The following is a 57,671-nucleotide window of genomic DNA, read 5'->3' as shown; positions in this document are numbered from 1 at the left end:
GAAACTGCGTTGCCACTATTACCAGGTGATATTGCTGAATTTAACCGTTACGAATTTAGTCGTCCAATGATTAAAGCAACGTGTGAAAACCCAACTAAGGTTTATTCACATATCGCTCCATATATGGGTGGCCCAGAGCGTATTAAAAATACTAACGGTGCTGGTGATGGTGCATTATCTGCGTTATTACATGATATGTCTGCTAACCGTTACCATAAAGAAAACGTGCCAAATTCAAGTAAGCACCAGTATTCTTTCCTAACTTACTCATCATTTTCACAAGTTTGTTTGTACGCAAACCGTGTAAGTTATGAAGTATTAGCCCAGTATTCACCTCGTCTTTCTCGTGGCTTACCTGAGCGTGAAGATAGCCTAGAAGAAGCTTATTGGGAACGTTAATAACACATTGTTATTAATTAAAAAAAACCGCCATTTTTGATGGCGGTTTTTTTATGCGGTAAATTTATTTATTTTTTGTAAGCTTGGTTATGAACCGCGGCAATCGCACGACCTGATGGATCGGCGGCATTTTTAAAGCTCTCATCCCACTCAATTGCTTTGGCACTAGAACAAGCAATAGATGGACCACCAGGAACACATTTAGCTGCGCTTTCTAATGGGAATAGTTCTTCAAAAATTTCACGGTAAACATAGCCTTCTTTTGTTGTTGGCGTGTTATACGGGAAACGGAACGCAGCAGTAGCTAATTGCTGATCGGTGACTTTAGCTGCCGCGACTTCTTTAAGGCTATCAATCCAGCCATAGCCGACACCGTCTGAAAACTGCTCTTTTTGGCGCCATGCAACAGACTCTGGAAGGTAGTGTTCAAAACACTCGCGAACAATGTGTTTTTCCATTTTGCCGTTGCCACACATTTTATCTTGAGGGTTAATGCGCATTGCAACATCAAGGAATTCTTTATCCAAGAACGGTACTCGTGCTTCGATGCCCCATGCCGCCATTGATTTGTTCGCGCGTGCACAGTCAAACATATTAAGCGCTAACAATTTACGCACTGTCTCTTCATGAAATTCTTTTGCGTTAGGCGCTTTATGGAAATATAAATAGCCACCAAAGATTTCATCAGCACCTTCTCCTGAAAGTACCATTTTAATACCCATTGCACGGATCTTACGTGACATCAAATACATAGGGGTTGATGCACGAATCGTGGTGACATCATAGGTTTCAATGTGGTAAATCACATCACGAATAGCATCTAACCCTTCTTGAACGGTATAGGTTAATTCATGGTGAACCGTACCAATTGCATCTGCTACAATTTTCGCTGCTTTTAAATCGGGAGCACCTTCAAGGCCGATAGCAAAGGAGTGCAGTGTTGGCCACCATGCTTGTGACTGCTCATCATCTTCAATACGTTTAGCTGCAAATTTTTTCGTGATAGCAGAAATAACGGATGAATCTAAACCACCTGACAGTAATACCCCATAAGGTACATCTGTCATTAATTGGCGTTTAACGGCACTTTCAAGCGCATCGGTTAATGCTACTTTATCTGTTTTAGCGTCTTTAACGGCATCAAATTCCATCCAGTCACGTTTGTAGTAACGAACAGGTTCGCCTTTTTTACTCCAAAGATAAGTACCTGGAGGAAATTCACTGATTGTTTTACACACAGGGACTAGTGCTTTCATTTCTGATGCAACATAGAAGTTACCATGCTCATCATAGCCTTGATAAAGTGGAATGATGCCAATGTGGTCACGGCCAATAAGGTAAGCATCTTCTTGCTCATCATAAAGAATAAAGGCAAAGATACCGTTGAGGTAATCTAACAGTTCTGGGCCTTTTTCTTTATAAAGCGCTAAAATAATTTCACAATCAGATTCTGTTTGGAAAGGGTAATCAGGTGCAAATTCAGCACGTAGTTCTTTATGGTTATAGATTTCACCATTTACTGCAAGTACATGACTTTTATCTGTGTTGTACAGCGGTTGTTCGCCACTATTAAGGTCAACGATTGCTAAACGCTCATGAACTAGAATAGCATTGTCTGAGGCATAAATACCTGACCAATCAGGGCCGCGGTGGCGCATTTTTTTTGATAGCTCAAGAGCTGTTGTACGAAGTACTGATGAGTCGCTCTTGATGTCAAGGATACCGAATACTGAACACATAATAATACTACTCCAAACGTTTTATTTTTATTATCCATAATTAATGGAAATGTATCATGTAGCTAATAAGTTATCATTATGATAATTGATGTTGATGCCACATCTCTTTTCTCGTTGATTGTTAAAATCACGTATTCGTTAATAAATTACAACCAATTATTGTAATTATATTTAATTAAAGCGCTGGTGGTGAATATTATCTATTTAAAATGGCTTTTTCTGAATATTATCTATTTAACGGTAGTTTTTTAATTAAAAAAATAAACAATGGTGGCGCCATTGTTTATTTTTCATTGCGAAATATCTAACTTTTGAAGCGCAACTTAGGACGTTTTGAGAGGGGATATCTGAGGTTGAAGGTGGTCACAGACATCACGCGCAAAACCGCTACCTGCTTCGCTGTAAATATTAAAGGCAGCATCAATACCTTGCTGATGTAATTGGGTTTCTTCATCACTGTATTTAGCTATAGCCGCTATTTTTCCTTGGAAATGGCGGCTTTTAAGCTGATCTAAAGCGTAAATGTTGGCGGTGCCATTTGGCATCGCTAATAAAATAAGCTCAATGTGATGATTTTTGATAACTCGTTCCCAAAAATCAGGGTCGGTGGCATCACCATGAATGACATTACGCTGTTGCTGGCGATGTAACTCTACTGATTCTTGACGAGTCTCAACCCCAATAATCTGTTGACCATACCGACTTTCTAACTCGTCATAGGCGCCTGAACCGATACGTCCCATGCCTAGAATAAGAATACTGGCATTTCCTAAATCAATCAGTTTGTCATTACAATTTAATCGATCAGGATCAAATTCTTTTAGTCGCTTAGCCGCTTCAGTATAGAGTTTATGACTCATACTGTTCAGTGGTGCAGCGAGCAGAAATGATAAGGAGACGGCGATAGCCATGGCCACTAAAAATGTACCCGGTAATAACCCCATTTTATAGGCGACACCACCCACAATAAGGCCAAATTCACTGTAATTAAATAAGGTTAACGTGGCTAACATTGAGGTTCGTACACGATAGCGACATAAATGGAATACGGCGTAATAAAGAATGCCTTTAAGTGGTAATAGCAGCATTAATACCAGTGCCATTAACATACCATTGACGGTAGGGGATTCTGCGAGACCAATGTTTAAAAAGAAGCATACCAAGAGGAGTTCTTTAAAATTAAACAATGATTTAGCCATCTCTGATGCTTTAGGATGACCAGCCATTAGCATGCCTAATATCAAGGCACCTAAGTCTGGTTTCATCCCGACAATTTCAAATAAACCTGCACCTGCAACCAGTGCAAGTATAACTGCATACAAGACTAATATTTCACCGTGTCCAGCTTTATCGAGGATGCGATATAACAATGGACGTAGTAAAGGCAGGGCAAACAAACCAAGTGCAGTAATATCTGGGATTTTACCGCTGGATATAGTGAGAAAGAGTACTGCAAAAATATCCTGCATAACCAGGATACCAATCGCGACGGTACCATATTTAGCGTTTAATTCTCCTTTGTCTTGTAGCAGTTTGACGGCAAAAACAGTACTAGAAAATGATAATGCAAAGCCAATCAGTACTAATTGACTGAGTGCCATTTCGGCAAACATTGTTAGTCCTAATTGTTTTAGCACTAACAGAAATAGCGTAAACAAGGCGGTAGATAATAGATTGTGTATGGTTGCGCCGCCCCATACTTCTTTGTTAAGTAAAGTTTTTATGTCAAGTTTTAAGCCAATGGTAAATAACAATAATGTCACGCCAAGATCGGCTAACGTTGTCAGTGCTGGTGTCGGTTGAAAACCAAAACTATTAAGCGTAAAGCCAGCGACTAAAAAGCCAACTAAAGGGGGTAATTTACAACGAAGGGCAATAAAACCGGCTAGAAAAGCCGCGCTAATATACAGTAGCTCCATATCTTAGACTACATCCTTGCAAGTAGTGTGCGGAAATATAATTGGTAACAATAATAGCATTAGGGGGATTAATCATTTGAGATTAATCCCCCTTTTTTGTAATGGTGGTTTGATAAGAACGATAGTTATTCGCTCTTATGAATGGAGATCGTGGTGACTTAATCTTCGAGTAAGCGTTGTAGCAGTACACCATTAAGCATGGCGCGTTTAATCATAGAGAAAGCACCTATGGTCGGTTGGTTATATAACTCTGACGCGACAATCGGCAAATCATGATTAAAAGCAGATAATGATTGGTTTTCCACACAACGACGTATTGCAGGTAATACAATAGCTTGGGCTTGAGTAATATTACCCGCCAGAATAATCTTTTGCGGGTTGAATAAATTAATCGTCATTGCTAAAGCTTTACCAAGATGGTGACCGACTTTCAGTAATGCTTGAATGGCCAGTTCATCACCATTGTTAGCCGCGTCACAAATGGCAGGCATAGTGACCTCTTCCAAGTCTTGTAAACTACTTGGGTAGCCTTGGCTGAGTAGGTTTTTGACATGCATAATGACCGCAGGATCAGAGGCTACCGTTTCTAAGCAGCCAAAATTACCGCATTGGCATTTATCACCTAAAGGATCAATTTGAATGTGACCAATTTCACCGACATTACGGTTTTGGCCGAGGAAGACTTGGCCATTAACGATAATGCCAGCCCCTGTACCGTTATGCATGCTAACTAAGATGGAGTCTTTACAATCACGGCTGGCACCAAAGAAATGCTCTGCCAGTGCTAAGCCTCTAACATCATTACCGACAAAGGTAATAATATTGAATGTTTTTTGTAGAATATGTGCAAGTTCAAAGTCGTGAACGTTAATATTTGGCATGTAAGTAACTGTGCCGGTTTCTGGGTTCACAAGCCCTGGAAGAATAATGCCAAATGCCACTAATTCTTTCATTACATTCTGATTATTATCAATAAATTCTTGAATATATTTGATGAGGCCTTCGGCTAATACATCTTGGTCTGAATATAAAAATGGGTAGGCCGCACCAGTAATATGTTTACCGCTGAGGTCATAAAGGGTTATTTCAATATTGTTGCGGCCAATGCGTACAGCGATAGAGTGAAAGTTCACTGATTCAGTTGTCAGTGAGATAGCTCTTCTACCTCCCGTTGAAGCCTGTTGAGCGACTTCTTTTATTAAGCCACGCTCCAGTAACTGACGGGTGATTTTAGTGACACTTGCAGGCGCGAGGTGACTAATATCAGCGACCTGAATGCGAGATATGGGGCCCTGCAAGTCGATAAGTCGGTATACCGCAGCACTATTTAGCTGCTTGACCAGATCAACATTACCAATTTGTCCGCCTGTCATAATTTAGTTCTGCTCGTAATTAGCGTTAATAATTATCGCCTGAAGATGATTATGATGATGAGTTATCGTTATCGTCTTTATCAAAGCGCTACCTATTATTCGACACGGATTTAATTAATTTTGATGATTATTAGTGTCGAATTGTTTGATGTATTGCATTTTTCAATACATTAATTAACACACTAATATACTTTCTTATGAGTAAAAATAAAGAAATCGTTGTTGATGCTTGCTTGGGCTGTGGCATTGGTCACTAAAATACGAAAAACGAGCTATAGAGAAGGGATATATCGCTAACAAGCGAATTGTAAACCATAACTGTATTGTTAATAGTCACAATTATTCTTTTTTGTGTTTAATTTCAATGAGGAAAGTAAAACGCCGTCAGGGTGGCGGCGTTTATTCAATGTTCGGTGACGATAAACAATAAATGTTATTTCGTACCTAAAAATGACACGGTTCTAGATTAGATGTGTGTCAGGTTTTCAGCTTCTAACTCTTGGAAGTACTTAACTGTTTTCACTTTAAGTTCTTGAGTTGATGGCTCATCACAAATGATCATTGATTTAGGGTGAAGCTGTAGTGCAGATACAGTCCATAGGTGGTTTACACAACCTTCAACAGCGGCTTCAAGTGCTTGTGCCTTGTTGTGACCTGTGATCAGAATCATTACTTCTTCAGAATCTAGTAGTGTACCCACACCAATAGTTAATGAATATTTAGGAACTTGGTTGATATCACCATCAAAGAAACGAGAGTTTGCAATACGAGTTTCGTGCGTAAGCGTTTTGATACGAGTACGAGAAGCGAGTGATGATGCAGGTTCGTTGAATGCGATATGACCGTCGTTACCCACGCCACCCATGAATAAATTGATGCGGCCGTAAGTTTTGATTTTGTCTTCGTAACGTTGACATTCAGCTTCGTGATCTGCGGCATTACCATCAAGTAAGTTGATGTTTTGCTCTTGCATATCAACATGGCTAAAGAAGTTGTTATACATGAAGTTACGGTATGATTCAGGGTGATCAGCCGCCATACCAACATATTCATCCATGTTGAATGTCACGACGTTTTTAAAGCTTACTTCGCCAGCTTGGTATAATTCAATCAAACGCTGGTATGTCGGAAGTGGTGTACCACCTGTAGGTAGACCTAGCACAAATGGACGCTCAGCTGTTGGTTGGAACTTATTAATGCGATCTGCAATGTAGCGAGCAGACCATAAACCAACATCTTTAGCGTTATTAAGCGGGATTAGTCTCACGTTGACACCTCGTTGAAGATAGTTAAAACAGGAAAAATCTTAGCGGCATAGCGCCTTTGTTTCGAATGATAAAATAAGTTTTATGATCGAGCTAGCAAAATCACTCAGTTCTGTCTTCGGTCGGTGATTAAGATCACAAATGATGATGTTTTAATTTGCGGAGCGAAATAAAATTCATAAACTGCAAAGGACAAAAAAGAGATGGCAAAAAAAAGCTATCACTATCGCATCTAAGAAAACCATAGGGGGAACTAAGGGTGAATATTCTTGGATATTTTCAAAAAGTAGGTAAAGCACTAATGGTGCCAGTTGCAGTACTTCCTGCAGCGGCAATTTTAATGGGTATTGGCTATTGGGTTGATCCATCTGGTTGGGGTGCAAACTCAGCAATTGCTGCGTTCCTGATTAAAGCGGGCTCTTCAATTATCGATAACATGTCAGTATTGTTTGCAATTGGTGTTGCATACGGCATGTCAAAAGATAAAGACGGTGCAGCTGCACTAGCTGGTTTCGTTGGTTACACTGTTGTAACTACGTTGCTATCACCAGGATCAGTTGCAATGATCCAAGGTATCGACGCAAGTGCTGTTCCAGCCGCTTTTGCTAAGATTAATAACCAATTTGTTGGTATCTTGGTTGGTATCGTTTCTGCAGAAATCTATAACCGTTACTCTAACGTTGAATTGCATAAAACATTATCATTCTTCAGTGGTAAGCGTTTAATTCCAATTCTAACATCCGTTGCTGGTATCGCTATCGCAGCAGTATTACTGTTCGTATGGCCACTAGTTTACAACGGTCTTGTTAGCTTTGGTGAAAGTATCCAAGGTATGGGTGCAGCAGGTGCTGGTATCTATGCATTCTTTAACCGTCTATTGATTCCTGTTGGTCTTCACCACGCACTGAACTCAGTTTTCTGGTTTGATGTTGCTGGTATTAACGACATTCCTAACTTCTTAAGTGGTCAAGGTGTTCCAGGTGTAACTGGTATGTATCAAGCGGGTTTCTACCCAGTAATGATGTTTGGTCTACCTGGTGCAGCATTAGCGATGTACCACACAGCGAAGCTTAAGAATAAAGAGCGTACAGCTTCATTATTAATTGCTGCTGGTTTTGCATCATTCTTCACTGGTGTTACTGAGCCACTAGAATTTGCATTCATGTTCCTTGCACCACCACTTTATGTTATCCACGCAGCATTAGCAGGTATCTCTGTATATATTGCAGCATCAATGCACTGGATGTCTGGTTTCGGTTTCTCTGCAGGTCTTGTCGACATGGTATTGTCAGCACGTAACCCATTAGCAGTTAACTGGTACATGTTGATTCTTCAAGGTATTGCATTCTTCGGTATTTACTATGGAATCTTCCGCTTTGCGATTATTAAGTTTAATCTTAAAACGCCAGGCCGTGAAGATGACGAAGCAGATGACAAATCATCAGTAAAAGGTTCAACTGAAACTGGTGAGTTAGCTAAGCAATACTTAAAAGCGCTTGGTGGTCACGGTAACCTAGAAAACATTGATGCTTGTATCACTCGTCTACGTCTTACACTAAAAGACAGTAGCCTAGCTGATGAAAAAACATTAAAAGCACTAGGTGCAATGGGTGTGGTTAAACTAGGTTCAAACAACCTACAAGTTATCCTTGGCCCTCTAGCTGAAATCGTTGCTGGCGAAATGAAAAAGATTCCAGCATCAGAAGATCTATCAGCAGTAAAACTTCCATAATTATTTAAATTCTTAAGTAATTAGGCGACACACGAAATACCGCAACACTTTTAATTAGACCGGTCCTGATATTTTAATTGTAAGATATCAAGACCGGCATTTTGAGTACCCAACTTTTGGGCTCTATATAGATTTTCCCTTCATTTTAAGGGATATCGGGAGAAAGGAATATTTCATGACTATTAAACTTACAGCGTTAGCATCTTTCATTGCACTAGCAGTAACTGGTTGTGCAACTCAAGGAAATGATGATGAGAAGGTTGTTAAAAATTTAGCTAATAACCTTGATGTTACTTATGAAATTGTTACTCAACACGGTGCAGAAGAAGGCCTACAGTGTAAGACGCTAGGCGCAGAATGGGCATCTTGTGATCTAATTAATTTAACGCTGGAAAATAATGGCCCAGCAGTAACGGGGACTGACTGGAAAATTTATTTCAGCAGCATTCGCCAAATTCTTGAAGTTCAAAACGACCAATTTAAAGTTACACACGTAACAGGTGACCTTCATACGTTAGAGCCAACAGACAAGTTTGATGGTTTTGCTGAAGGTGAGAAGGTTGTTATTCCTTACATTGGCGAATACTGGACACTTTTCGAAAATGACTACATGCCTCGTGCATACGTAACATCAGGTGATGCTGCGCCACAAACAATTAAGAGTACAGATTCAGCAGATCCAGGTGATTACTTGGTGCCACTTAAAGGTGACCAATTCAAGCGTGTTAAAGCCGATAATAACGTGCTTGCAACCGCTGAAACACGTTTTAATAAAAACCAAGATATCAATGTGTTAGCTACGACAGAAGTGGCTGCAACCATTGTTCCCACGCCATTAAGTACCAAGCTAACAGGCAACACTGTTTCATTAGCAAACGGTATTAAAATTGCTAACTTCACATTGCCAGCTGACATGATGGCTGCGGTGAATGAGCGTCTTGACGTATTGGGTGTTAATACTAAAGGTCAATACCCAGTAAAAGTAAGTCGTCTACCGGGTTCATTTGCTAAAGATCAGCAAATCGCTGGCGCTTACACATTGGATGTAACTCCTACAGGTGCAACTATTATTGGTTTTGATGACCAAGGTGCATTCTATGGCGTACAGTCACTGATCTCTCTAATGAGCACAGGTGCTAAAAATAGTATTCCTACATTAGAAGTTACTGATGCTCCACGTTTTGATTACCGTGGCGTGATGGTTGATGTGGGTCGTAACTTCCACTCAAAAGACGTTATTCTGCGTACGTTAGACCAAATGGCTGCGTACAAGATGAACAAATTCCACTTCCACCTATCTGATGATGAAGGTTGGCGTGTAGAGATTCCTGGTTTACCAGAACTGACTGACATTGGTAGTAAGCGTTGTCATGATCTATCTGAAACAACATGTCTGTTACCTCAATTAGGTTCAGGCCCAACGTCAGATACCGATGGCTCTGGTTACTACAGTAAGCAAGACTACTTAGATATTCTAAAATACGCGAAAGCACGTGGTATCGAAGTGATCCCTGAAATCGATATGCCAGCACACGCACGTGCAGCCGTGGTTGCGATGGAAGCGCGTTATAAACGTCTTGCTGCTGAAGGCAAGATGGATGAAGCGAACGAATACCGTTTGATGGATCCACAAGATACGTCAAACGTAACCACCGTACAGTTCTACGATAAGCGTAGTTTCATCAACCCATGTATGGATTCTTCTGTAAAGTTTGTAGATAAAGTTATTTCTGAACTTCAAGCTATGCATAAAGAAGCGGGTATGCCGCTAAATACATGGCACTTCGGTGGCGATGAAGCGAAAAACATTAAGTTAAACGCAGGCTTCCAAGATATTAATGCTGCAGAGCAAACAGCTTGGACCGGTTCTATTGACCAATCTAAGCAAAATAAGCCATACCAGAAATCACCAATGTGTCAGAAATTGATCGCAGAAGGTGTTGTGGCTGATTATGATCACCTACCAAGTCATTTTGCTGAGAAAATCAGTGAAGTCGTCAATGGTAAGGGCATTGAAAACTTCCAAGCATGGCAAGATGGCTTGAAGTATTCAAAAGATTCAAAAGCATTTGGTACTGATAATGTACGTGTAAACTTCTGGGACGTTCTGTACTGGGGCGGCGGTGCATCAGCTTATGAGTGGGCTGATAAAGGCTACGATGTTGTAGTATCAAACCCTGATTATGTTTACATGGATATGCCATATGAAGTAGATCCATCAGAGCGTGGCTACTACTGGGCAACACGTGCAACAGATACTCGTAAGATGTTTGGTTTTGCGCCAGAGAACTTACCACAAAATGCTGAAACATCACTTGACCGTGATGGCAATGGCTTTACAAGTAAAGGTACTGTGAAATCAAAAGGTTTCCATGGTCTTTCTGCTCAGCTTTGGAGTGAGACAGTAGGTAACGATAAGCAGTATGAATACATGGTGTTCCCTCGTGTATTAGCTGCTGCTGAACGAGCATGGCATAAAGGTGAGTGGGAAAATGAATACCAAGTAGGTGTTGAATATTCTCAAGATTCTAACCATGTAAACAAGAAAGCACTTCATAATGAATGGCAGCGTTTTGCTAACGTATTAGGTCAACGTGAACTTGCGAAACTTGATGCTGCGGGTATTCAATACCGCGTACCAGTACCTGGCGCTAAGATTGAAAACGGTAAACTTGCGATGAACGTAAGCATGCCAGGTCTGACACTACAGTACTCAACGGATGCAGGTAAAACATGGAACACTTATGATGCGAAAGCACAACCAAGTGTGACTGGCAAAGTTGAAATCCGCGCTGTAAGTGGTAATGGTAAACGTTTCAGTCGTGTAACAACACTGTAATCGACTAATAACAATGTAAGCTCTGATCATTATATGATCGCTTTATTGCCGACGATGGGATGACCATCGTCGGCTTTTTATTGCGCGTTATTAATTAAAATCACAACTATTGTTTGTTATAACTGCGTTTTTGATTTTTTGCATAGCGGCATTGAGGTATAGTGTAAAGTCATAGTTCATATTGATGAACTGTACATAATTCTCAATCCTGTAAGTACACGAGGTGTAATAGATGAGTGAATCTGAAGCTCGTCCAACTAACTTTATCCGTCAAATCATTGATACGGATTTAGCAAGTGGCAAACATACAAGCATACATACCCGATTCCCGCCAGAACCAAATGGTTATCTGCATATCGGTCATGCGAAATCTATTTGTTTGAACTTCGGTATTGCTCAGGACTATCAGGGTCAATGTAACTTACGTTTCGATGACACCAACCCTGAGAAAGAAGACATCGAATATGTTGAGTCTATTAAAAACGATGTTAACTGGTTAGGCTTTGAGTGGAGTGGTGAGATTTGTTATTCATCAAACTACTTTGATCAGCTTCACGGGTTTGCCATTGAATTAATTAATAAAGGCTTAGCATATGTTGATGAGCTAAGTCCTGAGCAAATGCGCGAATACCGCGGTACGTTAACGCAAGCGGGTAAACATAGTCCTTACCGCGATCGTAGTGTCGAAGAAAACTTAGCCTTATTTGAAAAAATGAAGAACGGCGAAGTTGAAGAAGGCAAAATGTGTCTACGTGCGAAAATCGACATGGCATCACCGTTTATGGTTATGCGTGATCCGGTTATTTACCGCGTTCGTTTTGCAAATCACCACCAGACGGGTGATAAGTGGTGCATTTACCCAATGTACGACTTTACGCATTGTATTTCTGATGCGTTAGAAGGCATTACGCATTCTATTTGTACGCTTGAGTTCATGGATAACCGTCGTTTATACGATTGGGTTCTTGAAAATATCACTATTGATTGCACACCACATCAGTATGAGTTTAGTCGTCTAAACCTTGAATATACTGTGATGTCTAAGCGTAAACTAAACCAACTTGTGACCGATAAACTTGTTAACGGTTGGGATGATCCACGTATGCCAACAATTTCTGGTTTACGTCGTCGCGGCTTTACACCGGGCTCTATGCGTGAATTCTGTAAGCGTATTGGTGTAACTAAGCAAGACAATACCATTGAAATTAGCTCACTAGAATCTTGTATTCGTGATGATCTAAATGAAAATGCACCTCGTGCAATGGCGGTTCTAGATCCCGTTAAAGTTGTGATTGAAAACTTTGATGGTGAGTCTGAAACATTAATGGTTGCTAATCACCCGAATAAACCAGAAATGGGTACGCGTGAAGTGCCATTTAGCCGTGAACTTTACATTGAGCGTGAAGACTTCCGCGAAGAAGCGAACAAGAAGTATAAGCGTTTAGTATTAGGTAAAGAAGTACGTCTACGTGGTGCATACGTGATTCAAGCTGAGCGTATTGAAAAAGACGCTGAAGGTAATATCACGACTATTTACTGTACTTACGATAAAGACACGCTAGGTAAAAACCCAGCTGACGGTCGTAAAGTGAAAGGTGTTATTCACTGGGTATCTGCACAAGCAGGTATTCCAGCAGAAATTCGTTTATACGATCGTCTATTTACTGTGCCAAATCCAGGTGCTGCAGAAGATTTCGTATCAGTGATTAACCCTGAATCGCTAACGGTATTGCACGGTTTTGTTGAGCCAGCATTGGTTGCAGCAGAAGCTGAAAAAGCATACCAGTTTGAGCGTATGGGCTATTTCTGTGCTGATAACAAAGATTCAAGTGCAGATCACCTAGTATTTAACCGTACTGTAGGTCTACGTGATACTTGGGCAAAAATTGGTGACTAATTAGTCGTTAATGTTTGCTAAAAAGCGCCTATTTCAGTAATGGAATAGGCGCTTTTTTTATGTCGTTAGGGTGTCAATTATTTACTTGAGGCAATGATATTTTGAGTAATGTCGCCGGCTAATTCATTATTAACAATATTAAATTTTATCAGCTTTTGTGATTGCTGAATCGCTTTAACGTCGTAGTTAAATTGGGCGTAAATATTTCCCCATTGATAACGAATAAATGTTTGGCCTGATTGTAAATGGGTATTGATTGTATATTCCGTGGCATAGCCTGCCATTTTGCCATTAACTGGGCGGTTTGGTGCATCGTGAGGAATACGGAATACAGTAGAATCTAGCTTAAGAATGCCATTTATAATGCTGGTTGGTTGTTTCAAGTGCTTTGAAAAGTATGTGGCATGAACAAAACGATCTTCAGGATTTGTATTACCCCCCGTTCCTAAGTTTGTTTGGCTCCATTGCGCATCTTGTTCTCCCCAGCCACGTGCTGAGCGTTGAATATTTGCAAGGTGTTGAGCATAACCTGGTTGATTTGTCATTACGGTGTATTGTCTACCATGCCAAATTTGTGGTTTGCCATCGCGCCATTCAATAATTGCACTATCACCGGTTGGATCTTGAACTGAAATATGAAGTGCAATCCGTACTGGAATGCCTTTGATAAGCTCTTCAATCGGTGGTGTATCTTTGATGGCTGCTACTAATTCATTAACGTCTTTATATTGTGATAATAGGTGACGTAAGTACGTTATTGCCCCTGCTTTTTGTTGCGGGTCTGATTTACCTAAATCCATCTCGGCATCATAAAGAACATTTCCGCTTAATCCTTGTGAATTAATACCATCCATAACAATGCCATAGGCGGTTATTCCGGTAACGGCATATTTAGCATTAACATTATTTAATTGACTTAAATGGGTGGAATATTCAGAGCCTTGAGGGAAATTGACTAATGTCGGTTGGGTTGATTCTGACCAGTCCATGGTACGAGCAACAAAGGTACCTTGATCTTGAGTTTGCCATAAAACACGAGTGCAGGCATTGGCAACCGATGACATAGAGCCTAAAGATAAAGCAGTGATTAGAGCGACAGTTAATGAATTCGATTTCATGATTAATTCCCTATATAAGTAACTAACTGATATATATGTAATTAACCATTATTTGTCACGCAATCAATTGTAACGTTATTTGAATCGTGATGTGGGTCGCGACAAAGATTGAGTGATAAAAAAACCAGTGATACTGATCACTGGTTTTTAGGGCGAAAATAACTAGTCATTGTTATTTTTCGTCGTGTAACGTTTCATCGGCATTACAATCGCCATCCATGCAATGACCGTATAGGTACAAGCTATGGTTTGTTAAACGAACATTGTAGCGTGCCGCGATGTCTTTCTGGCGTTGCTCAATCATTTCGTCTGAAAATTCAATTACTTTACCACAATCAAGACAAACGAGATGATCATGATGATGTTGAGTGGCTAATTCGAATACCGATTTACCACCTTCAAAATGGTGACGAGTTACAATGCCTGCATCATCAAATTGGTTAAGGACACGGTAAACGGTCGCAAGGCCAATTTCTTCACCGATATCGATGAGTTTTTTATACAGGTCTTCAGCACTGATGTGTTGGCAATCAGGTTGTTGAAGCACTTCTAAAATCTTAAGACGAGGAAGTGTTACTTTAAGACCAGCTTGCTTTAGCGCGTGATTATTATCTGACATCCGATTTTCCTGTTGGCTAGCTGCAAAAATGTTGCAGTAGTCTTTCTCATATAGATTCATTATAAGTGACGCAACGATAACAATAAACCTTAAAAGGTCAGTTATCTAGCAGAAGTGTTACTTTTATTTTTCTTGTCGATTTGTAACGAAAATGTAAATAAATGCCTCATCATACCAGTTTATATAGTGTGTTGTCTTGTTTGATTACTATAAGGTAAGTTTGGTTAAGCTGTCGTTAAACTTATGGTTTTTATTTTTAGGGTTTAGCCATTGAATGAGCGAATTGATAAATTTTTGTTATCGTTGATTACTATTGAAATTATAGCGGTAGGTAAGAATATGTAGCGGAATGTTATTGTCTGAAGCCGTAATATATTTGATAAAAATAAAAAACGCGCCATTAAAGCGCGTTCTTATTGGATTGCTGCTAGTGATTAGTCAGCAAGTTCAGCTAGGCACATTTCATCAAAGATTTGATTAACCCATTGCTCAACACGTGGTGCTGTTAGCTCTGGTTGACGGTCTTCATCAATACATAAGCCAACGAAGTTTGCATCATCAACTAATGCTTTTGATGCTTCAAACTCATAACCAGCAGTTGAGAAATTACCAACAATTGTGCCGCCTTTACTTTCAACGATGTCACGCACAGTGCCCATCGCATCACAGAAGTATTCTGCGTAATCTTCTTGGTCACCACAACCAAAGATAGCCACAAGTTTAGTTGAAAAATCAACTTGCTCTAGCTCTGGGAAAAAGTCATCCCAATCACACTGTGGTTCACCATAATACCAAGTAGGAATACCTAGTAGTATCAGATCAAAGTTGTCGATATCTTCTTTACTACTTTTCGCGATATCTTTTACTTCAACTAGCTTGCTACCTAGTTGCTTCTGAATCATTTTAGCGACAGCTTCGGTATTACCGGTGTCGCTACCAAAGAAGAGTCCAACGCTCGCCATAGTAGATATTACCCATATTAAATTGTTAACTGCTTTTGGGCAGTTTACAGAAATCAGTATAAACGACACAATGATAATTACTTTTTGATGGCGATTTGATGTTTTTTCGCCCAAATATCATCATTGTTTATTGTAGCCCTACATCATAAGGGCATGATAGCTCATAGTTAATGACGTTAGCTTACTTAGTGGTCGCTTTCATTGCATTACTCTAGAGCAGAAGATAGCAATAAGTCTTATCGGATTGCTATCAAACCTTTACGGACTATATCACAGTAGAGTAAGGGATTTAATAGTTAGTCCTGTAGTCTACTGTAGTTAACCATCAATTATAATGGCGTATTATTTTAGTTTATTGGTCCAAAAATTGATTAATAATTCGATTAACCGTTTCGGATTTCTCCGCATGAAGCCAATGACCTGTATTCGCTACCACATGTGCTTTGGCGTTTGGAAACTGTGCCATGATCGCATCACGGTATTGAGGTTCAATATAATCAGAGAGTTGACCTTTGATAAATAAAGTTTTACCTGTGAATGGTTGCGAAGCTGGGTGCCAGCCCATGATTGTGGCGTAATTAGCAATTAAGCCTTCAACATTAAATCGCCATTGGTAACCTGTTTCTGTTTTTACTAACGATTTTAATAAAAACTGTCGTACGCCAGCATCATTGATAAAACGTGCTAAATACTGTTCTGCTTCACTGCGTTTAGTGATTAAATGACGATTAACTTCACGTAAGCCATCAAATACGTTTTGATGACGGTGGCCTTGATAGGCGACGGGAGCCATATCGAGAACAACGAGGTGATGGATACGTTGAGGGATTAAGGCCGTTAATGCCATCGCAACTTTAGCACCCATTGAATGCCCAACCACATCAAACTGTTCAATGGCTAAATGATCAAGCGTATCAATAATATCTTGAGCAAGATCTTGATAGCTGAATAGATCGTTGTGCGGAGATAAACCATGGTTACGAAGATCGACGCTGATCACGTGATAATGATGTTTTAATTCTCGGGCTAAAAGACCAAGATTATCTGCGCTGCCGAACAAACCATGGATCAAAACGATCGTTTTACCCTTGCCCTCAGCACGAAAATGAAGATTCACTGGCTATTTTCTCTAGTTAGGTGTGGTATTTACCATAGAGTATAACCTCGGATCAGGCTATAATCGTACCCAGAATTTTAAACGGAATGATAATGAATAATACCATGAAGACTATTGAGGTAGACGAAGAGCTATATCGTTATATCGCTAGCCAAACTCAACATATTGGTGAAAGCGCTTCTGATATTTTACGTCGCTTGCTTATGGTGCCAGAAGAGCAATTGCAGCAACCTGCAGTTGTGATGCCTGTTCGTCCTAAAGGCATTGTTGTGAGCAGAGATGCTGGTAATGAGCCGACCATAGATCGCGTTAAAGAAATGCGTACTGTGTTAATTTCAGATGAATTTGCGGCACAAGAAAAAGCCATTGGCCGTTTTATGCTGATCTTATCTTCTCTTTATCGTATTGATGCTGACGGTTTCGCTGAAGCAGCGGCAATTAAAGGACGTACACGCGTTTATTTTGCCCATGATGAAGAAACATTGCTCACCAGTGGTAAAACAACAAAACCTAAAGCTATCCCAACCACTCCATTTTGGGTGATCACAAATACTAATACCGACAGAAAGCGTCAAATGATTGACCAATTAATGACGAAGATGGGGTTTAGTTCTGATATTATTGATAAAGTTTGTGGTGAAATTTAATCACTATTGAGTTTTTACAAGGATAAGACAATGGCAATCCATCCACGTGCGGGTCAACGCGCTCAGCAAGAAGATATGCATAATATTCCAGCACTAGTTGCTAATTATTTTCTGATTGAGCCAACTATTACTGATCCGCTACAAAAGGTAGCATTTGGTACTTCTGGACATCGTGGTACTGCTGATAAAGGTACTTTTAATCAGCATCATATTTGGGCTATTGCTCAAGCGATTGCTGAAGTTCGTCTAGCAAATGGTTTAACTGGACCGCTATTTTTAGGTAAGGATACTCATGCTTTATCTGAGCCAGCGTTCACTTCAACATTAGAAGTGCTAGTAGCGAATAACGTGAAAGTAGTAGTACAAGAAGGGTTAGGTTACACACCAACGCCTGGCATTTCTCATGCTATTCTTTGCCACAATAAAGCACATGCAGATAAAGCAGACGGCATTGTCATTACTCCATCGCATAATCCACCACAAGATGGCGGTATTAAGTATAACCCTGTTCATGGTGGTCCAGCTGAAAGTGAGTTAACTACTGCTATTGAGCAACGTGCAAATGATATTATTGCGAATGGTATGGTTGACATAAAGCGTGTGTCAATTGCTGACGCTTTTGCTTCTGAACTTGTTGTACAACAAGATTTAGTGGCACCTTATGTTGCTGATTTAGCAAATGTTATTGATATTGAAGCAATTCAAAAAGCAAACTTAAAGCTAGGTGTTGATCCACTTGGTGGTTCTGGTATCGAATACTGGCGTCAGATTGCTCAATATTATGCATTAGACCTAACATTAGTAAATGAATCTATCGATCCATCGTTCCGTTTCATGTCATTAGATAAAGACGGTGTTGTACGTATGGACTGTTCATCACCTTATGCTATGGCAGGTTTACTTGCTTATAAAGATAACTATGATTTAGCGTTTGGTAATGACCCTGATTACGATCGTCACGGTATCGTAACACCTGCTGGTTTGATGAATCCTAATCATTACCTTGCCGTTTGTATCGATTATTTATTCCGTCACCGTAGTGAGTGGAGTAAAAATGTTGCTGTTGGTAAAACATTAGTATCAAGTGCATTAATTGACCGTGTTGTTGCAGCACTAGGTCGTGAATTAGTTGAAGTGCCTGTTGGCTTTAAATGGTTTGTTGATGGCTTATACAACGGTACTTTGGGCTTTGGCGGCGAAGAAAGTGCGGGAGCTTCTTTCTTACGTAAAGATGGTACGCCTTGGTCAACCGATAAAGACGGTATTCTTTTGTGTCTACTTGCTGCAGAAATTACAGCGGTAACAGGTAAGAACCCACAACAATACTACGATGAACTTGCTGCTAAATTCGGTAGTTCAGAATATGCACGCTTACAAGCTGTTGCTAATAAAGAACAAAAAGCAGTGTTAAGCAAGTTATCTCCAGAAATGGTTGCTGCTGAAACATTGGCAGGCGAACCTATTCTTGCTCGACTAACACATGCTCCAGGTAATGGTGCAGCGATTGGTGGCTTGAAAGTAACGACCGAAAACGGTTGGTTTGCAGCTCGCCCATCGGGTACAGAAGATATCTATAAAATTTATTGTGAAAGCTTTAAAGGTAAAGAGCATCTAGCCCTTATCGAAAAAGAAGCACAAGATATTGTAAGTAAAGTCTTTAGTGATGCTGGTTTATAATAACTTAGCGCCATAACGGATAATACATTCGAAAAACGCCCTAATTACTCTCTTCATTATTGAAAGAGTATTAGGGCGTTTTTTTATAGCTCACGATTATGCTGAGGCCAATGGTTTGGCACAATAAACCAAACGGTATCATTATTATCGACTGCTTGCGTCGGTACCATAATTTGAGTGATATCAAGTGTTGTTGTTAATTGAGAAAAAGAGGGGGGCGCAATCCATTGTCGTTTTTCTAATGCGCGCAAAGTCAGTGCTGATGCTTGTGAACAATAACACCAATGACCTTTGAGGCTGGTGGGGTTTATTACCATAGCGGAGCCTGATTGAGCCTCTGGCCACGCATTAAATAAGCGGCCTTGCATAATTAATCGACGCTGTGTTGGCAGAGGATAGTCGAGATGGCTAAAGGCAGGGTGGGTAGTTAATTGGAGTTGATGATTCCGCATTCTATTTGTTTTTTTATCTAAATTATCGTTAGCGTTTGGACCCGGCCATTGGTGCTGGAAGCTTAAATAAAATTTGATAGCGACTTCCCAATGTTCAATTTCATTATTGCCATGGTTATGGACTAAAAAATCAATGGCACCGACAGTCTGGTGTTGCCACTGTAATTGAATTTCTTCACCAATAAGGCTGTAATCGGGATGATGGATAATTAACTGTTGCCATAACCATTGATAATAAAAGCCTAAACGTGTATTACCGTGGTAATGAACATTGGTTGGAATAATAGCCTTTTTTGAAAATTGGTGTAGCCATTGGTTACTCATCGCGTAATCACAGGTGGTCACAAGATTAGGCATCGTCAATAACATATGAAAGTCAGCCGTTGTTTGATGATAAAAATCATGATTCTGTAACATATTGACATATTCCTTAAGGTAAACGTTTTCTTTATTGTTATTGGCTAATCATTGACCTGATTTCTGTAGTATTCATTCATTTATTGGATTAAAGTACCAATAGGTTTATAAAAGCAGGAGCTAGCAATGTACACTCAATTTTCTATGGCGAATATTATCTCTCGTCGTATTTATACGATTTTATTAGGTTTCGTCTGTTTCCCGGTGCTGCTTTTTATTCCTATTAATAAACGTACACGGTTTACGAGTTATATGTACCGCTGCTGGTCACAGACGAGCACGAAACCATTATGGTTGTCACGACTTGAACATGGTACTTCACGTCGTTAGCTGATTTATTTAGTATGACAATTTGTTGTTGAAAAAGCTGCCAATGGCGGCTTTTTTTGTATTTATAATAAGATAAGCATTGTGAGTGATTGATGTTGTTGATTGAGATTGTCACTAAAGGCTGATATTTTTTGAATAAGATGTTGTAGAGTCAATAGCATAACGTTATTAAAAAAGGTTGGACAATGAATAATCTTAAATTAGAAGCTTTGTTAAATGATTTTTTATCACCACAATTGATGAAAGATTATTGTCCTAATGGATTACAAGTAGAAGGTAAGACTGAGGTCAACAAGGTCATCACTGGGGTTACTGCTTGTCAGGCATTGATTGATCGTGCAATTGCCGAACATGCAGATGCTATTCTCGTTCATCATGGTTTTTTCTGGAAAGGTGAGGCTGCTGAAATTCGAGGAATGAAGTATCGTCGTATTAAGGCTTTGATTGAAAATGGAATTAATCTTTATGCCTATCATTTACCGCTTGATGTTCATTCGCAGGTGGGGAATAACGTTCAGTTAGCGCAGCGTCTTGGATTAGATATTAGTGGTGGATTAGAAATTAATAACCCTCGTTCAATTGCTATTTATGGTGAACTTGATACGCCATTAACAGGGGAAGAATTTGCAGCGCGTATTGCGATGGCATTGCAACGTGAACCACTACATATTGGTGATAATGCACCCGCTTTAATCAAAAAAGTTGGTTGGTGTACTGGTGGTGGTCAAGATTATATTGAACTTGCGGTAGAGCAAGGTTGTGATGCGTTTATTTCTGGTGAAGTATCAGAGCGTACAACCCATATTGCACGTGAACTTGGTATTCATTATTTTGCCGCTGGGCACCATGCAACAGAACGTTATGGGGTTAAAGCATTAGGTGAATGGCTAGCGAAAGAACATGGTTGTGATGTTGAATTTATTGATATCAATAACCCAGTGTAACTAATTACTTTGATATAATTGGTAATTATACTGTTGTTTTTTAAGTGTAAAAAAGGTTGAGCTTTAGTCTCAACCTTTTTATTTTCTCGAACCTCGAACCTCGAACCTCGAACCTCAGTTACTCACGTTCATGGAGAGGTTTAAACTCTCGTTGTGAATAACCCGTATAAAGCTGACGTGGACGACCAATTCGATTCGTTGGATCACTGTGCATTTCGTTCCAATGCGCAATCCAACCAATAACACGTGACATCGCAAAAATAACCGTAAACATTGATACTGGAATACCAATCGCTTTGAGAATAATACCCGAATAGAAATCAACGTTCGGATATAGTTTCTTACTGACAAAATATTCATCTGACAGTGCGATACGTTCAAGTTCCATCGCTACATCAAGTAATGGATCATCAATTTTAAGTTCTTCAAGTACTTCGTGACAGGCTTCGCGCATCACTGTTGCACGTGGATCGTAGTTTTTATATACCCGATGGCCAAAGCCCATTAAACGGAATGGGTCATCTTTATCTTTGGCTCGCTCAATAAACTCAGGAATATTGTCTACGCTACCAATCTCTTCCAGCATTTTTAGACATGCTTCGTTGGCACCACCGTGAGCTGGCCCCCAAAGAGAAGCAATACCTGCTGCAATACAAGCAAATGGATTCGCACCTGAAGAGCCGGCTAAACGAACGGTTGATGTTGATGCGTTTTGTTCATGATCGGCATGAAGGGTGAAAATTTTATCCATTGCGCGTGACACAACTGGGCTGACTTCATATTCCTCACATGGCGTAGCAAACATCATATGAAGGAAGTTTTCAGCGTAATCGAGATCATTACGAGGATAAATAAAAGGCTGGCCAGTGGTGTATTTATGACACATTGAGGCCAAGGTTGGCATTTTAGACAATAATCTAAAGGCGGTTATTTCACGGTGAAGATCATTATTGATATCTAATGAATCATGGTAGAACGCTGATAAAGCTCCGACGACGCCACACATAATTGCCATTGGGTGGGCATCACGGCGAAAGCCATGGAAGAAACTTGCGATTTGCTCATGCACCATGGTGTGGCGAGTAACTGTAGTACGAAATTGTTCATACTCAGCACGGGTAGGGACTTCACCATATAACAGAACGTAACAGACTTCTAAGTAATCAGCATTATTCGCTAATTGATCGATAGGAAAACCACGATGTAGCAGAATTCCTTTATCGCCATCAATATACGTGATTTGAGATTCACATGAGGCTGTCGCTAGAAAACCTGGATCAAATGTAAAAAAACCGTTTGCGCCTAGTTTTCGCACATCGATTACATCTTGGCCCTCTGAGCCCTCGATAATCGGCAGTTCGATAGGTGCTTTCCCTTCTATATGAAGAGTAGCTTTCTTATCTGCCATAACAATCTCCTTTGTTATTTGTAGAATCCTGAATCCGAAACGGATGTATATTTGTTGTACCGCTCGGTGAAGCAATTGTCAATTTTTGTATTCATCAATGTGCGCTTGTTAATAACTTTTCTATATTTGTACTTTTTTTGTGAACTTGGTGTGTAATATATTGTAACTGAGTTTGTTTTTGAATGTTACGCTAGGTATAGTTACGTTGATATTTGGTTGTGATATAGATGAATAGTTGTTAATAAACTGCGCAAGGAATGCGGTTGAAAGACAAAGCGATTATATTGCTCAACACTTTGCTTTTAATGGTAACGTAGCATTTTTTAACTGTTTCTTGATGGCTCACTATAGAAACAATCAGAGCGTTTAATAAAAATAAAATGCTTTTAATAAAGCTGAGTGAGCAAAATGTGAAAGTAAAGAAGTCTAGACCAGTCAATCTCAACCTACAAACTATACGCTTTCCCTTAACGGCGATCGCGTCAATTCTACACCGGGTATCGGGCGTGATTACGTTCGTTGCTGTCGCTATTTTATTATGGCTAATGAACCTGTCGTTGTCTTCTCCTGAGGGATTTACTGCTGCTGTTAGTGTGACAGATAGCGTGGTGGTTAAATTGGTGTTATGGGGAATATTAACGGCGTTGTTTTATCATCTCGTTCTGGGTATTCGCCATTTATTGATGGATTTTGGGTATTTTGAAGAAATGGAAACAGGTCTTGCTAGTACTAAGGTGAGCTTTGTTATTGTGGCGATATTATCCGTGTTTGCAGGAGTATTAGTATGGTAGCCAGTGTCTCTTCTGTTGGGCGTAACGGCGTACATGATTTTATTTTAATTCGTGCAACCGCCATTATTCTAACATTATATACCCTTTATTTAGTGGGGTTTTTTACATTTGGTCCTGAAATTACCTTTGCTTCGTGGCAAGCCTTTTTTGGGCAACTGACCACTAAAATTTTTACCCTGTTAGCCTTGGTCTCCATTTTAATTCATGCGTGGATCGGTTTATGGCAAGTGCTTACTGATTATATTAAACCCGCACTATTAAGGGTTGGCTGTCAGTTTGCTGTTGTCGCAATTCTATTTATTTACCTATTTTCAGGTTTCTTTATTGTGTGGGGTGTGTAGTGAGCATTGCTGTTCGTGAATTTGATGCCGTTGTTATCGGCGCGGGTGGTGCAGGAATGCGTGCTGCACTACAAATATCAGAGCAAGGCTTAAAATGTGCCTTGTTATCAAAAGTGTTCCCAACCCGTTCTCATACGGTGTCTGCACAAGGAGGGATCACCGTTGCCTTAGGGAATTCTCATCCTGATAATTGGCAATGGCATATGTATGATACGGTGAAAGGTTCTGATTATATTGGTGATCAGAATGCGATTGAGTATATGTGTGAAAATGGACCTAAGTCAGTTATTGAATTAGAAAAAATGGGCTTACCTTTTTCTCGATTTGATGATGGCAGTATTTATCAGCGTCCATTTGGTGGGCAATCAAAAGAATTTGGCGGAGAGCAAGCGGCGCGTACAGCGGCGGCCGCAGATCGAACCGGTCATGCATTGTTACATACCCTTTATCAGCAAAATATTAAGCATAAAACGACCATCTTTTCTGAGTGGTATGCTCTTGATTTAGTTAAAAATGAAGATGGCGTTATTCTTGGCTGTACGGCTTTGTGCATGGAAACTGGCGAAGTGTGTTATTTCAAAGCTAAAGCGACGATTTTAGCGACGGGTGGTGCGGGGCGTATTTATGCATCAACCACCAATGCTCATATTAATACGGGTGATGGTGTTGGTATGGCGTTACGCGCAGGTGTACCGATGCAAGATATGGAAATGTGGCAATTCCATCCGACGGGTATTGCAGGGGCTGGCGTATTGGTTACTGAAGGTTGTCGTGGCGAAGGTGGTTATTTACTTAACAAAGATGGTGAGCGCTTTATGGAGCGTTATGCACCAAATGCTAAAGATTTAGCTGGTCGTGATGTAGTGGCTCGCTCGATGATGGTTGAAATTCGTGAAGGACGCGGATGTGATGGTCCATGGGGGCCTCACTTGAAGTTAAAACTTGATCACTTAGGTAAAGATGTTCTTGAATCGCGCTTACCGGGTATTTGTGAATTGTCACGTACATTTGCTCATATTGATCCTGTTAAAGAGCCAATTCCTGTTATTCCAACTTGCCATTACATGATGGGTGGCGTACCGACACAAGTCTCTGGCCAAGCATTGAAACAAAATGCGAATGGGGCGGACGAAGAAATTCAAGGCTTGTTTGCTTGCGGTGAAATTGCATCAGTATCCGTGCATGGGGCTAACCGTTTAGGGGGCAATTCATTACTTGATTTAGTTGTGTTTGGACGCGCAACGGGATTGCATTTAGGTCATACATTATTGGCACAAGCTGAAGCTAAACCTGCGACAGAAGCGGATATAGAAGCCTCTCTTGCTCGTCTTAACCGTTGGAATAATACTCAAGAAGGTGAAGATCCTGTTCAAATCCGTAAAGACTTGCAGGCGTGTATGCAAAACAATTTCTCGGTATTTAGAGAAGGCGAGGCAATGGCTGCTGGCTTGGAAGAGCTGAAAGCAATTCGTGAACGTCTACAGCATGCACGATTAGATGATACTTCAACTGAGTTTAATACTCAGCGTATTGAATGTTTAGAATTAGATAACTTAATGGAAACCGCAATGGCAACAGCAATTGCCGCTAATTATCGTACTGAAAGTCGTGGTGCTCATGCGCGATTTGATTTCCCCGATCGTGATGATACTCATTGGTTATGCCATTCTATTTATAATCCAGAAACAGAAGCGATGACGAAACGTGATGTCAATATGGCGCCGATTCATCGTGAAGCGTTTCCGCCAAAAGCGCGTGTTTATTAACGGGAGATCACCACGATGAAACTGAATTTTTCAATTTACCGTTACAACCCAGATACTGATGATGTTCCTTATATGCAAGATTATCAGCTTGATGTACCTGATGGCTCAGATATGATGGTACTGGACGCATTAATTTTACTTAAAGAACAAGATGCTAGCTTGTCTTTCCGTCGCTCTTGTCGTGAGGGCGTTTGTGGTTCTGACGGTATTAATATGAACGGTAAAAATGGGTTAGCGTGTATTACACCGTTATCAGCGTTAATTAACACCAGTGCGATTGTCATTCGTCCGTTACCAGGGTTACCTGTGATACGTGATTTGATTATTGATATGGAACAGTTCTATAGTAACTACGCAAAAGTAAAGCCTTTTTTAATTGATGATGCGACAATACCGCCCGCAAGAGAAAATTTACAAGCGCCGGAAGATCGCGCTCAATTGGACGGTCTATATGAGTGTATTATGTGCGCTTGTTGTTCGACATCGTGTCCATCATTTTGGTGGAACCCTGATAAGTTTATCGGTCCTGCGGGTTTGTTAGCGGCTTATCGATGGTTAATTGATAGTCGAGATACCGCGACTGATCAACGATTATCAGAACTTGATGATGCATTTAGTGTTTTTCGTTGTCATGGCATAATGAACTGTGTAAATGTTTGTCCTAAGGGATTAAATCCGACAAAAGCGATTGGACACATAAAATCAATGCTGCTTAAACAAGCAGTTTAAAAATATCGATATGTTAGTGGTTCAATGTTAACTAAGCATTGGCCTCTAACCGTAATGCTCGGTATTAAACCGATGCCAATGGCGATAAATCAGTAGTTAAGGGAAAATAATGCAGAATAGCGTTATGAAGGCATGGCTTGAGTCTTCACATTTAGCTGGTGCCAACGCAACTTATATAGAAGATCTTTACGAGTTGTATCTTAGCGATCCAGAGTTAGTTGATACCCAATGGCGAGAGGTATTTGTTGGCTTGCCTGTCGTTAATGATATGGTTATTGAACAACCTCATTCTCGTGTGCGTGATTATTTTCGACGATTAGCAAAAGAAACCCATTTCTTAAGTGCTGTTGTTAATGATCCTGACGTTGATGCAAAACAAGTTAAAGTTTTACAGTTAATCAATGCCTACCGTTTTAGAGGTCACCAAAACGCAAATCTTGATCCATTAGGGTTATGGCAACGTGATCATGTTGCTGATCTTGATCCAGAATTTCACTCGCTAACCGCCGATGATTTCAATGAAACGTTCAATGTTGGTTCGTTTGCCATTGGTCAAGAGACCATGAAACTCAGTGAAATATATGCAGCCCTAAAAAAGACCTATTGTGGATCAATTGGTGCTGAATATATGCATATTACTGACACCGAAGAAAAGCGTTGGATTCAACAGCGACTTGAATCTGTGATGGGAACAGGATCATTTACTACCGACGAACAATTGTGCTTTCTTGATGAATTGACTGCTGCTGAAGGCCTTGAGCGCTATTTAGGTGCGAAATTCCCTGGTGCAAAGCGTTTCTCGTTAGAAGGTGGCGATGCCATGATTCCAATGATGAAAGAGTTGATTCGTCATGCGGGCTCACAAGGTGTACGTGAAGTGGTTGTGGGCATGGCTCACCGTGGCCGTTTAAATATGTTAGTTAACGTATTAGGTAAAAAGCCACAAGATCTGTTTGATGAATTCGCGGGAAAACATGGTGAGAGCTGGGGCACCGGTGATGTGAAATACCATCAAGGTTTCTCTGCTGATTTCTCAACCCCAGGCGGTGATGTACACCTTGCACTTGCTTTTAACCCATCGCATCTTGAAATTGTAAACCCTGTTGTTGTTGGTTCAGTTCGTGCTCGCCAAGATCGTTTAGGTGATGATACTGGCGATAAAGTGTTACCAATTACTATCCACGGTGACTCAGCTATTGCGGGTCAAGGCGTTGTTGCCGAAACCTTTAATATGTCTCAAGCGCGTGGTTATAGTGTTGGTGGTACGGTACGTATTGTTATCAATAACCAAGTAGGTTTCACGACTTCAAATCCTCAAGATACGCGTTCAACCGAATACTGTACTGATATAGCTAAAATGGTGCAGGCACCTATTTTTCACGTCAATGCTGATGATCCACAAGCGGTTGCTTTTGTGACTCGACTGGCGTTTGATTATCGTCATGAGTTTAAGCGTGATGTCGTGATTGATTTAGTGTGTTATCGCCGTCATGGTCATAACGAAGCTGATGAACCTAACGCTACGCAGCCATTGATGTACCAAAAAATCAAAAAACATCCGACGCCACGTAAATTGTATGCCGATTATTTAACTGACATTGGCGCGTTTGGATTAGATATCGCAACAGGTTTAGTCAATGAATATCGTGATGCATTAGATCGTGGCGAGTGTGTGGTCAAAGAATGGCGACCAATGAAATTGCACTCGGTTGATTGGGCACCATACTTAGGTCACGATTGGACTGTTGATTGGAAGAGTAAAGTTGACGAGCAGCGTTTACAAGAGTTAGGCACACGCTTATGTCAGTATCCAACCAGTCACCAATTGCAAAGTCGAGTCCAAAAAATCTATACCGACCGTTTAGCGATGATTGCAGGTGAAAAAGCCATTGACTGGGGTATGGCTGAAAATTTAGCGTATGCAACATTGGTTGATGACGGTCATCGTATTCGCATAACGGGTCAAGATTCCGGTCGAGGTACGTTTTTCCATCGTCACGCGGTGTTACACAATCAAGAAGATGCCAGTACTTATATTCCGTTAACTCATATTCATAATGGTCAAGGGCCGTTTGAAGTGATTGATTCAGTGCTATCTGAAGAAGCGGTATTAGCGTTTGAATATGGTTATGCAACCGCTGAGCCAAGTGGATTAACCATTTGGGAAGCACAATTTGGTGATTTTGCCAATGGTGCGCAAGTGGTGGTAGATCAATTTATTAGTTCTGGCGAGCAAAAATGGGGACGTATGTGTGGTTTAACCATGCTGCTGCCACATGGTTATGAAGGCCAAGGACCAGAGCATTCATCTGCACGTCTTGAACGTTATTTACAATTATGTGCTGAACAAAATATGCAAGTGGTTGTGCCGTCAACTCCAGCCCAAGTTTATCATATGATTCGACGCCAAGTTGTACGTCCAATGCGCCGTCCATTAATTGTGATGTCACCTAAGTCGTTGTTGCGTCACCCATTGTGTACCTCAACATTAGATGAACTTGCGAATGGTACTTTCTTGGCTGCAATTGGTGAAGTTGATACTTTACCTGCTCAAGATGTGCAACGTGTGGTCTTTTGTTCCGGTAAAGTGTATTACGATTTGCTAGAGCAGCGCCGTAAAAATGAACAAACAAATGTTGCCATTGTGCGGATTGAACAGCTGTATCCTTTCCCGAAAGAAGATGTTGAAGCGGCTATTGCTGACTATCAACATGTAACAGATTTCGTTTGGTGTCAGGAAGAGCCTCAAAATCAAGGTGCATGGTATTCTAGTCAACATAACTTCTATTCTGCTTTACCTGCTGGGTCATTTTTACGTTATGCCGGACGTCCTGCATCAGCGTCACCTGCGGTAGGGTATATGTCAGTGCATTTGAAACAACAAAAAGCGTTAGTTGAAGACGCATTAACTATTCAATCTCAAGACCATTCTAATAATTAGAACGAGAACAAAAGGACAATACCGATATGACAATCGAAATTCTGGTTCCTGACCTTCCGGAATCTGTTGCTGATGCAACTGTAGCCACATGGCATAAACAACCAGGTGACACTGTTACTCGTGATGAGGTCTTGGTTGATATTGAAACTGATAAAGTTGTACTTGAAGTTCCAGCCCCAGAAGATGGCATATTAGAAGCTATTTTTGAAATTGAAGGCACAACGGTATTAACCAAGCAACTGATTGGCAAAATCAAAGTTAATGCAGTTGCAGGTGAGCCAACATTAGATGTACTTGCCGATGCGGAATCATCACCAAATAAACGTAATACAGCATCGTTAAATGAAGAAAATACTGAAGCATTAAGTCCTGCTGTTCGCCGTTTATTAAGTGAACATGGTGTGGCTGCTGAAAAAGTAAAAGGTACTGGTGTTGGTGGCCGTATTACTCGTGAAGATGTTGATACTTATTTAAAAAATATTGTAGCTGTTACTGCGCCTCCGAAAACGATGGAAGCGAAAATTGAGCATGAATTACCTTTAGCGCATCGCAGTGAAAAGCGTGTACCAATGACGCGATTACGTAAGCGCGTTGCTGAACGTTTGCTGGAAGCGAAAAACAGTACTGCGATGTTAACGACATTTAATGAAGTTAATATGAAGCCTATTATGGATCTGCGTAAACAATATAAAGATGTGTTTGAGCAGCGCCATGGTATTCGTCTTGGTTTTATGTCGTTCTATGTTAAAGCGGTTGTTGAAGCATTAAAACGCTACCCTGAAGTAAATGCATCGATTGATGGTGATGACATTGTTTATCATAATTTCTTTGATATTAGCATTGCAGTCTCAACTCCACGCGGTTTAGTTACCCCTGTGTTACGAGATTGTGATAAGTTAAGTTTAGCGGAGATTGAAAAAGGTATTCGAGACTTAGCCATTAAAGGCCGTGACGGCAAATTAACGGTTGATGATCTTATTGGCGGTAATTTTACGATTACTAACGGTGGTGTATTTGGTTCATTAATGTCAACGCCAATTATTAATCCGCCACAAGCTGCAATCTTAGGTATGCATAAAATCCAAGATCGTCCAATGGCGGTTAATGGGCAGGTTGAAATTCTACCAATGATGTACCTTGCGCTGTCTTATGATCATCGTTTAGTGGATGGTCGCGAGTCAGTGGGTTATTTAGTGACAATTAAAGAATTACTTGAAGATCCAACACGTTTATTACTGGACGTATAAGCATTACATCGTTAACCGAATAAGTGCTCATTATTCGGTTAACGTTCTCCCTGTAACGGGACACAGTAAACATGGCGCAATGATGAAGAGGTATCAAAGAATATCTCAAATGGATTTAACGAGTCCCAAAGGGATAAAAACGGATAGAACATTATGAATTTGCACGAGTATCAAGCAAAACAACTATTCGCTGAATATGGTTTACCTGTACCAGATGGCTATGCTTGTGATACCCCACAAGAAGCAGCTGCGGCAGCAGGTAAAATTGGCGGTAAAAAATGGGTCGTAAAATGTCAAGTTCATGCTGGTGGTCGAGGCAAGGCTGGTGGTGTTGAGCTACATGATAATAAAGAAGGTATTAAGCAGTTTGCTCAACATTGGTTAGGCAAAAATTTAGTGACTTACCAAACAGATGCTGCGGGTCAACCTGTAACTAAAGTATTGGTAGAAGCGGCATCTAGCATTGCAACTGAATTATATTTAGGTGCTGTTGTTGACCGTAGTTCACAACGTATTGTTTTCATGGCATCGACAGAAGGTGGTGTGGAAATTGAAAAAGTTGCACAAGAAACGCCACATTTAATCCATAAAGCGGCGATAGATCCTTTAGTTGGCCCACAACCTTATCAGGGGCGTGAATTAGCCTTTAAATTAGGTCTGCAAGGTGATCAAGTTAAGCAATTCACGCGTATTTTCCTTGGGCTTGGCACTATGTTTGCTGAGTGTGATTTAGCACTGCTTGAAGTGAATCCATTAATTATTACAGATGAAGGCACCTTAGTTTGTCTTGACGGTAAAGTTAATGTGGATGCAAATGCATTATATCGCCAACCTAAATTACGTCAGATGCATGATGCTTCACAAGAAGATGAGCGCGAAGCCCACGCGGCACAATGGGAACTTAATTACGTAGCCCTTGATGGCAGTATTGGTTGTATGGTTAATGGTGCTGGATTAGCAATGGGAACCATGGATATTGTTAATCTTCATGGTGGTCACCCAGCTAACTTTTTGGATGTAGGCGGCGGTGCAACTAAAGAACGTGTTACAGAAGCGTTTAAAATTATTCTTTCAGATAACAACGTTAAAGCTGTCTTAGTGAATATTTTTGGCGGTATTGTGCGTTGTGATTTAATTGCAGAAGGTGTCATTGGTGCTATTGCTGAAGTCGGTGTAAAAGTGCCAGTAGTGGTACGTCTTGAAGGGAATAATGCTGAAGTTGGTACTGCAAAACTGGCTGATAGTGGTCTCAATATTATTGCTGCCACTTCGTTAACAGAAGCCGCTGAAAAAGTTGTTGCTGCCGCGGAGGGTAAATAATGTCGATACTTATTAATAAAAACACGAAGGTCATTTGCCAAGGTTTTACCGGTGGGCAGGGGACATTTCATTCAGAACAAGCATTGGCTTATGGTACGCAATTAGTGGGTGGTGTTTCTCCGGGTAAAGGCGGTACTACGCATTTAGGTTTACCGGTATTTAATACTGTTCGTGATGCAGTTAAAGCAACAGGAGCAACAGCAACCGTTATTTATGTGCCAGCACCTTTTTGTAAAGATGCAATTTTAGAAGCTATTGATGCTGGTGTTGAATTAATTGTTACCATCACTGAAGGCATTCCGACTTTGGATATGTTGGATGTTAAAGTACGTTTAGATGCCAAAGGCGTACGTATGATCGGCCCTAACTGCCCAGGTATTATTACGCCTGATGAGTGTAAGATTGGAATCATGCCCGGTCATATCCATAAAGCAGGTAAAGTGGGTATTGTGTCACGTTCAGGCACTTTAACTTATGAAGCAGTGAAGCAAACAACCGATGAAGGCTTTGGTCAGTCAACGTGTGTTGGTATTGGTGGTGATCCTATTCCAGGGTCAAACTTCATTGATATTCTTGATATGTTTGAAAAAGATCCAGCAACAGAAGCTATTGTAATGATCGGTGAAATCGGTGGTACTGCCGAAGAAGAAGCTGCTGCATATATTAAAAACCATATCACTAAACCTGTCGTGTCATATATTGCTGGTGTGACGGCCCCTGAAGGTAAACGAATGGGCCATGCTGGTGCGATTATTTCTGGTGGTAAGGGTACGGCAGAAGAAAAATTTGCAGCTCTTGAAGCCGCAGGTGTAAAAACCGTGCAAAGCTTGGCTGATATTGGTAAGACATTACGCGAAGTGACGGGTTGGTAAGCTAACGTAGATACGGTGTTAATGATCATACAGACATTGTATAAAAACCCGCTCACAAACTAATGTGTAGCGGGTTTTTTATTTACAATCTTTGTAATAAAGACTGTTAACGTCGAGTGGGTTTAAATTGGCTAAGCATAAATAATGCTGCTGCCGATACCACTACTGAAGGGCCTGCTGGTGTGTCATAGTGCCATGACATTGCTAACCCTATCACTACAGAAATTGAACCAATAATAGAGGCAATCACAGCCATCGCTTCTGGACTATTAGCAAAACGACGTGCGGTTGCTGCTGGAATAATTAGCAATGACGTAATAATTAATGCACCAACAAATTTCATTGCTACCGCAATTACCATTCCGACCATAAGCATTAATAATAACCGCATTAAATCAACATTCACACCTTCAACTTGCGCCATTTCTTCGCTGATAGTCATTGATAATAGTGGTCGCCACAGATAAATAAGTAAGGCTAACACGATAGCGCCACCACCATAAATCCACATTAGATCTGCAGTAGTAACCGCCAGTAAATCACCAAATAAATAAGCCATTAAATCAATACGCACATTATCTAAAAAGCTTACAGCAACTAACCCGAGTGATAATGCACTATGAGCGAGTATGCCAAGTAATGTGTCGGTTGCGACATAACGCTGTTTTTGTAAGGTCACCAAAATAACAGCTAATACTAAACAACAAATAACCAACGCAAGGTTTAAGTCGATATTAAACAAAAAGCCTAAAGCAATACCCAGTAATGACGCATGTGAAAGCGTATCACCGAAATAAGCCATTTTTCGCCATACTACAAATGACCCTAGCGGGCCGGCTAAAAGGGCTATCCCAATACCTGCAATTAACGCGGGAAGTAGAAACTCAATCATTATTTATTATTATCCTGATGATTATTGCAGCATGTTGATGGTGTTGCTGAATCATCATGTTGGTGGTTATGTTGGTGTTGGTATAACGCTAATTGGTCGCTGGCTTGGCGGCCAAATAATGCAATGTATTTAGGATGGTTGGTTACGCTAAAAGGACTACCTGAGCAACAGATATGATGTTGTAAGCAGATCACTTTATCTGTTTTGGCCATGACTAAATGTAGGTCATGGGAAACCATTAATATTGCACAATTGAGTAAATCACGTAATTGTTGAATTAAACGATAAAGTTCTAATTGACCTGTTACATCAACCCCTTGAACAGGTTCATCTAAGACCAGTAAATCCGGTTTTTGAAGTAATGCTCGAGCTAATAATACCCGTTGCATTTCACCACCAGATAGACGGTGCATGTCACTTTCCATTAAGTGCGCGCCATTAACCATGGTTAATGCTTCATGGCGTTGTGCCAATGAGTAACGTCCAGCTAAACGCATAAAGCGATCGACAGAAAGGGGCAGTGTACTGTTAAGGTGAAGTTTTTGCGGTACATAACCTATTCGTAATCCTTTTTGACGGATAACTTTTCCCAATGTTGGCTTTTGTAATCCGGTGATCACTTTAACCAAGGTGGACTTACCTGCGCCATTTGGACCGATAAGGGTTGTAATTTCACCACGCTCTAATTTGAGTGCAACATTATCTAAAACATTACGTCCAGAGAAGGTCACTGTGAGTGATTGTAATTCTACTAATGTTGTCATAAAGCGAGCTTAAAATAAGAGTTTGCCAAAATGTGATGTTATATTATAACATCTTCGTTTTACATGTGTTACTGTTAATACGAGCCGATTATAGCCAATTGAGAAAAATTTCTTTGCTGATAATCAATAATTTTTGCTGCTCTACATTTTTATGGGAAAAATCATGCACCGTCTAACTTCTCTATTTTGTGCTACCGCTCTCGTCGTTTCTGGCTCTGCATTGGCCTCTGATACCTTTAATGTGGTTACTACTGTTAAACCGTTAAACTTGATTGTTAGTGAATTAACTCAAGGTGTTGCGACCAGTGAATATGTTATTCCGTCAGGTGCATCACCTCATGATTATGCATTACGTCCCTCAGATATTAAAAAATTAAAACAAGCGGATCTTGTGGTTTGGGTTGGACCTGAATTAGAGTCATTTTTAACCAAAACAATGGCATCAAAGCCTGAAAATATTGCATTAAGCCAGCAACAGGGCATTAGTTTCCGCTATTATTCTGAGGAAGAGCAAGATCATGACGGTCATGAAAATGAAGCTGCTCATGACCATGAATCTGAGCATGAAGGTCATCATCACCACCATCATGGTATTGATCCACATTTATGGTTAGGTCCAGATCAAGCTGTGCAGGCAGCAAATGTCATAACTAAGGCATTGATCAAGTATGATCCATTGCATAAAAAGACATATACAGCTAATCTTTCAACATTCACTACAGAAGTTCAGTTAGCGGTCACTCAGCTTAATAAGCAGTTAAAACCGTTAAGTGATAAAGGTTATTATGTTTTTCATGATGGTTATGGCTATTTTGAACAACAATTTGAATTAGATAATTTAGGTCATTTTACGGTTGAACCCGATCGTCGTCCAGGCGCTAAGACATTGTTATCTATTCGTGAATCATTAAAAAATAACCAAGCGTATTGTGTCTTTAGTGAGCCGCAATTTTCGCCAGCTGTTGTGAAGTCTGTAACCAAAGGAACGAATGTTAAAATAGGGACTCTTGACCCAATGGCTACCGATATCGTTGAGGGCAAGGGAGGATATGTCCGCTTTCTTAATGAACTTGGACAACGATTTAGTAAGTGTCTTAATTAATCATGAAATATTATATCGCTGCGGTAGCATCTTTAAAGATGTTGCCGTTGCAGCATAAAATTGCGTTATTCTCGACTACAATTTTGATGGTGGCTGCTATTGTATGGCAGCCTTCCAAACATACAATACATTTCCCCAGCTTTAAAAAACCAGCGCCTATTGCTGTGCCTATTAATCTCACCGATCCAGAAGTATTAGAATCTGATAGTGAGCCAATGGGGGCGTCTTTAGATCAAAATGATCCACAATTCCAAGCCCCCAAAGATGAGATTGAACAACAGTTAGTACAAGCTCATGCTGAAACAGAATCCAAACACCGCGTAGCATCAGGGGAAACATTAGGGGTTATTTTCTCTCAATATGGTTTACCTATTTCTGAGATGTACCGTTTAATTGATGCGAATAAATCCGTACAACAGTTACGCGTTGGACAAACATTAGAGTGGGAAGTCGATGCTGATGGCAAATTAACATCGTTAAGTATTATTCGCAGTAAAAAAGTGACCGATACTTATACCCTAACTAAAAAAGGTTATGTTTATAAAGAAGTTGAACAAAAAGGTGATATTAAGCCTGTCACATTAACGGGACGTGTTTCCGGTAGTTTTTATAATTCTGCACGTGATGCAGGGTTAACGCCAACTCAAATTGGTAATGTAGTTAAAGCATTACAATGGAAAATGAATCTTGGTCGTGATGCCCGTAAAGGCGATTCATTTGGTGTGGTATTAGATCGTGAATTTATTGATGGTAAGGCGGTAGGTAAAGGTAAAATTAATGCCTTCTACTATAAAAGCCAGCGTCGTGGCCATTCAATATTTATCGCTCGTGGTGCAGACGACCAATTTTATGATCAAGATGCACGTAGTTTAAACCGTGGTTTTAAGCGGATCCCACTGTTGCGTTCATACCGAATCAGTTCATCATTTAATCCAAATCGTTTGCATCCTATTACTAAACGTCGTTCACCACATAATGGAACTGACTTTGCTGTGCCTGTTGGAACTACTATTTTGGCGGCTGGTGATGGCGTGGTAGTGAAATCTCGTTATCATCCACTTGCGGGCAATTATATTGTTATTAAGCATGGCCGAGAACACATGACGCGCTATTTACATTTAAGCAAACGCCAAGTCAAAGTGGGCGATAAAGTTAAAATGGGGCAACGTATTGCCAAAAGTGGTAATACAGGGCGTTCAACGGGGCCACACTTACATTTTGAATTAATTAAAAATGGTCGTCCGGTTAATGCGATGAAAGTGCCTTTACCACAAGCTGAGCCGTTAAGAGGTAGCACGCGTACTCAATTTATGCGTAATGTTAAAGCGTATAAAAAACAATTAAGTACACAAATGCCGAGTTAATAGAGACAGTATTGGTTGTGATAAAAGCGTATCGAAAGGTACGCTTTTTTTTTGCTTGTTAAATTTTGAATGTATTAACTGGTATTTTAAAAATTTGCAGTTATTTATATTGTTAAATAAATAGTTACTAGTTGAAACTATTTATTCAAAACAGGCATGAAATAATTGATTTAAGACAAGACTAATTTCGTATCAAAGTGTAAAATTCTCTACATCGTAATGAAAATAATTCTTATTAAGGTAGCCGTTTAGTTATGAAACTGTCAGAGATGTCGTGTGGTCACAGCGGTACAGTGATTAATATGTCCGCGTTGCCTGCTGTAACGCGTAAAAAATTAATGGTTATGGGGTTACTACCGCATACAGAAATTACAGTTGTTCGCTTAGCACCTTTAGGGGATCCACTTCAGGTTCGAGTGCGTGGTGTTGATATTGCGCTCCGTAAAAAAATTGCTGAAGATATAGAAGTTGAGGTTAAATAATGCAATATGACATTCTTACCGTCGGTAATCCGAACAGCGGTAAAACGACACTGTTTAATGGATTAACAGGTTCAAAACAGCAGGTGGGTAACTGGGCTGGTGTCACTGTTGAAAAGAAGACGGGTCGTTACCAACATAATGGTGATGATTTTTCTTTAACCGATCTTCCTGGTATTTATAACCTTGATAGTGCAAATGATGCTAATAGTCTTGATGAGGCAATTGCATCGCGTGCCATTTTGACGACACCGGCTGATGTTATTATTAACGTTGTTGATGCATCATCACTTGAACGCAGTTTATACATGACGTTGCAGTTGCGTGAATTAGGTCGACCAATGGTGGTTGTACTTAATAAGATGGATGTATTGAAACGTCAACAACAAGTATTAGATCTTAAAGCATTAGAAAAAGCGCTAGGTTGCCCTGTGGTCGCATTATCTGCGAATAACATGGAACGTATTGGCGAATTCAAATCTAAACTACATAAAATGCTGATTCAAGGCATTGTTGTATCAGACTTTTCACTTGATTATGGTGATGATTTTGAAGCAACTGTAGATAAATTAAAACCATTATTTATTCATGATGAAAAGTTAAACCCTCGCGCGCAATCAATTCGCGTATTAGAAAATGACACGCTTGTTATTCATACATTGTCTGAAGAAAATAAGCAGCAAGCCTGTGCTATTCGTCAACAAATGTTGGATTTAGTTGATCCTGATATTCAAGTTGCAGATGTTAGATACACTTTTTTACATCAATTATGTCAAAAAGTACGTCGCCAAGAAGGCCGTTTAAGCAATAGTCTTACCGATAAAATTGACCGTGTGTTATTACATCGTGCTATTGGTATCCCATTTTTCTTCTTGGTAATGTACGTAATGTTCATGTTTGCGATTAACGTAGGCAGTGCATTTATTGATTTCTTTGATATTAGCTTTGGTGCAATTTTAGTTGATGGTGGTCATTATTTATTAGATAACCATTTACCTGTTTGGCTAGTAACCATTATTGCTAATGGTGTTGGCGGTGGTATTCAAACTGTTGCAACATTTATTCCTGTCATTGCCTGTCTATACTTGTTCCTTGCAGTATTGGAAAGCTCAGGTTACATGGCGCGCGCGGCTTTTGTACTTGATAAAGTGATGCAAAAAGTTGGTTTGCCAGGTAAAGCATTTGTTCCATTAGTGCTTGGTTTTGGTTGTAACGTACCTGCTATTATGGCAACGCGTACTTTAGAACAAGAACGCGAGCGTAAGTTAGCAGCAGCAATGGCACCGTTTATGTCATGTGGTGCTCGTTTACCTGTATATGCTTTATTCGCTGCTGCATTCTTCCCTGACAATGGTCAAAATGTTGTTTTTGCATTGTATATTTTAGGTATTGTCGCTGCTGTTATGACCGGTCTTATTCTGCGTAATACGCTTTATCCCGGTGCTAGTGACAGCTTCATCATGGAAATGCCAAACTATGAATTACCAACAATGCGTAACGTTGTCATTAAAACATGGCAGAAGCTGAAGCGTTTTGTATTTGGTGCTGGTAAAACAATTGTGGTTGTAGTGACTATTTTAAGTTTCTTTAACTCACTCGGTACTGATGGTTCATTTGGTAATGAAGATACATCAAAATCTGTGTTATCGCATGCAGCACAAGTTGTAACACCTGTCTTAGAACCTATTGGTGTTAAAGCCGATAACTGGCCTGCAACCGTAGGTATTATTACGGGTATTTTTGCTAAAGAAGCGGTCGTTGGTACGTTAAATAGTTTGTATGCACCAGCCCTTGATGGCGGTAACGAAGAGTACGATCTTGTTAGTAGCTTAAAAGAAGCCGTTGCCTCTATTGGTGATAATCTATCAGCATTAAGCTTTAGCGATCCGTTGGGTATTGAGGTGGGTAGCCTTGAGAACCAAACGGCGGTTGCTGAAGATCAAGGTGTTGATCAATCAGTTTTCGGTAACATTCAATCACGGTTTGTAAGTGGCGCTGCTGCTATGTCGTACCTAATCTTCATCCTACTTTATACACCATGTGCGGCAGCGATGGGTGCATATGTGCGTGAGTTTGGTAAGAAGTTTGCTTGCTTTATTGCGGGTTGGACAATGCTACTGGCATATACTTTTGCTTCATTGTTCTATCAGATTGCTGATTTTGCTGTACACCCAGCCAGTAGTTCATTTTGGATTGCGTTCTTCATTGTCATTAACGTCGGAATTTATTTACTGATGAAGCGACAAGGTAAAAAGCAGTCTCATCTAGAAGGATTATTGTTTGAATGATTTTACAAGAATTAAAACAATATATTACAGATAATGGACGCGTAAGCCGTAAACAGCTTTCACTGCATTTTGGTATGTCGGAAGATGGTGTTGATGCCATGCTTGCTGTTTGGGTTCGTAAAGGAACTATTGGTAAGGAATTGGTTGGCTGCGATAGTACGCAATGCTGTCAAACAGCTAAAGATGTGTGGTATCGATGTTTAGCAGCAAATGAATTATCTATCACAGTGATGCGCTAACAATCATTAGCGTCCATTAAAAAAGCAGCCAGCAGGCTGCTTTTTTTATATTAGATACTACACACATGTAAGGGGCAGTAATTATCTGCGTAGTAATAACACTACGCGGTAATGGTACTAAAACCTGCAATATTCATTAGCTCTTGACGTAGTTCTTCAGCTAATGCTTGCTGTACTTCTTCGCTACGTTGAATACCTTTGGTATTACCCCAAATAGGACCAGGCCATGCAACATCATTGCTAAAACGTGCGATATGATGAACATGAAGTTGAGGCACAAGGTTACCTAACGCACCAATATTAATTTTTTCAGCCTGATAGTCTTGCTCTAATAAGGCAGCAACTGCAGATGATTCACGCATTAGTTGCTGTTGATCTTGTTCGGATAAATGATGGATTTCACGTAGTGATTCATAGCGTGGAACTAAAATTAGCCATGGGCCAAGGGCTTCTTTAGCAAGCAATACTCGTGATAAAGGCAAATCGCCAAGTATGGTTGTATCTGCCATTAATTGCGGATGAAGAGTGAAACTCATGTAATTATTCCTTAACAGTACATTCTAGCTCACAAGCTTGAGCAATATTTATTATAGTAAGCTTAATTTGGCGTAATTGGTATTATCCTTTGGGTATACGTAATCGTTACTTTATAGATAATGATTATCCAATAAAAACGTTGCTGAAGTGTATATTAATGGGGGGCTTAAATGGTAGCTGAGTATCAATTTATTCTTGATTACTGGTTTGGTGAGCTAGACGGTGAAGTGACCCGTAATAACAAACATGCACTGTGGTTTTTAGGTGGCGCTGAGGTTGATGCTGATATTATCTCTAAGTTTCAACGCTGGGTAAGTCAGGCGGGTAATGGTGAACTTAATCATTGGAGCGATACCGCGCAGGGTCGGCTTGCCTTAATTATTTTATTAGATCAATTTCCACGTAATATTTACCGCGGATTAAACGCTGCTTTTCGTTATGATTTATTAGCCTTGGCTATTTGTAAGCGGGGCTTAGCCCTTAATCAAGATGCTGAACTTGCAGCAATTGAACGGGTGTTTTTTTATTTACCATTAGAGCATTCAGAAGATTTAGAAGATCAAGAAGAGAGTGTGTTTCGATTTGATTTATTGCGTAAAACTGTTCAGCCAGAGAATGCTGCAGTGTTTGATAGTTTTTATGAATTTGCGAACAGTCATTTAGATGTAATTAAAGAGTTTGGCCGTTTTCCGCATCGAAATGCAGTGAAAGGGCGGCTATCTACTAAGAAAGAACTGACATGGTTACATGATGGTGGTTTACGATTTGGACAATGATTTTTAATATAAGTACTTTAATATAAATACCATTAAAAAAGCCTTCACGAATGAAGGCTTTTTGTTATGTCGCTACTACAATAAGTAGCTATCACAATAAAGTGTAATTACATACGCTCTAGTGTTTCGATACCAAGAAGATCCAAGCCTTTCTTGATGGTGTTAGCTGTAAGTAGTGCTAACTTCAAGCGGCTTTGCTTAACAGCTTCTTCAGCGTTAAGAATTGGACATGCTTCGTAGAAGCTAGAGAACAGACCTGCAAGTTCAAACAGGTAAGTACACATTAGGTGTGGTTGACCTTCACGAGCTACAGATTGAACGGCTTCTTCAAATTGAAGTAACTTAGATAGTAATACTTGCTCTTTTTCGTCATTGATAACGATAGGGCATGTTAGATCTTTAAGTTCAATGTTTGCACGCTTGAAGATAGACGCAACACGAGTGTATGCATACTGCATGTAAGGTGCTGTATTACCTTCAAATGCTAGCATGTTGTCCCAATCGAAGATGTAATCTGTAGTACGGTGCTTAGAAAGATCAGAGTACTTAACCGCAGCCATTGCAACTGTTGTAGCAATTTTTGCTTTTTCGTCAGCACTTAGCTCTGGGTTCTTTTCTTCGATTAGCTTGTTTGCACGCTCTTCTGCTTCATCAAGAAGATCAGCAAGACGTACAGTACCACCAGCACGAGTCTTAAATGGACGACCGTCTTTACCTAGCATCATACCAAATGCGTGGTGCTCTAAAGAAACTTCTTCAGGCACATAACCTGCTTTACGTACGATAGACCAAGCCATCATTAGGTGTTGGTGCTGACGTGAGTCGATAAAGTAAAGAACACGGTCTGCATGAAGTTGCTCGTAACGGTATTTAGCACAAGCAATATCGGTTGTAGTGTATAGGTAACCACCATCACGCTTTTGAATGATAACGCCCATAGGGTCGCCATCTTTATTCTTGTATTCGTCAAGGAATACAACGGTTGCGCCGTCGCTTTCTACAGCAAGACCTTTTTGTTTAAGATCAGCAACAACAGGTGCAAGCATGTCGTTGTACATTGATTCGCCCATTACGTTTGCATCTGTTAGAGAGACACTTAGACGATCGTAGTTACGTTGGTTTTGCTTCAGTGTGATAGCAACAAGTTGACGCCATTTCTCAAGGCAGTATTCATCACCGCTTTGCAGACGAACAACGAAGTTACGTGCAGTTACACCAAACTCTTCGTCTTCATCGTAAAGCACTTTTGATTCACGGTAGAAGCCTTCAAGATCGCTGATGTTCATTGAAACATCGCTACCTTCTTTTTCTTTACGCTCCATATTAGCAATCAGCATACCGAATTGGGTACCCCAGTCACCAAGGTGGTTAGCACGAATAACATTGTGACCTAAAAACTCTAGGGTACGTACAACAGCATCACCGATGATAGTTGAACGTAGGTGACCTACGTGCATTTCTTTTGCTACGTTAGGCGCTGAGTAGTCAACAACAATTGTTTGTGCTTCATCAGTGTTAACGGCTAGGCGATCACTTGCTAGCGCTTCTTCACCGCGAGCGGCTAACCATGCTTTATCTAGGAAAATGTTAATAAAGCCAGGGCCTGCAATTTCAACTTTCTCAGCAATACCATCTAGTTTTAGGCAGTCGATAACTTTTTGAGCAAATTCGCGTGGGTTCATACCCAGTTTTTTAGCTACGCCCATTACACCATTTGCTTGGTAATCACCAAACTGTGCTTTTGCTGACTGACGAACTGCTGCTGGGCTACCTGCTGGTGCGCCTGCGGCTTCTAATGCTTGTGATACTTTATTATTAATAAGTGCTTGAATATTCACTCGCTGTTCCTTAAATCGTTTGTAACGCCAATCATAAATATGTGGCAAAAACCTCTGCAGATAGCAAGATATGCCGTTAAAAATACTCACGGAGCTAAAGTGTTTTTTGCTGAACTAAAAAGCGACCAAAGCTACGTGAGTATTTTTTGATGGTAGTGTTAATTTAATATAAACACCAATATCTTGAATAAGCAGTATGCGTTACCCTAATAATACCCACATAGTTAGGTACTTTGGCAACTGGAAAAAGAGATTGTAGGCGATTTTTTTTAAAGTTTTTAAAATAGACTAAAATAAAGCCAAAATTCAGCCCTGATAAGGGCTCCATTAGGGTTAGTTTAGTTCTTGATAATGCGAAAAGTGTGAGTAATTATGCTGTTGTTTATTAAATGTTACGTGGTTGAAGGTGCAAAATGCAAAATCTGAAACAATTAGGCTTACACCCAGAGCAAATGTTAGCTGATTTACCTGCTTTTATGAATCGCATTATTGGTTTAGCTGATGAAATCGGAATATCGCTCTCATCGTATACAGCAGATCATATTGCATTAAGAGTTAATTCTCAGGATATTGCACTGGAACTTCATCAGGCATGGCTAGCGTATGGTACTGAATGGTCAAAGGCTATTATTAATGGACGTCCGATTGTGGTGATTGGTTTTGATACCCCACTGCAAGTAGGGGAGTGGACGATTGAAGCGTTAGAGTTACCTTACCCAAGTGAGAAAGTATATCCACAACAAGGCTGGGAGCATGTCGAGTTTGTTATTCCCGGAAACGCGATGTCATTGGAACAATTAGAACAGTCGATTAACTCAACATTTCCAGCGTTACATTGGCAGCAGTTGGCTGAAAAGGGAATTAAAGTTAAAGCGAGTTCTCCTGCTGGTGAGCATGAACGCTTACCTAATCCAACCTATGCGTTTAAAAAAGATAATATATGCATAAAATTACATTCACATTCTTTAGCAGCAGTGATTGCGAGCGAAAAAGAGTAATTATGTATTTTGTTAAGGTAAATTAAGCGAAAAAAATGCCACGGCTAAATCAAGCTGTGGCATGTATCAATCAGTTATTATTTTTAAAGAATCACAGTGCGATTGCCGTGAACAAATACGCGGTCATCGACCACTAAACCAAGCGCTTTGCTCAATACTGATTTTTCAACATCACGCCCAGATTTTGCCATTTCTTCGGCACTGAACGTGTGATCAACCGGAATCACGTTTTGGGTAATGATTTGGCCTTCATCAAGATCGTTGGTAACAAAGTGAGCCGTCGCACCAATGATTTTCACACCACGTTCAAAAGCTTGCTGGTAAGGCTTTGCACCGATAAATGCGGGTAGAAAGCTGTGATGAATATTAATAATCTTATGCGGAAATTGTGCGACAAAATTAGGCGTGAGAATACGCATGTATTTTGCTAGTACGACATAGTTAGGTGAATACTGTTGTACTGCTGCAAGTAATTTTGTTTCATGTTGTTCACGTGTAAGCCCTTCATGGCAAACATGATGAAATGGCACATCAAATTTTTCGGTTAAATTTTGTAGTTTATCGTAGTTACCTACTACTGCCGCAATATCTATATCTAGCGACCCGTCAAAGGTTTTAACCAAAATATCGCCTAAACAATGGGCTTCTTTGGTCACCATGATAACGACTTTCTTACGCTCAGAGCTAATTAATCGACGCTTACTCCCCGCAGGTAAAGCGCGGTCTAGATCAGCCAGTAACGTTTCGTCATTAAAATAGCCTTCTAACTCTGTTCGCATGAAGAAATGGTTTTTAGCATTATCAACGTACTCTTTGTTATTAATAATGTTGAGCTGATGTTTATGGCATATGTTGGTGATTTTGGAGATAAGCCCCATATTATCAGGGCATTCCGTTAATAATGTTTTCTTTTCCATGTCTATTCCTGATGACGGCAACGTTGTGCTCTGTCTAAAAATCATAATTTATCACTATGACGCTTATACTGCGTTGGGGTCAAATAGTTTCTTATGGGCGCTGTTTTAGTATCGAGAAATAGCGTCTTACACCGCTGGTCGTCGCGTAATAAAATAGGCATAATAGAACAATTGATACTGTATAAATAACCAATAGTGCGAAGTGAATGATAGCTAAGTTTTTTGCCGCTGGTGGTGCGTTAGATAAAGCCATTCCCGGATTTCAAGCTCGACAATCTCAAATTGATATGGCAAAAGCGGTAGCTGATGCGATTAAACAACAATCACAATTAGTGGTTGAGGCAGGGACGGGAACAGGTAAAACATTTGCCTATTTGGTGCCAGCATTAGTCAGTGGTAAAAAAGCCATCATCAGTACGGGGTCAAAAAACCTTCAAGAGCAATTATTTCATCGTGACTTACCCTTAATGGCAACTGCACTTGGGTTTACAGGAAAAGTGGCTTTATTGAAAGGGCGTTCAAACTATTTATGTATAGATCGCCTCAGCCGCCAGATCACTGAAAGCCATGGTGATCACTCAGATCCTGTCATGCTGAGTTTATTGATTAAAACCCGCCAGTGGTCATCAGCCTCTAAAACAGGGGATCTGGGGGAATGTGAAGAAATAGCTGAAGATAGCCCTGTGATCCCGATGATCACCTCGACCAACGATAATTGCCTTGGCAGAGAATGTCCGTCTTATGATGATTGCTTTGTAGTGAAAGCGCGTCGTAAAGCGATGGAGGCTGATATCGTGGTCGTTAACCATCATCTCTTCTTAGCGGATCTTGCTATTAAAGAAACTGGTTTTGGAGAGCTAATTCCTGAAGCTGAAGTATTTATTTTTGATGAAGCCCATCAGATCCCTGATATTGCGAGTCAATATTTTGGTCAAAATCTATCGAGCCGGCAGTTAATTGAATTAGCAAAAGATATTGAAATTGGCTATCGCACTGAAGCGAAAGATATGCGCCAACTGCAAAAGGCAGCGGCTCGTTTACAACAAGCGGCGTTTGAAATGCGGATTATTTTGGGCGATCCCGGTTTTCGTGGTAATTGGCGTGAAGCTTCAAAAACACCCGCGGTACAACGTGAATTAGTACGTCTTAATGATGCCCTTGATTTAATTTATGATGTGCTTAAATTAGCCTTAGGGCGTAGTCAATTATTAGATTCGGCCTTTGAACGAGCGACTCTATTAAAAGCTCGCTTAAAACGAGTAATGGATACCAGCATTATGGGGTATTCGTATTGGTATGAGTGTACGCCACGGCAATTTAGTTTAAATATTACGCCGTTATCTGTGGCTGATAAGTTCAGTGAGCGTATGGCTGAACAGAAAGGGGCGTGGATTTTTACTTCAGCAACCTTAGCTGTTGATGATGACTTTAGCCATTTTAGTCACCGCTTAGGGCTGCAACCGAAACAACAATTTTCATTAGAGAGCCCCTTTGATTATGCAACTCAAGCTTTGTTGTGTGTGCCGCGGCATCTACCTGAACCTAATAGTTATGGATTAGCAGATAAGTTAGTTGAGATGTTAACCCCGGTCATTGAAGCTAATGATGGACGTTGTTTCTTCTTGTGTACCTCGCATCAAATGGTACGAGATCTTGCCGAAGGCTTTCGTGCTCGACTAGATTTACCCGTACTAGCACAAGGTGAAACCAGTAAACAAAAGCTGTTAGCGGAATATCTTGAACGAGGTAATGCATTATTAGTTGCGACGGGGGCGTTTTGGGAAGGCATTGATGTTAGAGGCCAAGCCCTTAGCTGTGTTATCATAGACAAATTACCGTTTACAGCACCCGATGATCCATTATTAAAAGCACGTATTGAAGATTGTCGCCTTCGTGGAGGAGATCCCTTTGCTGAGGTACAAGTACCTGATGCTGTGATCACCTTAAAGCAAGGTGTCGGCCGTTTAATTCGTGATACTCAAGATAAAGGGGTATTAGTGATTTGCGATAATCGTTTAGTCACTCGTGCTTATGGCGCTGTATTTTTGAGAAGTTTACCGCCAATTCCACGCACGCGAAGTGTCGAAGGGGTTAGCGAATTTTTGTCGAGTTTAACGGATATGAATCTATCTGTTACTGACGAGACCCAACATTCAGAGGCTTGAATGAGCACCAAAATTCTGGCAGTAGATACTGCAACTGAAAACTGTTCTGTCGCGCTAATGATCGGCGATGACGTTATTTCTCGCTGTGAATATGCTCCTCGTGAGCACACGACGAAAATTTTACCTATGATTGATGCAGTTCTTGCTGACGCTGGCGTAAAGCTAAAGCAGCTTGATGCATTAGCATATGGTCGTGGTCCTGGTAGCTTTACCGGTGTTCGTATTGGTATTGGTATTGCACAAGGGTTAGCCTTTGGTGCTAACTTACCGATGATTGGGGTATCTACTTTAGCGGCTATGGCGCAAGGTACGTTCCGTTTGCATCAAGCTGATCATGTATTGACGGCGATTGATGCCCGCATGGGTGAGCTTTACTGGGGACAATACCAGCGTAAAACTGATGGTGATTGGCTATTATTGGGCAATGAGCAAGTAATTGCACCTGATGTTTTATTAGCGAACGTACAAGCTGATACCAATGCATGGTTAACAGCAGGTACAGGCTGGGAAGCGTACCCTGAACTATTAAATCAATTACCATTGCAAGCGCAATTAGGTAGTGTGCTTTATCCTGATTCACAAGATATGGTGCATTTGGCTAAATATGCTTTTGCTCGTGGTGAAATTGTTGCAGCAGAAGCCGCAAGTCCGGTTTATTTACGTGATACTGTGACGTGGAAGAAATTGCCTGGTCGCGAGTAATATTATCGATATCAACATTGTTTGTAATGGCTGATAACATTGCGTAAAAACACGAAGAGTGGCAGTTTTACTGATCACTCTTCGTATTTTATATCCCCTTATTCTATTAAGTCTGACTTTCTTTTCTACTATGGCATCTACAATTATGTACACCGAATAGCAATTATTCGTGTTTCTATACCATTGCCCGCGCTAGCTGTAGCCATATTCGTTTTCTCTCTCGTTATTTTAAAGCCTGTATTATTGATGACATAAGATCACGTACTATTCCTGTTGAGATAGGAATTCAGTAGTGAGATATGTTATTTTTTGTCGAGTTATTAAACAAATGTGTGGAGGTTTTAGATGTTTGGTAAGCTATTTCTTGGGGTGATATTAGTGTTTATGGTAGGCTGCGCGAGCTTACCTGCAACGTTAGTAACGAAATCAAAAGATCCTATTACTGATTTAACGGTTATTCTGCAGCACCCTCAGGCGAATGAAGGTAAAGATGTTCGTCTTGGTGGTGTTATTGCTTCGATTCGTAATGAACAGCAACAAACACGTATTGAAATGGTGGCGATGCCATTAACGGCTGATGGTCGTCCAATATTACATGCACAATCTCAAGGACGGTTTATTGCTTATGTTCATGGCTTTTTAGAGCCAATTGAATATGCCAAAGGTCGTCTATTGACGGTTGCTGGGCAATTTTCCGGTGATGAGCAGGGAAAAATAGGGCAATACCCATATACTTTTCCGGTGGTGCAAGTATTCGGTGAGCAACTATGGCAAGTACAACAACAGGTACAATTAGATGATCCGTTTTGGACGCGTCAGCCTTGTTATTCATTTAATTGTGATCGATGGGGTAATGATTTAATGATGCCTAATTTCGGGGTTAACGGCCGAATTGTTGAACGAGTAGTCTTATAACTGTTATGAAAGAGATAACGCTAACGCTAGCAGAGTATAACCTTGCTGCTTGTAGCAGTATTGATGTAATGACGCCAGTAAGTACCTCAAGACCCTTAGTGGTGCTTTTACATGGCTGGCAAGATAATGCCGCTACGTTTGCATCATTATGGCCGTTATTAATCACTGATTATGACATTATTGCACTGGATTGGCCTGGACATGGTAAATCTGATTATAAAAGTGCCGATAATTATTACCATTTTGTTGATTATATTGATGATTTGCATCAAGTTATTATGCAGTTTAAACCTGCAAAAGTACATCTTATTGGTCATTCACTTGGGGCTATTGTTGCGGGATGTTATGCCGCAATATTTCCTGAATATGTCGATAAAATTGTATTAATTGAAGGATTGTCACCATTAACTGAACCTCCGCATATGGCAGCAGAGCGGTTACGAATGGGCATAATCAGTCGACAGCGTTATCGTCGACAACAACAACGTTTGCAGCAGCGCTCAATGGCGACATTTGAAGAAGCTGTGACGCTTCGTGCGAACGTAAATCGATTACCAGCCTCGTTACTTGATGCTGTCGTTAAGAGAGCGACAATTGAACGTGATGGCCGCTGGTATTGGCGTCATGATCCTCGTCTTCGTTGTGATTCTTTATACCGAATGGCACAACAACATGCACAGGCTTTGTTAAGTAGTATTCAAGCACCTGTATTATCGATTATCGGTACAGATGGCTACGCGACATTACGCCAATGTGATGCTAATGGATGGGGTATTAACGATTTTACACAAGTGATGGTGTTCGGGGGACATCATTGTCATTTACAAAGTTCGAATGATGTTTATCGTCATATTCGAGCCTTTATCCCCACTCAATTAGATTAATTATTGATTTATCTTTGGTATCAATAGATATCGCCATGATTCAATTTTTAATCCAAAATTAAATATGCGGTAGTGCCGTTATAACGAATTATATTATTTATAGCATTACCGTTTTGTGAAGTTGATAGGCGCGCACTGCAGTCTAATTTTAAAGGAGAGTGCACGTGGATAAGGTTTGGCTTAGCCGCTATCCGGAAGATGTACCGGCAGAAATTAACCCAGATGAATATTCATCTTTGGTCGACATGTTTGAACAATCTGTACGTAAATACGCAGATCAAACGGCATTTATCAACATGGGGCAGGTCATGACCTTCCGTAAGTTGGAAGAGCGTAGCCGTGCATTTGCTGCATACTTACAAAATGAGCTTAAACTGCAAAAAGGTGATCGTGTCGCTGTCATGATGCCAAACTTATTGCAATATCCGATTGCATTGTTTGGTATTTTACGCGCTGGGTGTGTAGTAGTGAATGTTAATCCACTTTATACACCGCGAGAATTAGAGCATCAACTTAACGACTCTGGCGCAAAAGCCATTGTTATTGTGTCTAATTTCGCTCATACATTGGAAGCTGTCGTTAAAAATACGTGTGTTAAACATGTTATTTTAACCAGCCTTGGCGATCAATTATCTCGTCCGAAGGGAACATTAGTTAACTTCGTCGTGAAATATATTAAAAAAATGGTGCCGTCATACCATTTACCTCATGCGACCTCAATGCGTATTGCTTTACGTAAAGGGCGCAGAATGCAATATGTTAAGCCATTCATTACTGGCAACGATATGGCCTTTTTACAATACACTGGCGGTACGACAGGTGTTGCTAAGGGTGCCATTCTAACTCACCATAATATGGTGTCTAATGTGATGCAGGCAAAAGGGGCTTATGGTCCTGTATTAAGTGAAGGCCGCGAGTTAATCGTGACTGCACTGCCGTTGTATCATGTGTTTGCTCTGACAGTTAACTGTTTATTGTTGTTGGAAATGGGGGGGCAAAATCTATTGATTACCAACCCTCGTGATATTCCAACGTTCATTAAAGAATTACAACGCTACCCGTTTTCAGCCATTACTGGCGTAAATACGTTATTTAATGCATTAGTGAATAACCCTGATTTTCTTAAATTAGATTTCAGTAATTTACACCTCTCTGTTGGCGGTGGTATGGCCGTTCAACGTGCAGTTGCTGAAAAGTGGCAAAATATCACGGGTAATTATTTACTTGAAGGTTATGGTTTAACAGAGTGTTCGCCATTAGTTGCGGCTTATCCGTATAACCTAACTTACTATAATGGATCTATTGGCTTACCTGTTCCCTCAACTGATGTACGTATGGTTGATGATGAAGGTAACGTGGTTGGTATCGATCAAGTTGGTGAACTGCAAGTACGTGGCCCTCAGGTAATGAAAGGCTATTGGCAGCATCCAGAAGCCACCAAAGAAGTGTTAACCGACGATGGTTGGCTTTCAACGGGTGATATCGTCAAATTTGATGATGAAGGCTTCTTGCATATTGTTGATCGTAAAAAAGACATGATCTTAGTGTCTGGATTTAACGTTTACCCAAATGAAATTGAAGATGTTGTAGCATTGCACGATAAAGTGCTAGAAGTTGCTGCAATTGGCCAGGCACATGAAGTGTCAGGCGAAGTGGTAAAACTTTGTGTGGTTAAACGTGATGATAGTTTAACGCGCGAAGAATTAATTACCCATTGTCGACAGCATTTAACGGGCTATAAAATTCCTAAAATTGTCGAATTTATGGATGATTTACCAAAGACTAACGTTGGTAAAATTTTACGTCGAGTTTTACGTGAAGAGTCAGATAAAAAAGCGCAGCAAACCACTAAGTAGTATCTTTACTGACATACAATAAATGTTGGTTTGATAAAATAGTAGCAACTGATTGTGCTAGCACGTATCTAATGCCGGCTTTTATGCCGGCATTTTACTATAAAATATTTAATTGGCTCTAAAACGGGGTCGTTCTGTCATAAAAAGGTACATTGTGAATTTCGAGATTGTTACAACAACTGAGCAGCTTCGCCTACGGTGTGAGTCAGCACGTCAGCATACAGCTGTTATGCTTGATACTGAATTTGTACGTACGCGAACGCTTTACCCTCGTTTAGGTCTGATTCAACTGTTTGATGGTGAATATTTATCACTGATTGATCCGCTTAATGTTGAAGACATGGAACCATTATGGGCATTACTGCGTGATCAGTCTGTGATTAAAGTACTGCATGCCTGTGGTGAAGATCTTGAAGTCTTTCAGCACCATGCTGGCTGTTTACCTGTACCGATGCTTGATACTCAAATTATGGCTGCATTTCTAGGTCATGGCATTTCAACGGGGTTTGGTGCATTAGTTAAGGAATATGTGGGCGTTGAGCTTGATAAAGGCGAAGCACGTACAAATTGGTTAGCTCGTCCATTAACTGACAAACAATTAGATTATGCCGCTGCCGATGTGCATTATCTTAAGCCGTTATATGAAACGCTATTGGCTAAAGTTGAAGCTGCTGGGTATATGGAAGCTTTACAGCAAGAATGTAATGCAATCATGTTACGTCGAACAAAAGTACTTGATCCTAATAAAGCGTATCTTGATATTAAAAATGCTTGGCAATTAACACCAAAGCAATTGGCTATATTACAGCAACTGGCAGCTTGGCGTGTTCGTGAAGCAAGAAAGCGTGATATTGCACTTAACTTTATCGTTAAAGAATTACATTTGTGGAAATTGGCTCGTTTAGAAATAACTTCGCGTTCAGTGCTTGAAAAAGAAGGCTTTGAGCCGATGGAAATTCAGCGTCATGGTAACCGTTTATTAAAAATGGTACATGATTGTGATGCGATTAATTACAAAGATTACCCGCAGGCAATTGAACGTTTAGTTGATTTTCCTGGCTATAAACAAATGGTCAAACGTTTAAAAGATGTGGTGACAGACGTTGAATTAACAACAGGATTAGCCCCTGAATTTTTAGCGTCTAAAAAGCAAATTCACCAATTACTTTCATGGGCATGGAAATATCAACGTGCAGATGAAAAACGTCCAGAAATGCTAAAAAACTGGCGTCAGGGTTTATTTGAATCTCGTGTTTTAGCAATACTGGATGAAAAATAAGTTGGGTGTCGTAACGGTATAATTTAAGCGACGTATTATAGCGATAATAATAACCAAAGAATAAAAAGCCCCGCCAAGTGATACTTAGCGGGGCTTTATTATTTTTCTTCGTCAGGTAATGTGACGTTAAGTTCTAGTACCGATAACTCATCACCGTTATGGTCTAGATTTACTGAAACATGTTCAGGATTAATCTGAACATATTTGCTGATAACAGCTAAGATATCGCGCTTAAGCTGTGGAAGGTAGGCTGGAGATTTCTGTCCAGCACTACGTCTTTCAGCAACAATAATTTGTAGCCGTTCTTTTGCTACATTTGCAGTTTTCGCTCTTTTCGGGCGGAAAAACTCGAGCAGTGCCATAGCCACTTAGCCTCCAAATAGACGTTTTAGGAAGCCTTTCTTTTCTTCTTCTAAGAAACGGAAAGGACGATCTTCACCAAGTAGACGTGCAACTGTGTCTTCATAGGCTAGTCCTGCATCGGAACCTTTATCAAAGATAACGGGTTCACCTTTGTTGGATGCATTCAATACTGCTTGGCTTTCAGGGATAACACCAAGTAGTGGAATGTGAAGAATTTCTTCAACATCTTGTACACTTAGCATTTCACCTTGGTTAACGCGTGCAGGATTGTAACGTGTAAGTAAAAGGTGTTGTTTAACTGGTTCACGGCCTTTTTCTGCACGACGAGACTTCGAATCTAGAATACCTAGGATACGGTCAGAGTCACGAACTGAAGACACTTCAGGGTTCGTTGTTACAATCGCTTCATCTGCAAAATACAGCGCCATTAAGGCACCTGTTTCGATACCAGCTGGTGAGTCACAGATAATAAAATCGAAACCCATTTTGGCTAGTTCTTTAAATACTTTTTCGACACCATTACGGGACAGCGCGTCTTTATCGCGTGTTTGTGAGGCTGGCAATACAAAAAGATTATCCACACGCTTATCTTTAATTAGCGCCTGGCTTAGATTTGCTTCGCCATTAATAACATTAACGAAGTCATAAACGACACGGCGTTCACAACCCATAATGAGATCGAGATTACGCAGGCCGATATCAAAATCGATAACTGCAGTTTTTTTACCGCTCAGTGCTAGACCAGATGCAAGAGCAGCACTTGATGTTGTTTTACCAACGCCGCCTTTACCTGAGGTAACAACGATAATTCGTGCCATTTACTCAATTCCTTCTTAAAACTTTTATAAAGCTAGGTGTTCTATACTGAGATTATTGTCTTCAAGAGATATGACAACACCTTTGCCCCAAAACTCTTCCTGAATGTTATCACTCAGCCAGTAGTTTCCCGCAACAGAAATTAGTTCAGATTGTAAGTTTTGACAGAAAATTGTCGCACTTTGCTCACCATTTGCACCCGCAATAGCGCGCCCACGTAGCGTGCCATAAATATGGATACAACCATCGGAAAGAATTTCTGCACCAGCACTGACATTACTGAGAATAACGAGATCACGATTACGAGCATAAATTTGCTGCCCAGAACGAACAGGTGTACGAATAATTAACGTTGGTTCTTTATTATCTGTACTTACTGGGGTATCTAATGTTTCAGTTAAAAATTCAGATGGCTCATCTTTAACTGGTCTTGCCGCATTCATAATAGCAAAACCAGCTGCTTTTGCTTGTGTTTGCTGTGTTTTATTTTTACAACCACCAATACCGACAGGGATCATACCTGCATCGATCACTCCCGCTTTTAGTTGTTCAAAATTAATATCTGTATCAACTTGTGAGATATCAATAACAACGGGTGCAGAAGCGAAAAAATTTGGTGCAAGTTCAACTTTGTCTTTTAGCTGATTAGTTACTTTACTAATGTCATTATCAACTAAATGAAGAGCAGAGAGCGTGAACGAGCTCCCTTTTAGTTCAGCTATCTTGGTCATAGGTATATTATGGCTAAGATTTTAAATTAACCATTTAGTTCATTATCACAAAGGTACTAGCATGGTATATTTACTCGCGGTTAGGGGCAAGCTATCCTTGCGCTGACGTTGGTTTTTCAGACAAACTTCTCACACAATTAACTTAAAACTGAGTCAATAGTGAATGATTGCTCGTAATCTTGTGCTGAAATGTATGGCGCATAAATGAAATAGGCTAATTATATGTTGTGTTCAATCTACAAAAGTTTAAAAAAAGACAATACTTATCTCTACATTAATAAAAAAGATGATTTTGCGGACGTACCCGCACAATTAATGTCGACCTTTGGCAAACCTCAATTTGTTATGGTAATCAAGCTAGAAGGTAGAACGTTGGCACTGGCTGATGTTGAGAAAGTAAAAGAAGCATTGGGTACTGTAGGTTTTTATTTACAGGTACCACCACCAGTGACTAATTTATTAGAACAATATAAGGCTGATAAAGCCGCTAAATAATAAAATAAGGCTATTATGTATAAGCGTTTGATATCGATTTTTGTTGCCCTTGGGGTTGGAATGTCCTCTTCTGCATTTGCTAATGAAGAAGGATTTGATGCCTATGTGGATAAATTAAAAGTAGAAGCGCGTGAAAAAGGTATTTCTGAACCGATAATCGGTGCCGCATTTAACGGTATTAAATATACAGCGCATGCTGTTAAAGCTGATAATAATCAACCTGAAAAGAAACTGTTATTAGAGCAATATATTACTCGTGCAGTGCCTGACTGGAAAGTAAAGCAAGCGAATCGTCTCTATCAACAAAATAAAGAAGCGTTAGAACGTATTGGTAAACAATATGGTGTTCAACCGCGGTTTATTGTCGCTTTATGGGGCGTAGAAAGTAATTTTGGCAAGATTCAAGGTAATTACAATGTTGTTGAAGCATTAGCAACATTGGCTTATGACGGTCGTCGTGAAGCTCTATTTCGTAAACAAGTCATGGCTGCATTAGAAATATTACAAGATGGTCATATTACGATTGATGATATGAAGGGATCTTGGGCTGGTGCGATGGGTCAGTGTCAATTTATGCCAACCTCTTATCTTACTTATGCTGTTGATGGTAACGGCGACGGTAAAGCGGATATTTGGAATACAAAAGCGGATGTTTTTGCCTCAGCGGCTAATTATTTAAAACTTTCTGGCTGGAATAGTGAATATACGTGGGGACGTCCAGTTAAGTTGTCCCAAGTATTAGCTGAGAGTTATGAAGGTACGGAAACAGAAAAAGGAAAGACACTGGCAGAATGGAAAAAATTAGGTGTGATGAATAGCAGTCATGGTGCATTACCTGCTGCTGATATTCAAGCATGGTTAATTCAGCCTGATGGCGGTGAAGGTAAGTCCTATCTAATATATGAAAACTATCGAACATTACTTAAATGGAATCGTTCGCATTATTTTGCTTTAGCAGTAAGTGCATTAGCTGATCGTATTCAATAACACAGTTATTATTAGATCTGTATACAAGTTTAATGAGTGATAAAAAAGCTAGGCATTAATGTCTGGCTTTTTTGTTATTTATGATTGTCACTAATATATATTGTTTTATTCTTGCTAGCGATATTTATAAGCGAAATAATAATCGTAATATTGATAGCAGATATAAAAAAAGCCTAAACAAGTTAGGCTTCTTTATTTAAAATCTTAGATTAGATTTCAAACTCATCAAGAGATTGACCATCATCTAATGCTTTCTTTAGCGCGCTAGGCGTACGGCCTTGGCCTGTCCATGTCTTTTCATCGCCATTTTCATCGATGAATTTATATTTAGCTGGACGAGTTGCACGTTTAGTTTTTGGTGCTTTTGCTAAACTTGCTAGTAATTCTTCTGGGTCAATACCGTCGGCTAATAGCATTTCACGATATTGAGCTAGTTTTTCATTACGCTCATTTTCTTTAGCTTGTTCTTCAGCTTCAGCTTCTGAACGTTCAGTAACAACTGTTGTTAGTTTATCTAACGCTTCTTCAAGTTGCTCTAGTGTATATTCGCGCGAAAGTGCGCGTAGGCTTCGAAGGTTTAAAAGCGCTTTCATTGCATCAGACATTTTATATTTCCTGTTATTTTTAATTAACTGTAAATAATAATAGCAGCATTAAAACATTTTTTGCAATAGTAATACTTTTATACATTACGTGTAAAACATTTTAATCATTTCTTTATTTAAAAAATAGTTATGTTCGGTATATGACACTATTTATAAAATATTTCTTCATTAAAAGTATAAATATGAGCCAAACAGTTTTAGTTATTGTTGTTGCTCTTTATATGTTAAATGATAATAAAATTAAAAATGGTATACCGCTTCGTTATTGCTGAACCTTTATAGTTGTTGCTAATCCATTTGTGATATCTATTGTTAATAATTTTAACTTACAGTGTTGCAAAGTTGAATCGTTTACGTAGAATGTTTCATTACATCTTTAATGATAAGGGTAGAGGTGCATTGTTTATTAGTAACTAATATGAGGGTGATACCTATGACTATTAGTGAAAGGGGTCAATGCCGAAGTAAGAAGCATATATCAAATACTCTTACTGGGGTTACATTGAATAAGTGTAATACTGCCATAGTAGATAAAGATATAACTATGGAGCGCTACTGTAGAGGCTGGAAAGGCTAACCTTCTTTCTATATACTCAATTTAATATGCCATCATGGTTATATCTAGCAGTAGATCTTCTAACCAGAATTGGTTGTCGTAGAGATTATAAACTTTGATAGATTATTCCCACTCCTTAACATCCATTATTCCGCCATTAGTCGCGCTTGGCTTGGCGATTCTTACGCGTAGAGTTCTATTGTCTTTAGGTACAGGTGTTGTGCTTGGAGCATTATTTCTTAATGATTTTTCTTTCGCTAAT

At 40.1% G+C, this 57,671-nt stretch carries 51 protein-coding genes and 1 riboswitch (2 of these 52 only partly in view); of the genes, 32 read left to right on the top strand and 19 right to left on the bottom strand.

The window, feature by feature from the left end:
• Positions 1-399: the 3' portion of an inosine/guanosine kinase gene (locus tag ACJZU6_RS11725; protein ID WP_080156868.1), read on the top strand. It extends 906 nt beyond the left edge of the window; the window shows 399 of its 1,305 coding nt (coding positions 907-1,305); its start codon lies beyond the left edge, outside the window; its stop codon occupies positions 397-399.
• Positions 400-467: 68 nt separating this feature from the next.
• Here ACJZU6_RS11725 and asnB read toward each other — a convergent pair whose 3' ends face one another.
• The 4 genes from asnB to nagB form a co-directional block, all read right to left on the bottom strand.
• Positions 468-2,138, bottom strand: coding sequence for an asparagine synthase B (asnB, locus tag ACJZU6_RS11720; RefSeq protein ID WP_080156867.1), 1,671 nt, complete (start codon positions 2,136-2,138; stop codon positions 468-470).
• 323 nt (positions 2,139-2,461) lie between these two features.
• Positions 2,462-4,057, bottom strand: a complete 1,596-nt coding sequence (locus ACJZU6_RS11715) for a cation:proton antiporter family protein (protein ID WP_080156866.1) — start codon at positions 4,055-4,057, stop codon at positions 2,462-2,464.
• 158 nt (positions 4,058-4,215) lie between these two features.
• Positions 4,216-5,430, bottom strand: coding sequence for an ROK family protein (locus ACJZU6_RS11710; RefSeq protein ID WP_080156865.1), 1,215 nt, complete (start codon positions 5,428-5,430; stop codon positions 4,216-4,218).
• Positions 5,431-5,896: 466 nt separating this feature from the next.
• Positions 5,897-6,697 (bottom strand): glucosamine-6-phosphate deaminase, encoded by an 801-nt coding sequence (gene nagB / locus ACJZU6_RS11705; protein WP_080156864.1) that lies wholly within the window; start codon positions 6,695-6,697, stop codon positions 5,897-5,899.
• A 257-nt stretch (positions 6,698-6,954) separates the two neighbouring features.
• Here nagB and nagE point away from each other — a divergent pair, with 257 nt between their 5' ends.
• The 3 genes from nagE (at position 6,955) to glnS (ending at position 13,163) form a co-directional block, all read left to right on the top strand.
• Entirely contained in the window at positions 6,955-8,427 is a 1,473-nt protein-coding gene (nagE, locus tag ACJZU6_RS11700) for an N-acetylglucosamine-specific PTS transporter subunit IIBC (RefSeq protein ID WP_080156863.1), read from the top strand.
• A 175-nt stretch (positions 8,428-8,602) separates the two neighbouring features.
• Positions 8,603-11,266, top strand: a complete 2,664-nt coding sequence (locus tag ACJZU6_RS11695; RefSeq protein WP_408900310.1) for a beta-N-acetylhexosaminidase — start codon at positions 8,603-8,605, stop codon at positions 11,264-11,266.
• A 232-nt stretch (positions 11,267-11,498) separates the two neighbouring features.
• The gene (glnS, locus tag ACJZU6_RS11690; protein WP_327765773.1) at positions 11,499-13,163 is read left to right on the top strand and encodes a glutamine--tRNA ligase; all 1,665 of its coding nucleotides are present in this window, start codon (positions 11,499-11,501) and stop codon (positions 13,161-13,163) included.
• Between the two features lie 77 nt (positions 13,164-13,240).
• Here glnS and ACJZU6_RS11685 read toward each other — a convergent pair whose 3' ends face one another.
• From ACJZU6_RS11685 to ACJZU6_RS11670, 4 genes are all read right to left on the bottom strand, one after another.
• A complete protein-coding gene (locus tag ACJZU6_RS11685; protein ID WP_408900309.1) occupies positions 13,241-14,281 on the bottom strand; it encodes a linear amide C-N hydrolase in 1,041 nt (346 codons plus the stop codon).
• 172 nt (positions 14,282-14,453) lie between these two features.
• A complete protein-coding gene (gene fur / locus ACJZU6_RS11680; protein WP_080156859.1) occupies positions 14,454-14,900 on the bottom strand; it encodes a ferric iron uptake transcriptional regulator in 447 nt (148 codons plus the stop codon).
• 434 nt (positions 14,901-15,334) lie between these two features.
• Positions 15,335-15,862 carry a flavodoxin FldA gene (gene fldA / locus ACJZU6_RS11675; RefSeq protein ID WP_045072059.1) on the bottom strand — a complete coding sequence of 176 codons (528 nt, stop codon included), beginning with the start codon at positions 15,860-15,862 and terminating at the stop codon, positions 15,335-15,337.
• Positions 15,863-16,214: 352 nt separating this feature from the next.
• Positions 16,215-16,979 (bottom strand): alpha/beta fold hydrolase, encoded by a 765-nt coding sequence (locus tag ACJZU6_RS11670; RefSeq protein ID WP_107275353.1) that lies wholly within the window; start codon positions 16,977-16,979, stop codon positions 16,215-16,217.
• 104 nt (positions 16,980-17,083) lie between these two features.
• Between ACJZU6_RS11670 and seqA the strand changes: the two genes are divergently transcribed.
• On the top strand, positions 17,084-17,626 hold the full coding sequence (gene seqA, locus ACJZU6_RS11665; RefSeq protein ID WP_080157181.1) for a replication initiation negative regulator SeqA: 543 nt from the start codon (positions 17,084-17,086) through the stop codon (positions 17,624-17,626).
• Between the two features lie 30 nt (positions 17,627-17,656).
• A complete protein-coding gene (gene pgm, locus ACJZU6_RS11660) occupies positions 17,657-19,303 on the top strand; it encodes a phosphoglucomutase (alpha-D-glucose-1,6-bisphosphate-dependent) (RefSeq protein ID WP_408900308.1) in 1,647 nt (548 codons plus the stop codon).
• An 83-nt stretch (positions 19,304-19,386) separates the two neighbouring features.
• Here pgm and ACJZU6_RS11655 read toward each other — a convergent pair whose 3' ends face one another.
• Positions 19,387-20,172 (bottom strand): DUF1853 family protein, encoded by a 786-nt coding sequence (locus ACJZU6_RS11655; RefSeq protein WP_107275354.1) that lies wholly within the window; start codon positions 20,170-20,172, stop codon positions 19,387-19,389.
• A gap of 126 nt (positions 20,173-20,298) precedes the next feature.
• Here ACJZU6_RS11655 and ACJZU6_RS11650 point away from each other — a divergent pair, with 126 nt between their 5' ends.
• Both ACJZU6_RS11650 and ACJZU6_RS11645 read left to right on the top strand, forming a co-directional pair.
• Positions 20,299-20,502 carry a DUF2517 family protein gene (locus ACJZU6_RS11650; protein ID WP_080156855.1) on the top strand — a complete coding sequence of 68 codons (204 nt, stop codon included), beginning with the start codon at positions 20,299-20,301 and terminating at the stop codon, positions 20,500-20,502.
• 185 nt (positions 20,503-20,687) lie between these two features.
• Complete coding sequence (locus ACJZU6_RS11645; protein ID WP_080156854.1) at positions 20,688-21,446, top strand: Nif3-like dinuclear metal center hexameric protein; 759 nt, start codon at positions 20,688-20,690, stop codon at positions 21,444-21,446.
• A 118-nt stretch (positions 21,447-21,564) separates the two neighbouring features.
• Here ACJZU6_RS11645 and ACJZU6_RS11640 read toward each other — a convergent pair whose 3' ends face one another.
• Positions 21,565-22,854, bottom strand: a complete 1,290-nt coding sequence (locus tag ACJZU6_RS11640; protein ID WP_080156853.1) for a citrate synthase — start codon at positions 22,852-22,854, stop codon at positions 21,565-21,567.
• 380 nt (positions 22,855-23,234) lie between these two features.
• Between ACJZU6_RS11640 and sdhC the strand changes: the two genes are divergently transcribed.
• The 8 genes from sdhC to sucD all read left to right on the top strand — a co-directional run bounded on the left by sdhC (position 23,235) and on the right by sucD (position 32,861).
• Positions 23,235-23,645 carry a succinate dehydrogenase cytochrome b556 subunit gene (gene sdhC / locus ACJZU6_RS11635; protein WP_408900307.1) on the top strand — a complete coding sequence of 137 codons (411 nt, stop codon included), beginning with the start codon at positions 23,235-23,237 and terminating at the stop codon, positions 23,643-23,645.
• Entirely contained in the window at positions 23,639-23,986 is a 348-nt protein-coding gene (gene sdhD, locus ACJZU6_RS11630; RefSeq protein ID WP_080156851.1) for a succinate dehydrogenase, hydrophobic membrane anchor protein, read from the top strand. Before sdhC ends, sdhD begins: the two co-directional genes overlap by 7 nt.
• Complete coding sequence (sdhA, locus tag ACJZU6_RS11625; protein WP_080156850.1) at positions 23,986-25,752, top strand: succinate dehydrogenase flavoprotein subunit; 1,767 nt, start codon at positions 23,986-23,988, stop codon at positions 25,750-25,752. Before sdhD ends, sdhA begins: the two co-directional genes overlap by 1 nt.
• A 15-nt stretch (positions 25,753-25,767) precedes the next feature.
• A complete protein-coding gene (locus ACJZU6_RS11620; RefSeq protein ID WP_080156849.1) occupies positions 25,768-26,481 on the top strand; it encodes a succinate dehydrogenase iron-sulfur subunit in 714 nt (237 codons plus the stop codon).
• Positions 26,482-26,590: 109 nt separating this feature from the next.
• A complete protein-coding gene (gene sucA / locus ACJZU6_RS11615; RefSeq protein WP_080156848.1) occupies positions 26,591-29,422 on the top strand; it encodes a 2-oxoglutarate dehydrogenase E1 component in 2,832 nt (943 codons plus the stop codon).
• A 26-nt stretch (positions 29,423-29,448) separates the two neighbouring features.
• Positions 29,449-30,669, top strand: coding sequence for a 2-oxoglutarate dehydrogenase complex dihydrolipoyllysine-residue succinyltransferase (gene odhB / locus ACJZU6_RS11610; protein WP_080156847.1), 1,221 nt, complete (start codon positions 29,449-29,451; stop codon positions 30,667-30,669).
• 153 nt (positions 30,670-30,822) lie between these two features.
• Positions 30,823-31,989: an ADP-forming succinate--CoA ligase subunit beta gene (gene sucC, locus ACJZU6_RS11605; protein ID WP_408900306.1), complete on the top strand. Its 1,167-nt coding sequence runs from the start codon at positions 30,823-30,825 to the stop codon at positions 31,987-31,989.
• A complete protein-coding gene (gene sucD / locus ACJZU6_RS11600) occupies positions 31,989-32,861 on the top strand; it encodes a succinate--CoA ligase subunit alpha (RefSeq protein ID WP_080156845.1) in 873 nt (290 codons plus the stop codon). The genes sucC and sucD overlap by 1 nt, the downstream gene beginning before the upstream one ends.
• A gap of 106 nt (positions 32,862-32,967) precedes the next feature.
• Here sucD and znuB read toward each other — a convergent pair whose 3' ends face one another.
• Both znuB and znuC read right to left on the bottom strand, forming a co-directional pair.
• The gene (gene znuB / locus ACJZU6_RS11595; RefSeq protein ID WP_080156844.1) at positions 32,968-33,753 is read right to left on the bottom strand and encodes a zinc ABC transporter permease subunit ZnuB; all 786 of its coding nucleotides are present in this window, start codon (positions 33,751-33,753) and stop codon (positions 32,968-32,970) included.
• Entirely contained in the window at positions 33,753-34,517 is a 765-nt protein-coding gene (gene znuC, locus ACJZU6_RS11590; protein ID WP_080156843.1) for a zinc ABC transporter ATP-binding protein ZnuC, read from the bottom strand. The genes znuB and znuC overlap by 1 nt, the downstream gene beginning before the upstream one ends.
• A gap of 163 nt (positions 34,518-34,680) precedes the next feature.
• Here znuC and znuA point away from each other — a divergent pair, with 163 nt between their 5' ends.
• The 5 genes from znuA to ACJZU6_RS11565 all read left to right on the top strand — a co-directional run bounded on the left by znuA (position 34,681) and on the right by ACJZU6_RS11565 (position 39,989).
• On the top strand, positions 34,681-35,619 hold the full coding sequence (gene znuA, locus ACJZU6_RS11585; RefSeq protein ID WP_080156842.1) for a zinc ABC transporter substrate-binding protein ZnuA: 939 nt from the start codon (positions 34,681-34,683) through the stop codon (positions 35,617-35,619).
• Between the two features lie 2 nt (positions 35,620-35,621).
• Positions 35,622-36,983, top strand: a complete 1,362-nt coding sequence (mepM, locus tag ACJZU6_RS11580) for a murein DD-endopeptidase MepM (RefSeq protein ID WP_080156841.1) — start codon at positions 35,622-35,624, stop codon at positions 36,981-36,983.
• Between the two features lie 254 nt (positions 36,984-37,237).
• A complete protein-coding gene (locus ACJZU6_RS11575) occupies positions 37,238-37,465 on the top strand; it encodes a FeoA family protein (RefSeq protein ID WP_065192682.1) in 228 nt (75 codons plus the stop codon).
• Positions 37,465-39,750: a Fe(2+) transporter permease subunit FeoB gene (feoB, locus tag ACJZU6_RS11570; protein ID WP_080156840.1), complete on the top strand. Its 2,286-nt coding sequence runs from the start codon at positions 37,465-37,467 to the stop codon at positions 39,748-39,750. Before ACJZU6_RS11575 ends, feoB begins: the two co-directional genes overlap by 1 nt.
• Positions 39,747-39,989: a FeoC-like transcriptional regulator gene (locus ACJZU6_RS11565; protein ID WP_080156839.1), complete on the top strand. Its 243-nt coding sequence runs from the start codon at positions 39,747-39,749 to the stop codon at positions 39,987-39,989. The genes feoB and ACJZU6_RS11565 overlap by 4 nt, the downstream gene beginning before the upstream one ends.
• A 101-nt stretch (positions 39,990-40,090) precedes the next feature.
• On the opposite strand, the gene ACJZU6_RS11560 is transcribed toward ACJZU6_RS11565, so the two are convergent.
• Positions 40,091-40,525: an HIT domain-containing protein gene (locus ACJZU6_RS11560; RefSeq protein WP_080156838.1), complete on the bottom strand. Its 435-nt coding sequence runs from the start codon at positions 40,523-40,525 to the stop codon at positions 40,091-40,093.
• 171 nt (positions 40,526-40,696) lie between these two features.
• Between ACJZU6_RS11560 and ACJZU6_RS11555 the strand changes: the two genes are divergently transcribed.
• On the top strand, positions 40,697-41,302 hold the full coding sequence (locus ACJZU6_RS11555) for a DUF924 family protein (RefSeq protein ID WP_107275359.1): 606 nt from the start codon (positions 40,697-40,699) through the stop codon (positions 41,300-41,302).
• A 107-nt stretch (positions 41,303-41,409) separates the two neighbouring features.
• Here ACJZU6_RS11555 and argS read toward each other — a convergent pair whose 3' ends face one another.
• Positions 41,410-43,140 carry an arginine--tRNA ligase gene (gene argS / locus ACJZU6_RS11550; protein ID WP_408900305.1) on the bottom strand — a complete coding sequence of 577 codons (1,731 nt, stop codon included), beginning with the start codon at positions 43,138-43,140 and terminating at the stop codon, positions 41,410-41,412.
• Positions 43,141-43,553: 413 nt separating this feature from the next.
• Here argS and ACJZU6_RS11545 point away from each other — a divergent pair, with 413 nt between their 5' ends.
• Positions 43,554-44,138 carry a VOC family protein gene (locus tag ACJZU6_RS11545; protein WP_080156835.1) on the top strand — a complete coding sequence of 195 codons (585 nt, stop codon included), beginning with the start codon at positions 43,554-43,556 and terminating at the stop codon, positions 44,136-44,138.
• A gap of 83 nt (positions 44,139-44,221) precedes the next feature.
• Here the strand turns inward: ACJZU6_RS11545 and purU are convergent, their stop codons facing one another.
• On the bottom strand, positions 44,222-45,055 hold the full coding sequence (gene purU / locus ACJZU6_RS11540) for a formyltetrahydrofolate deformylase (RefSeq protein WP_080156834.1): 834 nt from the start codon (positions 45,053-45,055) through the stop codon (positions 44,222-44,224).
• Between the two features lie 206 nt (positions 45,056-45,261).
• On the opposite strand from purU, the gene ACJZU6_RS11535 reads away from it, so the two are divergent.
• From ACJZU6_RS11535 to rnd, 6 genes are all read left to right on the top strand, one after another.
• Complete coding sequence (locus ACJZU6_RS11535; RefSeq protein WP_327770542.1) at positions 45,262-47,220, top strand: ATP-dependent DNA helicase; 1,959 nt, start codon at positions 45,262-45,264, stop codon at positions 47,218-47,220.
• Positions 47,221-47,922: a tRNA (adenosine(37)-N6)-threonylcarbamoyltransferase complex dimerization subunit type 1 TsaB gene (gene tsaB / locus ACJZU6_RS11530; protein ID WP_080156832.1), complete on the top strand. Its 702-nt coding sequence runs from the start codon at positions 47,221-47,223 to the stop codon at positions 47,920-47,922.
• Between the two features lie 345 nt (positions 47,923-48,267).
• Positions 48,268-48,837, top strand: a complete 570-nt coding sequence (locus tag ACJZU6_RS11525; protein WP_408900304.1) for a Slp family lipoprotein — start codon at positions 48,268-48,270, stop codon at positions 48,835-48,837.
• A gap of 5 nt (positions 48,838-48,842) precedes the next feature.
• Positions 48,843-49,721 carry an alpha/beta hydrolase gene (locus ACJZU6_RS11520; protein ID WP_080156830.1) on the top strand — a complete coding sequence of 293 codons (879 nt, stop codon included), beginning with the start codon at positions 48,843-48,845 and terminating at the stop codon, positions 49,719-49,721.
• 164 nt (positions 49,722-49,885) lie between these two features.
• Complete coding sequence (gene fadD / locus ACJZU6_RS11515) at positions 49,886-51,577, top strand: long-chain-fatty-acid--CoA ligase FadD (RefSeq protein ID WP_408900303.1); 1,692 nt, start codon at positions 49,886-49,888, stop codon at positions 51,575-51,577.
• 154 nt (positions 51,578-51,731) lie between these two features.
• Positions 51,732-52,856, top strand: coding sequence for a ribonuclease D (rnd, locus tag ACJZU6_RS11510; protein WP_080156828.1), 1,125 nt, complete (start codon positions 51,732-51,734; stop codon positions 52,854-52,856).
• Between the two features lie 98 nt (positions 52,857-52,954).
• Here the strand turns inward: rnd and minE are convergent, their stop codons facing one another.
• From minE to minC, 3 genes are read right to left on the bottom strand one after another with little or no spacing between them, the layout of a single operon-like run.
• Positions 52,955-53,218: a cell division topological specificity factor MinE gene (minE, locus tag ACJZU6_RS11505; protein WP_045026762.1), complete on the bottom strand. Its 264-nt coding sequence runs from the start codon at positions 53,216-53,218 to the stop codon at positions 52,955-52,957.
• A 6-nt stretch (positions 53,219-53,224) separates the two neighbouring features.
• Entirely contained in the window at positions 53,225-54,037 is an 813-nt protein-coding gene (minD, locus tag ACJZU6_RS11500; RefSeq protein WP_045037275.1) for a septum site-determining protein MinD, read from the bottom strand.
• 24 nt (positions 54,038-54,061) lie between these two features.
• Positions 54,062-54,766 carry a septum site-determining protein MinC gene (minC, locus tag ACJZU6_RS11495; protein ID WP_080156827.1) on the bottom strand — a complete coding sequence of 235 codons (705 nt, stop codon included), beginning with the start codon at positions 54,764-54,766 and terminating at the stop codon, positions 54,062-54,064.
• A 222-nt stretch (positions 54,767-54,988) separates the two neighbouring features.
• Between minC and ACJZU6_RS11490 the strand changes: the two genes are divergently transcribed.
• Positions 54,989-55,261 (top strand): YcgL domain-containing protein, encoded by a 273-nt coding sequence (locus ACJZU6_RS11490; protein ID WP_080156826.1) that lies wholly within the window; start codon positions 54,989-54,991, stop codon positions 55,259-55,261.
• Between the two features lie 15 nt (positions 55,262-55,276).
• Complete coding sequence (locus ACJZU6_RS11485) at positions 55,277-56,248, top strand: lytic transglycosylase domain-containing protein (protein WP_107275362.1); 972 nt, start codon at positions 55,277-55,279, stop codon at positions 56,246-56,248.
• A gap of 209 nt (positions 56,249-56,457) precedes the next feature.
• On the opposite strand, the gene ACJZU6_RS11480 is transcribed toward ACJZU6_RS11485, so the two are convergent.
• Positions 56,458-56,853, bottom strand: a complete 396-nt coding sequence (locus tag ACJZU6_RS11480; protein ID WP_080156824.1) for an H-NS family nucleoid-associated regulatory protein — start codon at positions 56,851-56,853, stop codon at positions 56,458-56,460.
• Between the two features lie 381 nt (positions 56,854-57,234).
• Positions 57,235-57,416: riboswitch (Lysine riboswitch) on the top strand.
• A gap of 108 nt (positions 57,417-57,524) precedes the next feature.
• On the opposite strand from ACJZU6_RS11480, the gene ACJZU6_RS11475 reads away from it, so the two are divergent.
• Positions 57,525-57,671, top strand: partial view of a Na+/H+ antiporter NhaC family protein gene (locus ACJZU6_RS11475; RefSeq protein ID WP_408900302.1) — the 5' end (the start) only. It continues 1,446 nt past the right edge of the window; the window shows 147 of its 1,593 coding nt (coding positions 1-147); it begins with the start codon at positions 57,525-57,527; its stop codon lies off the right edge, out of view.

Source organism: Photobacterium piscicola (genome assembly GCF_046058925.1).
Lineage (GTDB): Bacteria > Pseudomonadota > Gammaproteobacteria > Enterobacterales > Vibrionaceae > Photobacterium > Photobacterium piscicola.
The sequence above is the reverse complement of the archived record's forward strand: the minus strand, read 5'-3'. Positions and strand labels throughout refer to the sequence as shown.

What these genes read in the sequence shown, in the direction of transcription:
- asnB (WP_080156867.1), bottom strand. Translation starts at nt 2,138, where the DNA reads ATGTGTTCAGTATTCGGTATCCTTGACATCAAGAGCGACTCATCAGTA.
- ACJZU6_RS11715 (WP_080156866.1), bottom strand. Translation starts at nt 4,057, where the DNA reads ATGGAGCTACTGTATATTAGCGCGGCTTTTCTAGCCGGTTTTATTGCC.
- ACJZU6_RS11710 (WP_080156865.1), bottom strand. Translation starts at nt 5,430, where the DNA reads ATGACAGGCGGACAAATTGGTAATGTTGATCTGGTCAAGCAGCTAAAT.
- ACJZU6_RS11695 (WP_408900310.1), top strand. Translation starts at nt 8,603, where the DNA reads ATGACTATTAAACTTACAGCGTTAGCATCTTTCATTGCACTAGCAGTA.
- glnS (WP_327765773.1), top strand. Translation starts at nt 11,499, where the DNA reads ATGAGTGAATCTGAAGCTCGTCCAACTAACTTTATCCGTCAAATCATT.
- ACJZU6_RS11685 (WP_408900309.1), bottom strand. Translation starts at nt 14,281, where the DNA reads ATGAAATCGAATTCATTAACTGTCGCTCTAATCACTGCTTTATCTTTA.
- fur (WP_080156859.1), bottom strand. Translation starts at nt 14,900, where the DNA reads ATGTCAGATAATAATCACGCGCTAAAGCAAGCTGGTCTTAAAGTAACA.
- fldA (WP_045072059.1), bottom strand. Translation starts at nt 15,862, where the DNA reads ATGGCGAGCGTTGGACTCTTCTTTGGTAGCGACACCGGTAATACCGAA.
- seqA (WP_080157181.1), top strand. Translation starts at nt 17,084, where the DNA reads ATGAAGACTATTGAGGTAGACGAAGAGCTATATCGTTATATCGCTAGC.
- pgm (WP_408900308.1), top strand. Translation starts at nt 17,657, where the DNA reads ATGGCAATCCATCCACGTGCGGGTCAACGCGCTCAGCAAGAAGATATG.
- ACJZU6_RS11655 (WP_107275354.1), bottom strand. Translation starts at nt 20,172, where the DNA reads ATGTTACAGAATCATGATTTTTATCATCAAACAACGGCTGACTTTCAT.
- ACJZU6_RS11650 (WP_080156855.1), top strand. Translation starts at nt 20,299, where the DNA reads ATGTACACTCAATTTTCTATGGCGAATATTATCTCTCGTCGTATTTAT.
- ACJZU6_RS11645 (WP_080156854.1), top strand. Translation starts at nt 20,688, where the DNA reads ATGAATAATCTTAAATTAGAAGCTTTGTTAAATGATTTTTTATCACCA.
- ACJZU6_RS11640 (WP_080156853.1), bottom strand. Translation starts at nt 22,854, where the DNA reads ATGGCAGATAAGAAAGCTACTCTTCATATAGAAGGGAAAGCACCTATC.
- sdhC (WP_408900307.1), top strand. Translation starts at nt 23,235, where the DNA reads ATGCTTTTAATAAAGCTGAGTGAGCAAAATGTGAAAGTAAAGAAGTCT.
- sdhD (WP_080156851.1), top strand. Translation starts at nt 23,639, where the DNA reads ATGGTAGCCAGTGTCTCTTCTGTTGGGCGTAACGGCGTACATGATTTT.
- ACJZU6_RS11620 (WP_080156849.1), top strand. Translation starts at nt 25,768, where the DNA reads ATGAAACTGAATTTTTCAATTTACCGTTACAACCCAGATACTGATGAT.
- sucA (WP_080156848.1), top strand. Translation starts at nt 26,591, where the DNA reads ATGCAGAATAGCGTTATGAAGGCATGGCTTGAGTCTTCACATTTAGCT.
- odhB (WP_080156847.1), top strand. Translation starts at nt 29,449, where the DNA reads ATGACAATCGAAATTCTGGTTCCTGACCTTCCGGAATCTGTTGCTGAT.
- sucC (WP_408900306.1), top strand. Translation starts at nt 30,823, where the DNA reads ATGAATTTGCACGAGTATCAAGCAAAACAACTATTCGCTGAATATGGT.
- sucD (WP_080156845.1), top strand. Translation starts at nt 31,989, where the DNA reads ATGTCGATACTTATTAATAAAAACACGAAGGTCATTTGCCAAGGTTTT.
- znuB (WP_080156844.1), bottom strand. Translation starts at nt 33,753, where the DNA reads ATGATTGAGTTTCTACTTCCCGCGTTAATTGCAGGTATTGGGATAGCC.
- znuC (WP_080156843.1), bottom strand. Translation starts at nt 34,517, where the DNA reads ATGACAACATTAGTAGAATTACAATCACTCACAGTGACCTTCTCTGGA.
- znuA (WP_080156842.1), top strand. Translation starts at nt 34,681, where the DNA reads ATGCACCGTCTAACTTCTCTATTTTGTGCTACCGCTCTCGTCGTTTCT.
- mepM (WP_080156841.1), top strand. Translation starts at nt 35,622, where the DNA reads ATGAAATATTATATCGCTGCGGTAGCATCTTTAAAGATGTTGCCGTTG.
- ACJZU6_RS11575 (WP_065192682.1), top strand. Translation starts at nt 37,238, where the DNA reads ATGAAACTGTCAGAGATGTCGTGTGGTCACAGCGGTACAGTGATTAAT.
- feoB (WP_080156840.1), top strand. Translation starts at nt 37,465, where the DNA reads ATGCAATATGACATTCTTACCGTCGGTAATCCGAACAGCGGTAAAACG.
- ACJZU6_RS11565 (WP_080156839.1), top strand. Translation starts at nt 39,747, where the DNA reads ATGATTTTACAAGAATTAAAACAATATATTACAGATAATGGACGCGTA.
- ACJZU6_RS11560 (WP_080156838.1), bottom strand. Translation starts at nt 40,525, where the DNA reads ATGAGTTTCACTCTTCATCCGCAATTAATGGCAGATACAACCATACTT.
- ACJZU6_RS11555 (WP_107275359.1), top strand. Translation starts at nt 40,697, where the DNA reads ATGGTAGCTGAGTATCAATTTATTCTTGATTACTGGTTTGGTGAGCTA.
- ACJZU6_RS11545 (WP_080156835.1), top strand. Translation starts at nt 43,554, where the DNA reads ATGCAAAATCTGAAACAATTAGGCTTACACCCAGAGCAAATGTTAGCT.
- purU (WP_080156834.1), bottom strand. Translation starts at nt 45,055, where the DNA reads ATGGAAAAGAAAACATTATTAACGGAATGCCCTGATAATATGGGGCTT.
- ACJZU6_RS11535 (WP_327770542.1), top strand. Translation starts at nt 45,262, where the DNA reads ATGATAGCTAAGTTTTTTGCCGCTGGTGGTGCGTTAGATAAAGCCATT.
- tsaB (WP_080156832.1), top strand. Translation starts at nt 47,221, where the DNA reads ATGAGCACCAAAATTCTGGCAGTAGATACTGCAACTGAAAACTGTTCT.
- ACJZU6_RS11525 (WP_408900304.1), top strand. Translation starts at nt 48,268, where the DNA reads ATGTTTGGTAAGCTATTTCTTGGGGTGATATTAGTGTTTATGGTAGGC.
- ACJZU6_RS11520 (WP_080156830.1), top strand. Translation starts at nt 48,843, where the DNA reads ATGAAAGAGATAACGCTAACGCTAGCAGAGTATAACCTTGCTGCTTGT.
- minE (WP_045026762.1), bottom strand. Translation starts at nt 53,218, where the DNA reads ATGGCACTGCTCGAGTTTTTCCGCCCGAAAAGAGCGAAAACTGCAAAT.
- minD (WP_045037275.1), bottom strand. Translation starts at nt 54,037, where the DNA reads ATGGCACGAATTATCGTTGTTACCTCAGGTAAAGGCGGCGTTGGTAAA.
- minC (WP_080156827.1), bottom strand. Translation starts at nt 54,766, where the DNA reads ATGACCAAGATAGCTGAACTAAAAGGGAGCTCGTTCACGCTCTCTGCT.
- ACJZU6_RS11490 (WP_080156826.1), top strand. Translation starts at nt 54,989, where the DNA reads ATGTTGTGTTCAATCTACAAAAGTTTAAAAAAAGACAATACTTATCTC.
- ACJZU6_RS11485 (WP_107275362.1), top strand. Translation starts at nt 55,277, where the DNA reads ATGTATAAGCGTTTGATATCGATTTTTGTTGCCCTTGGGGTTGGAATG.
- ACJZU6_RS11480 (WP_080156824.1), bottom strand. Translation starts at nt 56,853, where the DNA reads ATGTCTGATGCAATGAAAGCGCTTTTAAACCTTCGAAGCCTACGCGCA.